Source organism: Lujinxingia vulgaris (assembly GCF_007997015.1).
Taxonomy (GTDB): domain Bacteria; phylum Myxococcota_A; class Bradymonadia; order Bradymonadales; family Bradymonadaceae; genus Lujinxingia; species Lujinxingia vulgaris.
In genome coordinates this window covers 115,343-173,013 of sequence record NZ_VOSM01000010.1, presented here as the reverse complement: position 1 = coordinate 173,013, position 57,671 = coordinate 115,343, and the positions used below count along the sequence as shown (strand labels likewise).

Genomic DNA, 57,671 nt, shown 5'->3' with positions numbered 1-57,671 from the left:
GAAACTTCACCCGGCGGGAGCGCGGCGCGATGGCGAGCTCGGCGGGACGGCTCGGGGCGCTCCAGGCCTGCGGGGGGCCCGGATCGCGATCATCGAGCGCGTGAAACCCGCCGGCGGGCGCGGCGAGTTTTTGGTCGAGGGTGGTGGCGTGAAGAAGGCGCTCGGCGAAGTCGCGAAGGCGCATGGTCGATCCGGTGTTTCGGAAGATTAGCCGCTGATGAACTGCTGCATGCGCTCGGCGGTCGTGTGGTGCGCCTTTCGCGCGCGCGCCATCAGCTGGCCCAGATCGACGCCGACGAGCTCGCCACCATCCACAAGTTGCCGGCCGGAGGCGAAGACGTGGCGCACGTTGTGCTTCTGGGCGGTGTAGACAAGGCGCGCGTAGACGTTGCCGCCGGGGCCGCAGCCCGGATCGTTATCGAGATCAAAGACCACCAGGTCTGCGGACTTTCCGACCTCCAGCGAGCCGACTTTATCGTCGATCCCTAAGGCGCGGGCGCCGTCCATGGTGGCCAGGCGGAAGACGCGCTCGGCAGGCATGGCCTCGGGGCCGTGGAAGGGTTTTTGCAAAAGTGCGGCCAGACGCATCTCGATGAAGGCGTCGAGGTTGTTGTTGCAGGGGGCGCCGTCGGCCCCGAGCGCCACCCGCACGCCCATACGATCGTAGCGGGGCATGTTGGCGATGCCGCTGGCGAGCTTGAGGTTGCTCGAGGGGCAGTGACAGATGCAGGTCTGGGTGGTCGACAAGATCTGGCAATCCTCATCGCTGACATGCACGCCGTGGGCGAGCACGCTGCGCGAGCCGGTGATACCGACCTGTTCGAGGAAGGCGATGTTGCTGACGCCGTAGCGCTCCTGCGTAAAGACGTTTTCGTAGGTCGTCTCGGAGGCGTGCGTGTGAATATGGCACCCGAGGTCGCGGGAGGCCTGGCCGACCTCGCGCAGAAGTTCTTCGGTGCAGCTCACCGCAAAGCGGGGCGCAAAGGCGTACTGAATGCGGCCCTCGGCCTTGCCGTGCCAGGTCTCATAGAGGCGCAGGCTCTCTTTGATGCTCTCGGCGGTGACTTCGCGCATGGGCGCGGGCACTTCGTCGCCCAGATCCATCATGCATTTTCCGATGTGCGCGCGGATGCCGCTCTCTTCCACCGCCTCACCGATGGCGTCGGTGTGGTGGACGGTGCCCATATCCAGGATGGCGGTGGTGCCGCCGAGGATGAGCTCGGCCAGGCCCACGCGCGCGCTCACGCCGAGGGTCTCGTGGGTGAGCGCGGCCTCATAGGGCCAGATGCGGCGCTTGAGCCAGTCGATGAGCACCATATCATCGGCGTGGTTGCGCATCAGGGTCTGGCATAAGTGAATGTGGCATTGCACAAAGCCCGGGGTGATGATGTGGCCGCTCATATCGAGCACGCGCGCGCCTTCGGCGCGCTCTTTTTCCACCTGGCCGATGGCGGCGATACGGCCATCTTCGATCAGAAGATCGCCTTCAAAGACCTCGGCGTCGGCGTTCATGGTGACCAGGGTGGCGTTTTTGAGCCAGGTGCGCTGCGACATCGTGCGTTCCTCAACAGGGGTGGTTCCGAGCGTGGCAGGACGAGCAAAAACGCGGCACGCTACCACGCGCGGGGGCGCTTCGCCACCGGCGTGCGGACCGAGGGTAATGACCGACCGGTCAGGCCTCGGGGCCGCGCGCTCCGCGCTGGCGTCAAAGCCCTGTCGGAGTGGCGCCTGGCGGGCTGTTCAAAGCGGTGGGGACTGGTCCATAATGCGTTTCTTTCAATGTCGGGGGCCCCGCGCCCCCGGCGTGCCATCTCTGAGCATCTTTATCGCAGACCAGTCCGAGCAGATGAGCGACACGACGAAGTTCAAGAGCAACGCCGAAAACGAGGCCGAGACGTTGACGCGCGATGCGATCTTTGGCGGGGCACTGCAGCTGTGGCAGTCGCGCGCCGGATACCGCTTCGGGCTCGATGCGCTCCTGCTCGCCAGCGATCTTCCGCCCCTTGCCGCCGGGGCGACCGTGGTGGAGCTGGGCGCAGCCCAGGGGGCGGTGGCGCTCACGGTGGCCTGGCAGCGCCCCGATGTGCAGGTGGTGGCGGTGGAGCGTCAGCCCGAGCTCGCCGCCCTCTTGCGACGCAACATTGAGGAGAACGGCCTTAAAAATGTGGAGGTGCTCGAGGGCGATCTTCGCCAGCGCCGCGAGCTTTTCACCCCGCAGTCGGCCGCGCTGGTGCTGGCCAACCCGCCCTATTATGCCGAGGGGGCGCGGCGCCCCAGCGCCAACGCGCAGCGGGCGCAGGCCCATCATGAGCTGCACGGCACGCTGGAGGATTTTGTGCGCGCGGCGGCCTACCTGCTGGAGCATAAAGGTTGGTTGCAGCTGATCGCCCCGCCGGTGCGCCACCTCGATGTGATCGCGGCGGCCGGCGTCACCGATCTTCGCCTGGCCGAGCTTCGTCATTACCACGACCGCGCCGATCGGCCGGCCTACCTCACCGAGTACCGCTTTCGGCGGCCTTCGGCGCCAGACCTGAAGATCCGCGCGCCGCTGACCATCCGCAACGCCCGGGGCAGCTACACCGCCGAGGTGCGCCGACGCCTGGGGATGGAGGAGGTCGAGGGGTGATCGGGCCACGGATTTTGCGCAAAAGGGGGAGTACACGCGCGCTTTTGGCGGGCCTTGCGCTGGCCCAGGCGCTTCTGTGGGGCTGCTCCAGCGCGGGAACGCCCCTGGAGCGGGCCGCGCAGATCACCGATCGCGCGCTTATGGAGGGGGTGCGCCAGGCCACCTCGCCAGAGGCCTCGCAGGGGGCGGTGGGCTTTGTGGGCCGCTACAACCCCTGCCGCTGTGAGGCGCCGCCTTTTGAGATCTGGATCTACGGGGGATGGGAGCGCGTGGCGCTTCGCAGCGAGGATGAGGCGCTGGTGGAGGCCCTGCTCACGCAGGCTCAGGCCGCCGATGCCAGCGCGGAGTTTCGGCTGATCGGCTGGCCCGAGCGTAGCTCGCCCTACGGGGAGCTTGAGCTGGAGGGGTTTGAGCCGGCCGAGCGAACGTCGGCGCGGGGATCTTCGACGTCGACGCCGTAGCGACGCGTCACGCCCTCGCCATCGGCCTGGATGGTGCGGGTGCGCACGAGCTCATCGAAGAGCACTTTAAAGAGCTCGAAGTTCCAGAGCAGCTCAACGGGCTCGTCGAGCTCGTAGCCGCGGTCGCGCTCGATGAACTCCACGATGGTCGGGCCGTTAAAGAGCGCCGACGCCGCGCTGGAGAGGGTGTTGTTCAAAAAGCGCGAGGCGCGCACGAGCGTCCAGCGCGCGCGCTCAAAGGGGCGGCCGTGGTTGGGGAGCGCGCGCTCGGGGTTGAGCCCGGCCAGGCGCTCGATGCTGGTGGCGTAGCCCGGGGCGTCGCTGATGTGGGCGGGAAGTCCGCTCAACGCGATGTCGCCGCTGAAGAGCGTGGCGCTTTCCGCGTCAAAGAGCGCCATATGCCCGGGGGTGATGCCGGCGCATTGGTGGACCTGCAGGTCGAGCCGGCCGGCGCGCGCGCGCGCGCCCTGACGCAGAGGCACAAAGTCGAGCGTGCGAGTCTGGCGCGGATAGAAGCGCTCCAGCCAGGTATGAACGACCCCGGCATCAAAGCCCTCCAGAGATGCAGCCAACTCGGTGGTGCGCTCGCGCAGCGCGGCGCGCCGGCGTTCGGTGACCATCTCCAGGTCGCCCGGGGCAACCATGTCGGGGCTGAGCACGAAGAGCTCGGCCTGGGGGAAGTTCTGGGCGCCGCCGACGCAGTCGATGTCCCAGGAGGTGGCGATGATGCGGTCGATCTGGTCGGCGCGCACCCCGCACTCCGAGAGCGCCTCGCTCAGGTCTTCGGCGTGGATGGCCGGGTGACCGGCGTTGATCAGCGCCCAGGGCGCCGGACCGCACAGGTACACATTGGTCGGCGCGCGCAACGCCTCCGGGCTGAGCTCCAGGTGACGCTGAAGCGCGATGCGATAGAGATCTTCGCCGAGCTGCTCGATCTGGTACATGACCTGTCTCAATGGGGGGCAAGAAACGCCGGAGGCCGGCGAATCCACTTCGCCGGCCCCGATGTCATAGCGCTCACGACGAGCAGCGACAAGCCTTAGCCGCGATAGGAGAAGCGCAGCTCGTAGTCGCAGAGGAAGAAGATGTCGCCCTCTTCGATCTTCTTGGACTCGATGCGGTTGCCGCGGAACTCGATGCCGTTGGTCGAGCCCAGATCCTTGATGTAGTAGTTGCCATTGCGATGGATGACCATGCAGTGCTTGCGCGAGATGTTGCCGTCGCGAATGGTCAGATCGGTGTGCTGGCTGCCGCGACCGATGACAAACTTCTCTTTGTCGACGGTGTAGCGGTTGTTGTTAAAGCTCAGGTAGAGCGGCGGCAGGGTGGCCGCGCCGTAGGCCGGCTCGGCGCCAAACGAGGGCTGCGCCTGCGGCGGGCGCGGGGCCTGCGGGGGCTCCTGGGGCCAACCACCGGCGTTGGGACGAGGCGGAGGGGGCGGAGGGCCGCCCGGGCCGCGCTGCTGAAACGAGGGGGGCTGCGGGGGGCGAGGCGCGGCCGGGGCCGGCGCCTGGCCGACGGCCGGGACGCGATCGAAGGTGCGGTGATCCATGCCTGGACCTCCGCCGTAGCCGCCCACATTGAAACGATCGCCACCGGTCTGCGGCGGCGCACCCAGCCCGGGGTTGCTCCCGGAGGGGAAGCCGCCCGGCTGCGGACCCGGGCCAAAGCCGGCGTCCTGCTGCTGATCGGGGCCCACCGCGTAGTCGCGGCTGCGCGCGTACTGACGCATCGACTCGTTGATCAGGTAGTCCATCGAGCAGCCCAGCTCCTGAGCCATCTGCTCAAAGAGCTCCCAGAGGTAATCACGGCAGTAGAAACTGCGCAGAGTTTTGCGATTTTGGTCGGTCATGGGGTTCGCCCCGAGCGTGTTGATCGAGAGAGTCGACGGATCCTGTTCACGCATCGTTCGCGTGCCAGTCACCGGGCGTTGTATGAATCGTTGACGATTGTGCCATCGCCCAGAAGGTCAAGCGTGGCGAGACCTTAGCACAGGGCTTTTTGGGGTGTCCAGAAACGCGCGCGGGCGGCAGCCCGATGACTGCCGCCCGCGCGTCTGCGAGACGTTTTGACCGGGTTTGAACGCTACCGCACCGTGATCGCCAGGATGAGGATGCCGTCCTGGTAGTTCAGACCGGCCTGAAAGAAGGTGCTGCCCGGGGTGGCGCGCAGCGTGGTGTTGAGGCGATCGCCGATGGAGAGCCCCAGCTTCACAAAGTCCTCCTGCGTGCCGTGGGAGGTCATCGTCAGCGTGGATCCGTCGGGCAGGCGCACATCATCCGACTCGCCGGCGGCCAGCGAGAGGCGCGAGCTGGCGACCTGGCGGAAGCTCGAGTACCCGGCAAAACCACGCTCCAGGCGACGGCGCAAGTCCGAGAGCTGGCTGTCGAAGCCTTCACCCTGCTGGCTGGCAGCGATGGCGCGGACCTCGACGGTGACTTTCTCCTGGGCGCTGGCGTTGACGCTGAAGCTCAGGAAGAGGCCGAAGGCAAAGGCAAATGTCAGCAGGTTTCGAAGCGTTCGCATGGTGGGTCTCGCGTGGGCGGTGGCGGTCAAAACACCTTTCAATTCACGGGCGCAGATCAAAAGAGAAGGTCGCAGAAGGGTTAGATGGGAAGCCCCGGCGGCTGCTCTTCAACTTCGACGTCGCCGGCGTCAGGATCTTCAACGGGATCTTCGGCCGGGGACGCTTCGTGCTCATCGGCGGAGGGCGTGGCGGGATCTTCGTCTTCCATCACCCAGAGGATGGGGACCTCTTCGGCGGCCTCTTCGGCGCTTAAGCCGGCGAGCTGCGGGGTGTGGATCATCACCGACGATCCGGGGGCGTACTCCACGCTGTCGAAGATGACGACGGTGCGGGTCTCCACGATCTTCTCTTGCTGCATGAAGGTCTGGCTGACGATCGCCCCGCAGATCAGCAGGGCGACGGCGGCGGCCAGGGCGAAGACTGGCGAGTGCACGATCGAGCGGGGCGCGGCGGCTTTGTCGCTCTTGCGATCCTGCAACGTGACGACGTTGCCGGCGGCCTCTTCGGCGTCGGCGCGATCGATGCCCGCGGCGATGCCCTCCCAGAGCTCGGCGAAGTCGGCGCTGTCCTGGGCCAGCTCCACGCCGGCGTTGAGGCCGACGTGAAGTTCAGCCAGGGCTCCCAGGGTGGCGTCGACCTGCGGTTCCCCGGCGGCGATCCAGCGCTCGACCAGGGTGCGCTCCTCGGCGCTGACCTCACCATCGTGGTAGCGGTAGAGGAGCACGCGGTGCTCATCATCATCAAAGGGAATCGCGGGCCTGAGTTCGGCCACGGGCGCATCGCTGCTGGCGTGGTCGGCCTGATCGATGCCGGCTTCGATCTTCTGCCAGAAGTCGTCAAAGTCGGCGCCGGCGCTCAGATCGCTGCCTCGGATGCTCTGGCTCATCGCGTCGAGCTCGGCCAGGTAATCGGCCACATCCTCGCGCGTCTCCAGCAGCGCGGCGATCACGGCGCCTTCGGCCTCATCGACCTCGCCATCATGAAAACGCTCCAGCATCGGGGCGAGCTCATCGAGGGAGCTTTCGCTGAGATCGGAGGCGGCCTGCGCCAGCCGCGCAATCGTGGCGGCATCGACCGCGGGAGCGCGCTCCCAGGCGGCCTCGGCGGCCATCTCGACGGCGAGTTTGAGCTCCTGGAGGGCGGCCACATAGATCTGCCAGCCCGGGCGCGTGGCCAGGGCCTCTTCGATCGCGGCGCGCTCCTCCGCGGGGAGCTCCCGGTCAACGTAGCGCTGCAGGCGAAGCGCCTGCTCGTATGTCAGATTCTCTTGGGTCATCGGGGCCTCGGTCTCACACGGGGAGACGGCCTTGCGGGTGATGTGAAGGGAAGATCCTTTCCTGCGAGCTAGACGCAGCTCAAAGGCGCGCTATTCAAAACAAAGATCAGCGCTTAGCTCACCTTAAGCTCATCACCCACGTAGCTCTCGACGGCGGTCTGGAAGTAGCGCCGCGCGTGGTAGAGGCGACTCATCACCGTGCCCTTGGAGATGTTGAGCACATCGGCGATCTCTTCATAGCTCAGCCCCTCAACCTCCCGAAGAATCAAGATCGTGCGGTGCTTCTCCGAGAGCGTCTCCAGGGCCTCGAGCATCTTCTGGCGCAGCTCTTTTCGGCCGTAGACCTTGTCGGGGTTCAGCCCCAGGCGCGAGGGAAGGATATGCTCATCGCCCTCGACCTCGTCGCTGCCGCGCAGAATGCCGTCGTCGTAGTCGACCTCCTGCACGCGCTTTTTCTTGCGCAAAAAGTCGATGCACATGTTCACCGTGATCCGGTAGAGCCAGGTGTAAAAGCTCGACTGGCGGTTAAACTTCTCAAGGTAGCGGTAGACCTTGATGAACACTTCCTGGCTGACATCCATGCTGTCATCGGGGTTTTTGAGCATCCCGATGCAGATGCCGTAGACCTTACGCTGGTAGGTCTCGACGAGCTCCTTAAACGCCTCCCGGTCGCCGGCCTGGGCGCGCTCAACGAGTTGGAGTTCCTGATCTTCCACAAACACCCCGTAGAAAGGTGGAGGTTCACTGGGTAGGGGCCTCAGATGGCCGCTGCGGTGCGGAGTGTAGTGCAGCCGATGGTGCGCAGCAACCGGGCAGCTTGCCAGCGGAAAAACCTCGGGCTAGAGTAGCCCCATTCCTAATCGTTTGACCTGCTTGTTGTGGGGGTTGGGCCGTATCGTAGCGGCCCCCGGTGTACAGGTCAGCATCCTCTTCGCCCGATGTGGTGAGGCCACGGTGCTGTTGTAGCTCGCCGGCGATCGTCATTGCGATGATCCGCGTTGAGCCCTGTCACGGACCTGGACCTCGTCGGCAAAGAGGATGCGGCAACCTGATGCGCTACGGCGCTCAAGCCGGATCCCCGACGCCATGATTCAGACGAGCCAGGCGAAAGCCACCCGTGACATCACCGGTCCCCTGCCCGACGACACCCTTGAGCTGATCCGGCGTTTTCAGAAGCTGGTCTACAAGGTCGCCCATCAGGTCCATCACAGCACCGGCGAAGAGCTGAGCTTTGATGACCTTGTCAGCTGGGGTTTTACCGGGCTTCTGGCGGCATATGAGCGTTTTGATCCCGAGATCAACTCCCGCTTTCTGACCTACGCGTACTACCGGATCCGCGGGGCAATGCTCGACGCGTGCCGGCGTCACGCCCAGGTGATCAGCCAGCAGAGCGTCTACGAGCAGGCCGCCAACGAGGTGCTCCAGGCCTACTCACACGTGGTGTACGTGAGCCGTCAGGAGCGCACGATCGAGGAGCGCATGGATCTTCTGGGCGACATCGCCGGCGATCTCAATATGGTCTACGTGCTCAGCCAGCCGCCGGAGCAGGCGCTGCGCGGGCGGCAAACCCCGGCGCTCGATGCGCTGGAGAAGGAGCAGGACGAGCGCCTTGTGCGCGAGCTTGTGGCCGAGCTTGATGAGCGCGCCAGAGCCCTCATTGAGGGGTATTATTTTGAGAAGCGCACCCTCTCGGAGCTGGCCGAAGAGCTGGGGATGTCGGTCTCCTGGGCCTCGCGCATGCACGCCCGCGTGCTGAAAGAGCTGCGTGCGCGGGTGGAGGGCGAGTCGCAGTATGAGGCGCTGAGCCCGCAGGTCTGAAGGGCTCAAAAGACCTGCGGGTCAGGGCCGGAACTCAGCGGGCGCAGCCGCGCACAATAGCGATGATGCGCTCGCGATCGGCCTGGCTCAGCGACGATCCGGAGGGCAGGCAGAGGCCGCGCTCAAAAAGATCTTCGCTGACGGCGCCGCCGACCATCGGGGCCTCCTGAAACACCGGCTGCATATGCATCGGCTTCCAGACCGGCCGCGCCTCGATGTTCTCGGCCTCCAGCGCCAGGCGGATCGCCTCGCGATCGTTGCCGAACGCCTCCGCGTCAACCGTCAGGCAGGTCAGCCAGCGGGAGTGGGTGCCCCAGGCCGCTTCCGGCTGAAACGCGATGCCGGGAAGATCGCCCAAACCCTCGACATAATGGGCGAAGTTGGCGCGGCGCGCGGCGACCTTCTGATCGAGCGTGGCGAGCTGGCCGCGGCCGATGCCCGCCACCACATTGCTCATGCGGTAGTTGTAACCCAGCTCGGTATGCTCGTAGTGGGGCGCCGGGTCGCGGGCCTGGGTGGCGAGCTTGCGGGCGTGCGCGATGAGCTCGGCGTCGTCGCTCACCAGCATCCCCCCGCCCGAGGAGGTGATGATCTTGTTGCCGTTAAACGAAAAGATCCCCGCCCGACCAAAACTCCCGGGGCTTTTGCCCTTATAGGTCGCGCCCAGGGCCTCGGCGGCGTCTTCGATCAGCGCCACGCCGTAGCGATCGCAGAGCTCGACCAGCGGGTCGATGTCGGCGGATTGACCGTAGAGGTGCACCACGATCAGCGCGCGGGGCAGGCGCCCTTCCCGCGCCCGAGCCTCAAAAAGCTCGGCGACGAGCGCCGGATCGAGGTTCCAGGAGTCGCGCTCGGCGTCGATAAAGGTGCAGCTTGCGCCCAGCTGCACCACCGGCGCCGCGCTGGCCACAAACGTCAGAGACGAGACCACGACCTCATCGCCTGGCCCCACCCCGCACAACCTCAACGCCAGATGCAACGCTGCGGTTCCGCTTACAAGCGCCGCCGCATGCCCCGACCCCACATAGGCGGCCAGCTCCTGCTCAAAGCCGTCGACGTTAGGCCCCAGCGGCGCGATCCAGTTCGTATCAAAAGCCTCCTGCACATAGCGCCGCTCCAGCTCGCCGATGTCCGGAGGAGAGAGGTAAATCCGCGTCTTGTTCGGTGGGTTCATCGCAGGTCATCTCGCAGTCAGTGGCGATCGACGGGAGCTCTGTAAGAGCGCGCCCTCCCCGCTCCCCGCGGCGCGCTCCACCTCCCATAAAAGATAATCACCCGGGGGTGAGGGTCGTAGACTGGCACCGCGTGGGTCGCGATGCAACGCGCATCCATGCATCCACGCATCACGACAAAGCCTGCGGCGTCGCCGCGGGCTCGCGGTAGCGCTGCTACAGCTTCGCCCTTGCTCCTTGCAGGACTTCGCCCTGCTGCATGGATGGTTGGGAGTTATTCGTAATGTCCTTGCAGGACTTCGCCCTGCTGCATGGACGGTCGGGAGTCATACCTACGGGATGGCTGCCATCGTCCGGGTGCCTGGCACTCGCTCATGATCTTCGCCCGGGTGCCAGGCACTCGTTCCGATCTTCGCCCGGGTGCCTGGCACTCGTTCCGATCTTCGCCCGCGTGCCAGGCCACCGCGCATGGGGAATGCCACCGGCCGCCCCGATCGTTCGACGAGATGTGTCCGCAGAGATGGTGAGCAACCCGTGCGTGGGCGACCTTTTCACCCCGCGCACACTCGCCGGCAACGCGTCTGAGCCCGCCGCGTTCGCCCTGCAGATGGCACGATCGTTGACGATGGGAAGAAGTTCGACGCTTGCCTCCTTAGATGGTGCGGCCCCATAAGGCGGCCCCCGGGGCGCAACGTCGTCCCACAGAACGCAAGCCCCGACGTTGACGGGCCCCCAGGCCAGGACCCTGTATGACCCACCCCGGCGATCCCCACGACCCCAACGCCTCATCGACCTCCGCGAGTGAGCGCCCCTGCTCTGGCGAGCTGATCTCGCTCTGTGCCCGGCGAGAGCGCCAGGCCGGTGAGGAGCGCGCCCGAAGGCTGAACGGTCTGCTCGACGCGATCCACAGCACCGGCGTTGAGGTGCATAACGCGGTGATCGCCCGCGCGGAGCTCTCGGTGCTCAATGAGGTCTGCAAGGCGGCGGGGCTCTATTTTGACCTGATCGATCGCGATCTTCGGGCCTGTGTGCTCGTGCCCGCCACCCTCTACGGCGACTCCGGCGGTCGCATCTTCGGCAAAGAACCGCTGCAGGGGCGAGTGCGCTCGGCGGTGAAAGACGCGACGCTGCGGGAGGTGTTGAGGAAGTTGCAGCGCGCCAACCTCCAGGTGATCCACTACCGACCGCAGGAGGCCTCGACCCACGATCGGGCCCGCTGCGCGCTCAACCCGAACGTGGAGCTGAAGATCGCCGGGGTGCTGCTCCGCGACGGAGAGCTCGCGCGACGGGAGGGCACTTTTTGCGGCTGGCCGCTGAGCTTTGAGGGCGCCACCTACCTGGTCTTTGGCTATGAGCTTCGCGAGGTTCGCCTGGAGCGCACCCTGGAGCTGCTCGTGGAGGCGCCCGAGCCCGAGCGCCGCGATGCCTGGCAGCGCCTGGAGCTCGATCTTCTGCGGGTGCTCATCGATCCCACCGATCGCCACGGCCGCCCGGTCAGCGGGCGGGTGGAGGGAAGTTTTTTCGGCGGCCGCCAGCAGATCTCCCGAAAGGGGCTTTTGCTGGGCGCGCGCCAGGCCGTCTGGCGCGCCTTTGCCGAGCCCCGGGGGCTGACCTTGCACGCGCATATCGCCGCGCTCGTCGACGATCCGGAGGCGCGCCAGGCTTTTTTGAGCGAGGTCGAAGAGATCTGCGCCACGCAGCTTCTCAAGCAGGGCGGGCTTAAAAAGGGCGACGCCCCCATCACCCTCGACGAGGTGTTGAGCCCCTACCACTGCGACGGCGACGGCACGCTCCTTCATCGCGATGAGGTCGCCGGACACCCGGTGGCGGTGCTCTTGCTCGACGACGCGCTGCTCGAAGCGGTGGGGCTTGACCGCCTGCGCCCGATCCGCGAGGCCCAGGCCTGGGCGCGCAACAACCCGGACTCCCCGGCGGCCCACCGCATCCACTGCGCGCTGATCACCTACCGCACCGAGCTCAACCTGGTGGCGACCTACGGCGCCTCGCTTCGCTCGGCTCGACCCGACCCGCCCGACACCTCTTCGAGCTTCACCCTCCCCGCCACGAGCGCCATCCTCCCCAACCTGCGCGCGCTCTTCGACGCCCGCTTCATGGCGCTGAGCCTGGCCGACCTCAACCTCCCCCCGGCCGACGCCGGCCGCCTGGAGCGCGGCCTGGCAGCCCTGGGCACCGACCCGCGCGGCTACACCCTTGACGAAGTCGACGGCGACGAGCGCCGCCTGCGCCACCTCGATCAGGTCGGCAGCCAGACCGTCGAGGAGGTTCGACTGGCGCTCCTGGAGCTTGCGACCCTCTGGCGCTGGCAGCGCTGCCGCATCGACCCGCGCCCCTACCTGGGCGCCTCGCTCGCAGCTGCACCCGAGGTCAGCGAAGCGGCCAACGACGCCGATCCCACATCGAGCCGCCAGAGCCTGGCCGACGACCTCGACGCGCTCGCCAGTCTTTTTGATGAGGGCGGTGATCTCGGAGGTTCGGATCTTCCGGACGATTAAAGAAGATCAATCGCCTGGCACCGATGCGAATATCATGTTCGATGTTCTGGCCCCCAGACCGGCCAGGACACTATGAATAACTCCCCACCAGCCACGCAACAGAGCAAAGGCCGGCAAGGACACTACGAATAACTCCCAACCATCCACGCAGCAGGGCGAAGTCCTGCAAGGAGCCAGGGCGAAGCTGTAGCAGCGCTACCGCGAGCCCGCAGCAACGCCGCAGGCTTTGTCCTGATGCGGGGATGCGCTACGCTCCACCTATGAACAGAACCCCCACATCCCTTACGCCCGCTCTTCGACGACGCCCCCTGGCTGCGATCCTCGCGCTGCTTGCCAGCCTTATGCTCGCCACGGCCTGCGCCGACACCGACGTGCCGCTCGGCCCCTTGCCCGACGCGGGCCTCGACGACGCCGCCCTCCCCGACGCCGGCCCCTCGGAAGAGCCCTTCCCCCCGACCTGCGACCTGCTCGCCCAGGACTGCCCCACACGCCAGACCGGCCCCACCGCCTGCGTGCCCGGCGCCTCGGCCGACGACGCGCCGCGCTGCGCGCTGCTCCACGACACCCGCGGCGACGGCGAGCCCTGTGAGGTGCATATCGACTGCGGGGCGGGATTGGTGTGCAAGCGCTCCGCCGGCGAAGATGAGCCGCATTGCCGCATCGCCTGCGACGCCAGCGAGCTTGAGAGTTGTCCCGAACACCAGTGGTGCTCCGGCACGCTTCCCGGCCACGACGCGCTGGGCACCTGCGAGCCGGCCGCCACCCCCTGCGATCTTCTCCAGCAGGACTGCCCGGCCAATGCTGACTGCGTCGTGCGCACCCACCCCGAAACTGGCGAGCGCGGCGCGTTTTGCGGACGCGCGGGGTTGATCGAGGCCGGTGCGCCCTGCGGGGGAAGTCTGGGCGTGTGTGAGGCAGGCACGATCTGCGTGCGACCGCGCGCAGGCCTGGAGGCCTCCTGCCAGCGCGTCTGCGTCAACGATTTTAATTGCCCGGCAGAAGGCGAATCCTGCGACGGTCAGATCGACGCGCCCTCGGCGCGCTTCTGCCGCACATAAAACCCAGCATTTTCAACCACTTGCCCCTGATTAAAAAGATCGACACCCGCGGTGTTTCAAGCCGGCGGGATGATCGGGGTGGGCGCCCGATGTTCTGAACTCGCCAGCCCACTCGCCAGACCTTTCCCCCCTATCGCCCGAACTTCGCCCTCCGCCCCCTCAACGCCCGGAAGACGCCGCCATGCGCCTTTTTGCCGCCCTGACCGCCGCGCTGCTCAAAGCCCTGCTGATCGTGGGCGGGCTGATGCTGCTGCTCTTTGCCGGCGCGCTGGTGATGGGGCAGGCCGGACCGCATCTTCGCCAGGTCGTCGAGACCCCGCAGCGCCTTCACGAGCTTCAAAACGCCCGCGAGCGCGACATCGTCGAGGCCGCCCGACAGCTGGGGCTCGCCACCACGCACCAGGCCCGGATTGTGGCCCTCGATCGTCAGCGCGAACTCGCCCGCGCCGCCTGGGAGGAGGAGACCCGTAAAGAACTCAACCGCATCGCCATGGCCGCCCACAACCAGGCCCAGGAGACGCGCCGCACCGTCGCCGAGTCACGCCGCGCCGTCGAACAAAGCACGCGCCGCATGGAGGCCCGCTACTGCGCAAGCCTCAACCCGGTGGACTGGTGGACGTGCCGCACCCTGCGCGCCCAGATCGAGCGCCTGGAGGCCTCCGCCGCCCTGCAACGCCAGGCCGTCGCGCGCAGCGCCCGCCAGATCGAGACCCGCGCTCGCCAGGACGCCGCCCGCTTCCGCACCCGCGCCGAAGAACGCCTCAACGCCTCCACCGCCGAGCTTGAGGCCCACCTTCAAGAGAGCAACGCCGCGCTGGCCGAGCTCGAAGCCTCCCGCACCGCCCTGCTCGCGCAGGCCCGCAGCTACCAGGCCGAAGAAGAGCGCCTTCGCCGCGAGCGCTGGCTTGTGCTCGAGTTCCAAAAACGCTGGCCGGGCCTGCTTGGCCTGGCCCTGCTCATCGCGCTCTCCCCCTACATCCGCCGCACCCTCTGGTATTTTGTCGGGCTCCCGCTTTTGACCCGCGCTCGCCAGGTCCAACTTGCTCCCCCCCTTCCGGCAAGCGACGAAGACGGCCCCGAAGCCTCCCCCCAACTTCGCTGTACCTCGGCCGAACGCACCCTCACCCTGCCCCTCTCCCCCGGCGAACGCCTGCTGGCTCGGCCCGGCTACATCTTATCGGACCGCCAGGGCGCCTCCACCGCCCTCTTCTTCGACCGGCGCGCCCCCAACATCTCGTTTATCTCCGGGCTGACCTTACTCACCCGACTCGATGGCACCCAAGCCCCTGAAAACACTGGCAAATCCGACACCCGAACTCCCGAAATTGAGACTCCCCGCGAAGTCCTCCTGGGCTCCCCCCACGACGCCGACGCCTACCTGATGCGCGTCGATCTGCACGATCACCCCGGCCTTGTCTTTCGCGCCTCGCGCGTGGTCGCGGTGCGCGGCGACATCCGCATCGAAGCCCGCTGGCGCCTCTTCAACCTGCACGCCTGGGCCACCTCCCAGGTGCGTTTTCTGATCTTCAGCGGCACCGGCTCGCTCATCCTGGAGGGCTACGGCGACGTCAGCGCCCACACGCTGACCTCCCCCTCCTCCCGCGCCGAAAAACGCCAGCCCAACGTCCTCGGCTTCGACACTCGCTTGAGCTACAGCACGCGCCGCGCCGCCACCTTCCTGCCCTACCTCCTCGACCCCGAGCGCGAACCCCTGGTCGTCGATCTTTTCGAGGGACGCGGCACCTACTTCTTCGAGAAAAACCCCGCCGCTCGCCAGCGCCACCGATCGCCGGCCGAGGCCGTCGCCGGATTTTTCCTCGATGCGATCCGACGCCTTCTTGGCATCTGATCGAACGCCTGGCACCTGTACAGGACCTTATTCTAACGCGTACCACCAGATCATCAGCTCTCCAGGGCGAAGCCCTGCAAGGAGCAAAGGCGAAGCTGTAGCAGCGCTACCGCGAGCCCGCGGCGACGCCGCAGGATTCGTCCTGGGGAGCTGATGCTACCAGGGCGAAGCCCTGCAAGGAGCAAAGGCGAAGCTGTAGCAGCGCTACCGCGAGCCCGCGGCGACGCCGCAGGATTCGTCCTGGGGAGCTGATGCTACCAGGGCGAAGCCCTGCAAGGAGCAAAGGCGAAGCTGTAGCAGCGCTACCGCGAGCCCGCGGCGACGCCGCAGGATTCGTTCTGGGGAGCTGATGCTGATGCCCTGGCACCCGGACAACGTGATGCATGTTTTATAGCGCCCGCCCACTGTGTTAGAGCCCTACAAATGGCAACGCGCCACCCCGTCTATCAACCCGCAGCGCCCCCCTGATCGAAAAATTGAAAATAATGGAGAGTAGTAGCATGAGCATCCGACCGATCACCCTCTTTGACACCATGAGCGACCAGAAGCGAACCCTTGAGCCGGCCGAGCCCGGTAAGGTCAGCATGTATGTCTGCGGGGTGACGGTCTACGACCTCACGCATATCGGGCACGCCCGTGTCTTCATCTTTTTCGATGTCGTGCAGCGCTTTCTGCGCCACGTCGGCTACGACCTGACCTTTGTGCGCAACCACACCGACGTGGACGACAAGATCATCAAACGCGCCGCCGAGAAGGGCATCGACCCGCTGGAGCTCTCTCAGAACTTCATCGAGGCGCTCGATGAAGATATGGGTCAGCTGGGCGTGGCGCATGCCGATGTGGAGCCGAAGGTCAGCGAGCATATCGACGATATTATCGCGATGGTGGAGCGCCTCATTGAGCGCGGGCACGCCTACGCGGCCGAGGGCGACGTGTACTTCCGCATCAGCTCCTTTGACGACTACGGCAAGCTCTCCGGCCGCAAGCTCGACGATATGGAGGCGGGGCGCTCCGGCCGGGTGGAGGCCTCCGACATCAAAGAGCATCCCTTTGACTTCGCGCTCTGGAAGGGCGCCGCAGAGGGTGAGCTGGGCTGGCAGTCCCCCTGGGGTTATGGGCGCCCGGGCTGGCATATCGAATGCTCGGCGATGAGCCAGCGCTACCTCGGCGACAGCTTTGATATTCACGGCGGCGGTCGCGACCTGATCTTCCCGCACCACGAGAACGAGATCGCCCAATCCGAGGCCGCCTGCGGCCACGCACCCTTCGCCCGAAACTGGATGCACGTGGGCATGGTCAACGTCGCCGAGACCAACGAAGAGGGGGAGCGCATCGAGCGTAAGATGTCGAAATCCCTCGGCAATTTCTGGACGACCCGCGACGTCCTGCAGGGCTTCCACCCCGAGGCGATCCGCTACTTCATGCACACGGTGCTCTACCGCAACCCCATCACCTACGCCGTCGAGCAGCTCGAAGAGGCCGCCGGCCGCGTCGAGTATTTGTACACCTGCATCACCCGCATCGATGAAGCCCTGGCCCGCGCCGGCTTCAACGCCGCCGACAACACCCCGCCCCAGACCGGCCTTGTGGCCGAGCGCAAAGAGCTCATCGAAGGCTTCATGGAGCGCTTCGACGAGGCGATGGCCGACGACTTCAACACCCCCCGCGCCCTGGCGCTCATCGGCGAGTTGGCCCGCGCCATCAATGACGCCACGCAGTCCAAGAAGAAGCCCAAAGGCGATGAGCCCTACACCCTCTTTAAGCTGCGCGAGCTTTTGACCTCCGCCGGCAACATTTTGGGACTTCTCCAGCGCGAGCCGCAAAAAGCGCTGCTGGAATTGCGCGACCTCAAGGTCAAAGCCCTGGATCTCGACGCCGACCACATCGAATCGCTCATCGCCCGGCGTAACGAGGCCCGCGCCGCCAAAGACTGGGCCAAAGCCGACACCCTCCGCGACGAGCTCGACGCCCTCCAGGTCGAGATCATGGACAGCACCGAAGGCACCACCTGGCGCATCAAGTGATTTCAATCAGGGGGGGGGGCGGTGAGATCGGGTGCCTGGCACCCGATCTCCAACACCTTTTCGAATGCAACGGCCTTTCTCCCGTAGGGGCGTTTTTTGTGGGCGCCCTCGCGTACCGCCCCACTGCGTTTCGCTTTGTATACGTGCAACGCTCTGATCTAGGGTGACCCCATGCGATAGCGCGTGGGGTCATTTTTTTGCGTTCAAACCGAGAGGTAGGCTGTGAGCGAAGTATCCGAGGTTTCTGAAGTTTCCGAAGTCAGCGAAGTCAGCGAAGTCAGCGACGTCTCCGAAGTCTCCGAAGTTTCCGAAATCAGCGACGCCTCCGAAGACACCGAAGCGTCTGAGGTCAGCGAGGTCTCCGAAGTCAGCGACGCCTTCGTCGATCCCTTCGCAGACGACCCCGAGATCGAAGTCTTGAGCGAAGTCAGCGAGATCGCCCTCGACCCGCCCGCGCTCCCCGAGCCTCATGAGCAGCACGACGCCACCTGGTACGCCGCCCGCGGCGTGCACGACGCGCGCGTCGTCGAAGTCCTCAACCAGGTCGCCCGCCGCACCTTCATGGCCACCGGCGACGATCCCGACCAACCTTTAAGCGCTGCCACCACGCTGCCCCCGCTCGAAGTCGTCGGCAAACTCATCGCCGCGCTCGAGCTCACCCCCAACGCCAAAGTCCTGGAGATCGGCACCGACACCGGCTACATCGCCGCGCTGCTCAGCCGCCTGGCCTCCTTCGTCTACTCCGTCGAGCGCCGCCTGCCGCTCGCCAAACTCGCCGAAGGCCGCCTCAAACGCCTCGGCATCGCCAACGTCGACATCCTCCACGGCCCGCGCCTGACCGAATACGCGCTCAACTCCCCCTACGACGCCATTTTGCTCTCGGCCATCGCCCCGCGCGTGCCCGAAAAACTCAAGGGCCGCCTGGCCATCGGCGGCCGCATGGTCGTCCCGGTGGCCGAGGGCGACAAACACCCCGAGATCCTCTGCATCCAGCGCACCGGCGCCGACACCTACGATCAGCAGAGCCTGGGCCAACTTCGCTTCTCCTCCAAACTCGGCGACATCCTCGTCGAGCTCGGCGTCGCCGACCGCTCCGACATCGAGCTCGCCGCCCTCGAAGCCGACGCCCGCGGCCAGCGATTGGGTCAGGCGCTGGTCGAGAGCGCCCGCATCCAGGAGCGCGATCTCATCAAGGCGCTCGCCATTCAGCGCGGCTTTCTGCTCGCGCCGGTCGACACGCTCTTAAAGATCGCCGACCACGAGCTCGTCTACTCGGTGCCGCGGGCCTTCTTGCGCCACCACCAGGTGATCCCGCTGCTCGTCTACCAGGGCCGCCTCACCGTCGCCACGGTCGACCCGGACGCCCCCACCATCGAGCTGGCCCGCATCCTCGACGCCACCCAGATTGAGACCTATCTGGTGAGCCACGAGGAGTTCGACCACCTCTGGAACACCCTGCTCGAAGGCCGCCGCCCGGGCGATGTGCACGAAGACAACCTGAAAACCCGCGTCGAACAGAAGTTCGAAAACGTGCTGCGCGCCGCCCACCGCGTCTCCGCCTCCACCATCCACATCGACAACCAGCCCGACGGCGCCTCGGTGCGCCTGCGCATGGCCTCCGGGCTGACCGAGGTGGCCGAGCTGGCCTTTGACGCCCCCGAGATCACCTACCTCGTCGAATTTTTGAAGATGAGCGCGCATCTCGACCCCCTGGAGCAGGTCATCCCCCAGCGCGGCCGCCTCTCCTGGGTGCGCGACGCCCGCACCTACCACCTGCACATCCACGTGATGCCCTCGATCCTCGGCGAACAGCTCTCCATCAAGCTCCTCTCCCGCGGCGAGGAGCCTGCGGGACTCGAAGAGCTCGGCTTTGATGAGGAGGTGGTCGGCGAGCTTGATGCGGTCCTCCAGGGCCCCCCGGGCCTCTTTTTGATTGTGGGTCCGCGCCACGAACAAAAGTCCCAGACCTTCTACGCGCTGCTCAAACGCCTGGGCGCCGACCGCCGTCTCAAGGTCGCCTCGCTGGAAGACGACATCCTTGCCACCATCCCCGGCGTGCAGCAGGCGCTCATCCAACCCGAGCGCGGCTTTGGCTTCGACGCCGCCATCTCCGAGTTCGTACGTTTTGACGTCGACGTCCTCGGCATCGGCGACTTCCCCGACCCCCAGACCGTCATGCAGGCCCTCAACCTGGCCCGCCGCGGCGTGCGCGTGGTCGGCGTCCTCCACGGCAAGAGCGCCCTGCACGTGCTGCAGGGCCTGCGCGAGTTCGGCGTCCCCGTCGAAGCCCTGGCCCACGGCTTAAGCGCCATCCTCACCCAGCGCAGCGCCGCCCGCATCTGCGACAACTGCCGCGAACCCTTCACCGCCCCGGTCGCCTTCACCCAAAAGCTCTTCCCCCAGGGCGCCCCCATGGGCTTTAAAACCTACCGCGGCGCCGGCTGCCCGGCCTGCGCCGGCGACGGCACCCGCGGCCGCACCCCGGTCGTCGAACTCATGCCGCTGACCGACCAACTCCGCGCCGCCCTGGCCGCCGACGAACCCTCCTCCGGCCTGCGCCAGGCCGCCCAGGCCAGCGGCGTCACACCGCTCGCCGAACGCGCCATCGACCTCGCCCGCCAGGGGGTGATTCCGCCGGAGGAGCTGGTGAATTTTCTCAATTAAGGGAGGGCGGTGGAGGGGGGAGACGAAACATCTCACAGAAAACACGGAGCTTTCCGCCCCGGGAGAGAAATTTCTACCTCGGGAGCCGGACGCTTCCGCCTCCCGAGCGAAATTTTTCGCTCCTGGCCCGGAGCCTTCCGCCTCTAGAGAGAAATTTTTACTTCGGGGGCCGGAAACTTCCGGATATCGGCGCAGATTTTTCGCCCTATACCCGGATCGTTCCGCATGTCTGCGCAGATTTTTCGCCAATAGCCCGGAACTTTCCGTACCTTCGCGCAGATTTTTCGCCCCATGCCCGGAGCCTTCCGCCTCGGGAGATAAATTTTTACCTCGGGGGCCGGACGCTTCCGCCCCGGGAGAGAAATTTTTACCTCGGGAGCCGGACGCTTCCGCCCTTCCCCCCTCATCCCCAATCATACGTCACACAAAACTCCCAGATCCCCCTCCCCTGCGCGTCCTTTGTCGCCGAGCTTGAGAGATGTATCGAAACGTCCGGATGCCTGGAGCCAAACGCCATTCCGGAGCGCGCCATAAACGCTTGCAGATCCGCGGTCGTGGCCCCCTCCAGGCCTGTGGCGTCGAAGTAATAATAGACCATATGAAAACCATCGACGCTGGCGGCCTCCACGACCGCCACCCGCCCGTCAACCAACTCGATGGTTTTAGGAGGTTTGTCGGTGGCCAGCTCGCGGGTGCCGCCGGTGGGGTCGTCGGCGTCGGTGGGGCGGTTGCTGCGGTCCGGGATAAAGAAGCTCATGGTGTCTCCTCAGGTGGATGTGAAAGCGTGTTCTCACCTCAGAGATAGCGAGGGGGAACGCGATCTGCGAAACCTTCAATGGTCGTTTTACGAGTATTTTAGCATTCGCAGCTGGCACTTCGGCCCGCTATATGGAGGGAGTCCTTCACCCAACCCGGGCTTTCGGCCCGACCTGCAGCGGAGCGTGAGATGAGCAAACTTCCTGATATTTCGACGATGGATCCGGACGCCTGGTACGACGCGGTCGTTGCCCTTGGCGACGCGTTGCAGGAGCAGATTGAAGCCGCGCTCTCCAGCCACACCGATGCTCAGGCGCTTTATGACGCGTTGACCGCCGTCTTCGCCCCCTTCGTCATCGACGCCAGTGATCCCACGCTTGCCGACCAGCTCATTGTGGAGCGCGATGGCGACAAAATCTGGTTGGGAGTGCCACACGGCGACTATGTCGACATCACATATGTGCCCGACCATAAAATTTGGTGGTTTGTGGGCGATGAGGTTCCCCCCAACACCGCGCCTGAAGAGCTCCATCGGCGAGTGGCGGCATATGTTGTGGGTACGACCGCCTGGGGTGATGACGAGCTTGCGCGTCGCCGCGTTGAGGATGCGAAACGCCAACACGTTTGAGAGGACAAATTCCGGGGGCACCGATGCGTGATCCTCACAACGCACAACGACTTCATCCACGTAAAGGATCTCTACGATGCCCTCGACCCTCACCCTCGACCCCCAAACCCACGACCTCCTCTCCCCCGTAACCACACGCTGGTTCCACCAGAGCGAACTCACCGCCGATCCCCTCACCACCCGGCTCGTTGAAGCCGCCCTCGACCTCCGCGACTCGCCGGGCCTGGAGCTCGACGACATCGCCTTCGCCGTGCTCGCCGCCTACTTCTGCCGTGCGCTGGAGGTCGCCACGGTCGATGGCGAGCGGCTTACGCGTTTTGAAGACATCCCCGGCGACCTGGACGACATCACGCTGGCGGTGCTGAAGGGGTATCAGACGCGCGCGGCGTTTCGACGTTTTTGCGTCGATGGCGAGTCGCAGATTGGTGCGGCGATCCTCAACATCGTGACGCGGCAGGTGGCGGGTAAAAAGGCGAATCGCTGGAGCTTCGATGCGCTCATTCAGGCGTATGGCGAGGGCGATTATGTGCCCTCCGAGGTACATCGGATCCACGACGCATTACCTTCAAAAGTACGGATTCCAGTCGGGTTTTAGGCGCGCCATATCGTCCATTTAACCCCCCCCCCAATTCATCAATATCTACAGTCACTTACATGCCCTCCACTCTTTATTTCTGAAGGAAGCGACATGCCCTTACCCCTGATTAAAAAAACGCGATTCTACATGGTTGCCCACCACCCCATCGTCGCGGTCCTTTACGGCGACACCTGGGCGATTTTGCCTGTCGAACAAAAGCCTTATCTGCTGGATCGGGGAGTTGTGTTTCTTCACCCACTGAGCGTCTGGTTCGATCGTCTGGAGCCTGTCACGCTGCCCCGCGACCCCGTCGAAAACATTTCGGAAACCACCTTTGAGGGGGCGGTCATCGATCATCGCCTCGCACGCCTGGTCGACGAGCTCAAATGGATGAAGGAGCCTCGCGAAGACCCGCGATTTGCTGGCGAGTTCGAGGTTTTGCCCGATCTCTGGAGCGATGGGGATGAATGATGCGTGTTGGTCTTCTCTTCACCATTCGCTACATCTCCCCTCTTTTTTACCTCCCTCCTTCGCGGTAGGCTGCCATCATTGACTACCCAAACCGGGGCAGACCACCCGCGCGCCACGCCAGAAGCGTGCGCCCGGGCGCCCCACCCACTCGCCAGGAGGGAGGCGATGAAACAGGTCCTGATCACACTCGCCATCGTCGCGCTGATCGCCGTAGTCGCCATCGTGCTCGCGCTGGATGCCCAACCCCAGTCTTCCGACACCGCCGAAGCCAGCTCCGCCGAAGCCAGCGAGGTGGCGGCACCTGCGGGGGATTGACGCCTGAGAGGCACACGACCTCGCCACACAAAAAAGCCGGCGCGGCCCCTCAAGGCCGCGCCGGCGTCTTTTTGCTCTCGGCTTGCTCTCAACGAGAAGGCGCGTCGCTCAATCTTCTGGATTGGGCGCGGTACCCCCGTAACGCTCCACCAGTTCACCGTCCTCGTTGAGAATCCCGGCATCGATCAGCGTCTGGCGCTGTTCCTCGTCGGTCATTGCATCAAACGCGGCCATCGCCCGTTCATGGAGCTTGTACTCTTCCGTCTTGCGGTAATCGTAGTTGGCCATGAGATCATAAGGGCTTTCACTCATCGCATTGTCGCTTGCTGAGCGATTCTCAAAGTTCCAGTCATCCTCTTCTTCCGGATTCGGCGCGGTACCCCCGTAACGCTCCACAAGCTCCCCGTCCTCGTTGAGAATCCCGGCATCGATCAGCGTCTGGCGCTGTTCCTCCGGGGTCATCGCGTCAAGCTCCGCCATTGCACGCTCATGCCGCTTGTACTCTTCCGTCTTCCGGTAGTCGTAGTTCGCCATAAGATCGTAAGGGTCTTTACTCATAAAACCTCCTGAAGACGGGCATTCTGACACTCCGCACCGCTCGCACGTTCGCGGCGACGTGCGCGATCTTCCCCATCCCACATAAAACAAAGCACAAAAAGTAAGAACCCCAAGAACGTCGTTTCCCCCCACCGAGTTGGCTGACCATCGGCTGGAATAGTTCTCGGACCCAACCGTTGATCTTCCCCACCTACGCCTGTACAGATGTACCGGCATTCTGGCGCTTACCATTCATGTGAAAACGCGCCGGATCGCAGGTGGTGATGCGCCGGCGCAGGGTCGCCGTGGCGAAGCGGTGGTTTACCGGAACGAAGCAGAGAAGCAGAGGTGTGGCCGTGCGAGAGTCCAGAAAGTTCGAGCTTGTGACCGAATACTCGCCAGAGGGGGACCAGCCCACCGCCATCAAGCAGATGGTCGAGGGCTTGCAGCGCGGGGAGCGCTACCAGACGCTGCTCGGGGCGACCGGCACGGGCAAGACCTTTGCGATCGCCAACACGGTGGCGCAGGTCAACAAACCGACGCTCGTGATGGCGCCCAACAAGACGCTGGCCGCGCAGCTTTACGCCGAATTCAAAGAGCTCTTCCCCCATAACGCGGTGGAGTATTTCGTAAGTTATTACGACTACTACCAGCCCGAGGCGTACATCCCCTCGACCGACACCTTCATCGAGAAAGATTCGGCGATCAACGACGCCATCGACCGCATGCGCCACTCCGCCACGCGCAGCCTCTTTGAGCGCAACGACGTGCTCATCGTGGCCTCGGTCAGCTGCATCTACGGCCTGGGGAGCGGCGAGGCCTATATGGGGATGTTGTTGTTCCTGGAGGAGGGCGACGAGGTACGGCGAGATAGTGTGCTGGAGAAGTTGGTGGAGATGCAGTTCAAGCGTCGCGACATGGACTTCCACCGCGGCACCTTCCGGGTGCGGGGCGATGTCGTGGAAATCTTCCCGGCGCACGAGGAGGATAAGGCGATTCGCATCGAGTTTTTCGGCGACGAGGTCGAGGCGATCTACGAGATCGATCCTTTGCGCGGAAAGCGGCTGCGCCAGCTGGAAAAGATCGCCGTCTACCCCAACACCCACTACGCCGTGCTCCCCGAGAAGAAGAAGCTGGCGATGGAGTCCATCAAGGCCGAGCTGCGCGAGCGTTTAGAGGAGCTCGTGGCGCGCGGGATGCTGCTGGAGGCCCAGCGCCTGGAGCAGCGCACCCAGTTCGACCTGGAGATGATCGCGACGATGGGCTTCTGCAACGGGATTGAGAACTACTCGCGCCACTTCTCCGGCCGCGACCCGGGCGCTGCCCCGCCCTGCCTTTTCGACTACTTCCCCGACGACTACCTGCTGGTCATCGACGAGTCGCACGTCACCGTGCCGCAGATCGGCGGCATGTACCGCGGCGACCGCTCCCGCAAGACCACGCTGGTGGAGCACGGCTTTCGCCTGCCCAGCGCGATGGACAACCGCCCCATGAAGTTCGAGGAGTGGGAGAATCACATCAACCAGGTGATCTTCGTCTCGGCCACCCCGGGCGACTACGAGCTTGAGAAATGCGAGGGCGTGGTCGTCGAGCAGATCATCCGCCCGACCGGCCTCATCGACCCGGAGATCGAGATCCGCCCGGCGCTCGAGCAGGTCGACGACGTCTATGGCGAGATTCGCCAGCGCGTCGACGCCGGCGAACGCGTGCTCGTCACAACGCTCACCAAACGCATGAGCGAAGATCTCACCGAATACCTCGAAGAGCTCGGCGTGAAGGTGCGCTACCTGCACAGCGACATCGACACCATCGAGCGCATGAACTTAATTCGCGACCTGCGAAAAGGCGTCTTCGACGTGCTCATCGGCATCAACCTTCTGCGTGAGGGCCTGGACATCCCCGAGGTCAGTCTGGTGGCGATTCTCGACGCCGATAAAGAGGGATTCTTGCGCTCGACGCGCAGCCTGATTCAGACCATCGGGCGTGCTGCGCGTAACTCCAAAGGCAAAGTCATCCTTTATGCCGACACCCTCACCCGCTCCATCAAAGAGGCGGTCGAGGAGACCAACCGCCGCCGCGAGATTCAGCTCGCTTACAACGAGGCCCACGGCATCACGCCGCGCACGATCACCAAAAAGATCTCCGACCTGGAGCAGCACGTTCCGCCGGACCCCGACGCCGCGCCCGATGCCAGCCCTTACGAGAAGGCCGCGGCGCTGCTCGACGACACCTCCGGCGTGCTGAGCCCCGGCGCCGAGGAGACACCCCAGCTTCTGGAGAAACGCATCGAGAAGTTGCGCGAGGCCATGAAGGTCGCCGCCCGGGAGCTGCGTTTCGAGGATGCTGCCAGGTTGCGCGATGAGCTGCGGGCGGTTCAGGCGAGGTTTTTAGGCGTAGGTTAATCAGGACGATCGGGTGGGTTTTGATGAAGGACGACTGAGAAGCCAAAAGCCACGCAAGCCACTGATTTCATTCACCTTTTATCAAAAGAAATCAGAACAAAAGAGTCAGCGCCGGCGCCTCTTCGAACTCCCTTACCCAGCCCGCATCCTCACAGCCTTCGAGAAGCTTTTGGGCGCTCACGCCGAGCACGGGATGCTCAAGCTCGGCGGCGATATCGCAGAGGGGCACGAGCACAAAAGCCCGCTCGGCAATCGCCGGATGCGGCAGGGTCAGCCGGGGATGATCGAGCGTCTGATCGTCATAAAACAAAAGATCCAGATCGATCGCTCGCGGTCCCTTCGGCTGCAGACGCACTCGCCCCATCGCGCGCTCAATGGCGAGCAGCCCGTCGAGAAGATCGAGAGGAGCAAGCTCGGTGAAGAGCTCGGCGCAGGCGTTTAAAAAGAGCGGTTGGTCCTCGACAATGCGTGGCTGCGTCTCATAAAACGCGCTGAGCGCGCCCAGGCCGCTGCGCGGCAGGTGGTCGAGGGCGTCGAGCGCGCGCTTGAGCGCCAGGGCCCGATCGCCCAGGTTGGTGCCCAGCGCGATGATCGCCCGGGAAGGCTTGCCGTCTAAGGTGGGTTTGCTCAAAGTCTCGCTGCTCCCGAGCTCAAAACGAGGACGCCATGCCTGGCCCCCTGATAACGAAAATGATGACGCGACATCGTCGACATCGACAAACTAGCGGACGCGCGCTGAGTCTGGCGCTTCTGGGCACAGTCGCCCTGGCCACCGCCGGCTGCTCGGAAGCAGACCTACCAGAGGCGGACTCGCTTGTGTACTTAAGCCCCTGGTCCGGCCGCGACTTGCAGGCCGAGCCGGCCCGCGCCTCCTCGCCAGCGCTTCTCTCGGAGGCCGAGCGCGCCAACTACACCGAGATCGCCGACAGCTTTGTGCAGAACGCCCCCTCGCTGCTCACGCGCGCCGATGTGGTGCAGCGCCTGGAGTCCATCGAGCAGGTCTTTCTGCTCACCGGGCGTTATATGGAGCTTGTGGCGCTCTATCAGGACGCGGTGGAGGCCGGCGGCACCTCGTCGCCGGCCGCGCCGGCCCTGGCCTGGAGCTATGTGCAGCTCGGCCAGGAGGCCCAGGCCCGCGAGCTCATCGACCAGCTCAAAACCACGCGCCCCGATGAGGCGGTGGTGCACGTGCTCGACGCCAGCCTGAACCTCGCGCAGATGGAGCGCGAGAGCGCTGCTGCCGACCGGGCGCTCGCTGCGTTCAAGCGCGCGCGCCAGCTCGACCCGGCCTTTGGCCCCTTCCGCGGGCTCAACGCCGCAGGCATCGCCGAGCAGATCAACCGGCTGGAGGCCCGCCAGGCCCGCACCACCGGGGCCACCCAGAACGCCGTGAGCAGCGCGAACGCCGCGCAGAATAACGCCGATGTTCAACCCCCGGTCGCGCAAAACCAGCCCGCGGCCGGGCAAAATCCAGACGAAGAAACCCAACCTCCGGCCGCGCAAAACGAACTTCCCTCCGCGCAACCTCCGGCCGCGCAAAATCCGATCGCAGCCGGTCAGCCCCCGACGGCGCAAAACTCCGCGGTGCTGCAGCCCTCCGCCCCCGGCCCGCAGCAGCAGGCCGCCATCATGGTCGCCGACGGGCAGATCACCATGGCCCGCGGCGAAGACCATTTTGAAGAAGCCCAGCGCTACTTCCGCCGCGCCCTGGAGTTTGAGCCCAATAACATCGCCGCCGGCCTGGGACTTCTGCAGATCGCCTCACGCTCGGGCGCGCCCGATGAGATGGTGCGCAGCCAGATCGAGCTCTTGGAAAAACAACCCGATCTCAACGCCCGACAGGCCTACGAGCTGGCGATGATCGCCTTGCGGCGCTTGAATGATCGCCCTCTCGCGACTAGCTTGCTCCAAAAGGTCCAGGATTTGGACCCACGCTACGCCGAACGGGTTGGCGTCGATGCGCTTCTGACGCCTTGACCTGATCGTTTGGCATCACACACACGCTCACGTTTCAGGAGCTTTTATGTCCGACCTCAACGCGGTCGTCGCCGACGACAAAGTCGTCATCTTTCATTACACCCTGACCGACAAAGAGGGCGAAGTCCTCGACTCCTCCGAAGGTCAGGAGCCGATGGCCTACCTCCACGGCGCCGGCAACATCGTGCCCGGCCTGGAGAGCCAGATGACCGGCAAAAAGGTCGGCGACGCCTTCAAAGCCGAGGTCGCCCCGGCCGAGGGTTATGGCGAGAAGCAGGGCCCCGGCCCGCAGCCCGTCGAGCGCAGCGCCTTCCCCCCCGGCGCCGAGATTCACGAAGGCATGATGTTCGCCGCCCAGATGCCCGACGGCTCCCAGATGCCCCTGTGGGTCGTGGGAATCGAAGGCGACAAGATCATGGTCGACAACAACCACCCCCTGGCCGGTGAAACCCTCTTCTTCGACGTGAAGATCGAGGGCATCCGCGACGCCAACGCCTCGGAGCTCGATCACGGGCACCCGCACGGCATCGACGGCACCCACTCGCACTGAGTCGGGCCCCGGCACCGCCGGAATTGATTGGTCAAAAAAAAAACGAGCGCTGCCCCCCCGGCAGCGCTCGTTTTTTTCGTTCAGGGGTTTTCGTTCAGGGAGAAGGGTGCAACGCGCGCCCGTGTTCGCGAAGAAGGTTGCGACGCGTTCAACACACCAGAAAACCCAACAAAATCATGCCCTTGCAAAACAAAACTCCGGCGCCATTGAGGCGCCGGGGTCAGGTCAAAACACCTTAAAGCGTGGGCAGCGTGGGCGGCCCCACGTCTAGCGATTCGCAGTGGGTGGCCTCGATCATCCCGCGGACCACACCGCCCTCCGTTGTATCACCCGCCACAAATAGTTTTAAAAATCCCTCGGGCTGGGCCTCGCCAACACAGCTCTCGCAGACCTCGGCCTCAAAGAGGGTGAGCTGCGGGGTGCCCTCGCTGCGCAAAAGCGGCGGGTTGGCCTCCGGCGGCACAAAGTCGCCCATATAATCAAAAATAATCAGCTGCGCGTCTTCGGCTGCGGGCTCCCCTTCCTCATCCAGATAAACGCCCTGCACGAGCATGTTGCGCTCGGGTGAGGCCCCATCTTCGGTGGGGCAGCCCTCATCGCCGCCCTCCACCGCCTCGATGTAGAGCTCGGTGCGCCCGGACTCGGTGGCGTCGGCGTGGGTCAGACCAAAATAGGCGCGCGAGAAGGTGTAGCTCTCCTCCTCCACCACCAGGGTGGGCGTCGTCTCGGTGGGCTCCACCCGCGCGCCCTCCCCCGTTGAGATATCCACCCCGACCGGCTCCTCGCCAGCGTCTGGATCGGAGGTGTCGGGCGAATCGGCCGTGTCGCCGCAGGCCAGAAGACCGGCCATCAGCGCGATCAGCGGCCAGCGAAGCGGTGTTGAGAGGGGTGGGGTCATGCCGTCTCCAGAAAAAATGAAAAGGTTTGCACAAAAAAACGCCGACCTTCCGACCAAGGGTTTGAGGCCTCCATCGAGGGGCGCTCGTCATTGTGTGAAAAAGCGGGCGAAAAATCGACCGCCCGACCCACTTCTTCTGGAGGTCGACCATGGTACATGTGCTCAAGCTGATGATGGTGCTGGCAATGATGCTCTTCTCGAGCGCCTGCCTGATTGTTGAAGAGGGCCACAGCTGGGGTGGCGACGGCGAAGTTGGCTGCGAGTGCGATCGCGACAGCGACTGCTTTAGCGGTGTGTGTGACGACGATGTCTGCGCCGAGGCCGAGTGCACCTGGAGCTCGGATTGCGACGACGATGAGCGCTGCGTCAGCGGCCGCTGCCGCGACAGCGACGATCCTTACGACGATGGCTCCGACTACGATGATGACGCCGGCTACGATGATGGCGCAGACACCGGCGATGATGGCGCAGATACCGGCGATGATGGCGCAGATACCGGCGATGACGACTGCCCGGTCGAAGATGATGGCCAGCCCGGCTGCGGCCCGCTCGACAGCTGCGTGCTCAACAACGAGTGCCCCTTCGGCTCGCTCTGCCTCGATGGGCGCTGCCAGGTCACCTGCACCGACGATCTGCATTGCCCGACCACCGAGGTCTGCCAGGATGGCATCTGCCAGCCCGACCGCCAGGGCGGCGACCAGTGCGTCTACGATGAGGACTGCGGCACGGGTGCCTGCATCAACGGCTTCTGCCTGGATCGTTGCGAGAGCGACGCGGCCTGCGCCGACGGGGAGTACTGCCGCAGCGGCGTCTGCCGCCCCGACCACCGCCCCGGCCCCCAGTGCCGGGTGGGCGCGGACTGCAACCCGGACGAAGACTGCGTCAACGCCCGCTGCCGCTCCGCCTGCACCTGCGATGAGGACTGCGAGATCATCGGCGGCGCCGGCGACACCTGCGTGGAGGGCTACTGCGTGGCCGCCCACGAGACCAACCCGGAGTGCACCCTGAGCAGCGACTGCGCAGATAACTCGCGCTGCCTCGACGGTCTGTGCGTACCCTTCTAAGAGAAGCAATGCCCGGGTGTCGGCAAAAAGTGTAACCGCTTGCAACGTTTCGGACTTTCTCCGAAGATCCGCCGGCACCCGGTGCCCCCGACTCTCTGACCGATGTTGAGCCGCCCTTATGGCCCAGACCGAACCCCAGTTTGACGTCGACGCGACGTTGATCACCCGCGCAGCCGCCGGAGATCGCGTCGCGTTTCGGCAGCTCTACGAGCGCCACGTCGGCTATGTGGCGCATCATGTGGGGCGGCTGGTCGGGCCCCGCGGCGATCTGGAAGATGTGGTTCAGGAGGTCTTTGTGCAGGTGCACCGCTGCCTGGCGGACTACCGCGGCGACTGCACCTTCACGACCTGGCTCTACCGGGTCTCGCGCAACGTGGCCATCGATCACCTGCGACGGCGCAAGAAGACCGTCTCGCTCGACGACTGGCGCCCGCTGCGCCAGTCCGGCAGCTCCTGGCGGCGCCTGGAGGCCCGCGATCAGCTGCGCGGCCTCTACGCCGCGATGGAGAAGATGCCCCTGGATCATCGCGAAGCCTTTGTGCTCTATGAGATCGAGGGCATGAAGTTGCGCGAGATCGCCGACTTAACCGGCGACCCGCTCAACACGGTGGCCTCCCGGGTGCGCCGCGCGCGGCAAGATTTGCGCGAGGTGCTCGAAGCCACCCAACGTGGAGAGCGGCCATGAGCAGCAGTGAGCTCTGCAAAAAGATCCGGATCGACGCCTTCGATCTGCGCCGCGGGGAGCTCTCCGGCAGTGATCTGGCAACCCTGGACGCGCATGTGGAGCATTGCGCCAGCTGCCGCGACTACGTCGAGCGTCTGGGCGATATGCTCGACGAAGCCACGATCTGGGATCCGGCCGATCCGGTGCCTTTTGACGCCGACGCCCTCTTCTCGCGCATTGAAGACACCCTGGATGCGCCCCACCCCGGGGTAACTCGCGGCGACGACGCGCGCCTGGGCTCCCCTGGTGAGTCCTGGCCGGCCGCCCCACCCACTGGCGAGCGCCCGGCACATCGCCTTACGCCCACAGGCCGCATCGGCCCACCGCCGAGTGGCGCGTTTTCCACCGCAACCTCCAGCGACGACGACACGCCGGCGCGTCGCAGCGCCTCGGCCGCCCACCTGATCATCGCGCTGGCCGCGGCGCTCGTGGCCTTTCTGGCCTGGCCGCTGATCTTCTCGGGCTGGGTCGACGAGCCTCACTCCCCCTCCGATGGCGTCGCCACCACCGCAGACGACGCGCCCACAGCCAGCGACAACGCCGCCACACTCGCCGGGGGACGCCCCGCCCCGGCTGCGGCCGAAGACGCCGAGAGCGCCCCCACGCTGGAGCTCGACGCGCTGCGCCTCTTCGCCTCCGACGACGCCCGCTGGGGCATCTCGGTGCTGGAGCAGGGCTGGGAGATCGAGGCTCGCCAGGGCACGCTCGTGCTGGAGTTCTTGCCCACCGAAAACCAGACCCTGCAGGTGCGTTTCCCCGGCGCCGAGGCCACCGTGGTGGGCACCGCCTTTTATGTCGACGCCGACCAGTCGGAGCTCGGTGTGATCACTGGCGAGGTGGTGGTGCGGGAGGAAGGCGGCGAGGAGGAGCCGGTGCTCGGTGGCAGCGCCTGGGCCGAGGGACGCCAGCGCCCGATCCCCCCCACACGCTGGGCATCGGTGACCACCCACGTTGACCCGGAGAGCCACAGGGCCCGTCAGGCCCTGGCGAAAGAGGCCGCCCGAGCCCGCGCCAGCGCCCAGCCCACCTCCGATGATCTGGCCGACGACCAGGCCGCGTCCGCGCCCAATATCCGCCAGGCCTCCCCTCGCCAGACATCTCCAGAAAACTCCACCGCCCGCGCCCCCGGCCCGGCCACCCTGCGTCTGGAGGCCGAGGAGGCCATGCGCCGGCGCAACTTCGCAAAGGCCGCCGCTCACTACGAAGATCTCCTCGAGGTGCTCGGCTCCCGCGACCGCGCTGCGGCCACGGTGCGTCTGGATCTGGCGCTGCTCTACTACCGCCAGCTCAATGATGAGCATCGGGCCATCGACCACCTGACCTACTTTGCCAACACCTGGCCCGACGATATGGCCGCGCCCATCGCCATCAACGAGCTCTGCCGGCTCCTTGGCGATCGCCGCGCACAGAGCCCCCACTGCGGGGGACGCTGAGTGCGCGTCAGGCTCGCCAGCACCCTCACCCTCGCGCTCCTCGCGGCCCACCTCACCAGCTCCGCTGTGGCGCGGGCGCAGCCTGCTGCCGAGCGTCTGGAGCTGCAGACCGTCTCGGCCTGCGCCGACACCGACGCCGCCGACGAGCTGCGCGCCGAGCTCGCGCTGCGCCTCCCCGAGCTCAACCTCTCCGCCGACGCCGAGACCACCAACGCCGACGCCTCCCCGGCGAGCTGGCGCCTCTTCTGGGTGCCCGAGGGTAGTGAGCGCTGCGTGGTGATTCTGCGCACCCCCAGCCTGGAGCACCGCGCGCAGCTTGGGCCCGAGGCTGACTCCGAGGCCATCCGCGAGGCCGCAAGCCGCCTGGCCTGGGTGATCACCGCCGCGCGCCAGGCCCACGGCGACGACGCCCGCGCTCGGGCTTCCGCCCTCGCCACCGAGAGCGTCGCGCTCACAAGGAGCCTCATAGAAACGCGCGCCGACGCGGAGGTCGATGCCCTCTTCAACCAGGAAGCCGCGCGTCGGACCGCCCGCAAAGCCGCATCCCTGGCCAACCTCTCGGCGCTGCGAACCCGGGAGGTGGCCGAGGCCGCCTCCGCCCGCGCACCTGCCAGAACGCCCTCGCCAGCCTCCCAACCTCCCGCACTGGAGCCCCCCGGCTCGCTTCGCCTGGGGCTTCTCCCCGGCGTGAGTTTCGGCCCGCCGAGCGCCCCGCTGACGCTCAACCTCATCGGCAGTCATGAGCAGGCCCGGGGCACGCAGATAGGCCTCATCAACCACACCGCGCGCCGGGGCTCCGGCGCCCAGATTGGCCTCATAGCCAGCTGGAACGACGGCGACTTTGAGGGCGCCCAGGTCGCCTCGGCCTTCAACTACTCGCGCACCATCGAGGGCGCCCAGGTCGCTGCGGTCAACGTCAGCGACAACCAGCGGGGCGCCCAGGTCGGCGCCGTCAACATCGCCGGCGCCATCGAAGGCACCCAGGTCGGGCTTATAAACATCTCCAAAAACGCCAACTGGCCGGTGGGACTGGTGAACATCGCCACGGATTACCCCCCGAGGTTGTTTGGCTACTACGCGCTGCCCGGCCATATCTACACGGGATTGAGCATGGGCGGTCGCCGGCTGCGCTATCTCGTTCAAAGCGGCACGGCCCTCTTCGGCAATTCCGGCTCCATCGGCGCAGGCCTCGGGCTTCACCTGCCTTTTGACGATCGCCCTTACTTCGCCGACATCGACGCGGTGGTCATGTTTGCAGACCTCAGCACGGCCTCAAGCGGGACACACTTTCATCTGCGCGCGCCCCTGGGCTGGCGACTTGCACCGCGTTTCGCGTTGATCGCCGGCCCCTCGCTCAACATCTATTCTACGACATCGGCAACCAACCGCGACTATGGGTCGCCAGTAGCCCTTGTGGACCTGCGACAAAACAATGATCTTCTCCAGATCTGGGTCGACCTTATGGTGGGCATCGTCTTTTAGGGCGCAAGACCACATGCCCCCCTCTCCGCCCCCCAAACCTAAAGTCGGAATGCTTTGATGAGGCGCTTCCTACCTCGACCTATTGACCCTGGCCAAGATATGACAACCTCCCAACGCACCTTCCCCCAATCCTCCCGTGCCGCCCGCGCCCTGGAGCTCGTTGAAGCTCTGCAATCCCAGCTCGCCACTCGCCTGGTCGCCGCCGCGCCCAACGCCGATGAGCCGGCGTTTGAGCCCATCTCCTGGCTGCGTGATGAGGGCACTCACGGCGGCGGCACGCGGCTTGCCACCGCCGACACCCCCACCTTTAACCGCGCCTCGGTCAACGTCTCGTGTGTGCACTACGACGATCTTCCCGAAAAGCGCTTAGGCTCGGCCACCGCCCTCTCCACCATCGTGCATCCGGCCCACCCCATGGCCAGCTCCATGCATATGCATATCAGCTGGACCGAGCTCAAAGGTGGCCCGGGCACCTGGCGCATCATGGCCGACTTAAACCCCTCGCACCCCAATGACGCGCAGACCTCGCGTTTTTTGGGCGCGCTGCGCGGCGTCAGCACCGAGCTTTTTGAAGAGGCCAAGGCCCAGGGCGACCGCTACTTCTACATCCCCGCGCTGGAGCGCACCCGCGGGGTGGCCCACTTCTACCTGGAGGGCTACTCCAGCGGCGATTTTGAGGCCGACCTGCGCCTGGCCCGCGCCTATGGCGAGGCGGTGATCGCCACCTACGGCGCGCTGCTCGAAGAGAGCCTCAAAGACGCGCCGGCCCCCACCGAGGAAGAAAAACACCAGCAGCTCGACTACCACACCCTCTACCTCTTTCAGGTGCTCACCCTCGATCGCGGCACCACCAGCGGACTTCTCGTCCATAGCCAGAACGACGTGGGCATCATGGGCTCGCTGCCGGCCGAGGTCGATCGCGCGCTGCTGCGCAGCTGGGCCGAGAAAGTCCCCGCCCCCCAGCATGAGCTGGTCGAGGCGCTGGCCGACGCGCTTCCCGACGCCCACCCCGCTCCGGTCGACAACGCCACCCGCGCACGCCTGGCCAACATCGTGCGCAAGCACTACCAGCGCCACCCCGAGGCACTCGCCCTTCAGGCTCGCGGCGACACCGTGCCCCCCACGGTCGATAACCACCTCACCCCGCGCTGAGCACCGGGCCGGCGACCGGGACGCATCATCTGCGCCCGGTCGCTTGACACCTTGCCCCCCGCGCCCAAGAATCGGGACTCGAAGCTCCAATCCTGTTGTAGCGCTCTGCCGCTGGCTGTGCCTGACCCAGAGCCCCCCACTTCGAGCCCCTATGCCGCTCTACTGGCAACGCCTCAGCGACGCACTCAGCGCGCTGGCCATCGCTCCCCAGCACCATCCCAACCTTTTGGCCGAGGCAATCGCTGAGCAGGCCGCCTGCGCGCTGGCCGGGCACCGCGCGTTTTTGCTGATCATCACCCGCGACCGGGTGCTGCCACGCAATTTAAAGAGCGAGCCGATTCAGGGCTGGACGCCGATTCATAACTACGCCACGGGCACGACCCCGATGCATCAGGCCCGCATCCAGGAGTGGATGCGCACCCGCGTCCCGCTGAATGACGTGCCCTCCTCGGTGGCTATCGCGCGCTCCGCCGGCCTCTTCCGGGTGCTGCTTCGCGAAGATCTCATCGAAGCTCGCGCCTGGGATCAGACGCCCTCCGGTGAGATGCTGGAGATGCTGGGCTCCGGCGATCGAATGATCGGTGCGCTGCCCTGTAGCGAGACGGTAGAGATCGTCATCGGCGTCGATCGGGCGATTGGCCAGCCCGTCTTCAACCACGACGACCAACTCGCCCTGGCCCGCTTTATGGAGCGCTGTGGCCCCTACCTTGTACGCGTGCTCATGAGCCACGGGCTGCTCTCGCACCAGGCCCCGCTGACCCCGCGCGAGCGCGAGTGCTACGAACTTCTGCTCGACTCGCTGACCGAACGCGAGATCGCCGAGGTCATGGGGCTGACCCCGCGCTCGGCCCACCAGTACGTCTCGCGGATCTACCAAAAACTCGGCCTGAACAGCCGCGCTCAGCTCATGAGCGAGTGGCTCATCGCCGGCCAGATTTTTGAAGATATGCTGCCCTTCCCCCTCCATCCGCGCCTGGCAGGTGCCCGGGGGCTTCGTTGCGCCGAGATGGCGACGAGCACAGCGGCTCCGGTCTGAACCGAGCACGTCGTCTGGAGCGAAGCTCACGCATCCGCCCCGACGTGCCGGCCCCCCTCCAGAAGAGTGGCATGCTCTCTGCTTAAAGAGATGCCCCTGACACCGAGTCCTGCCACGAGTGAGCCCTCACAGGGCCTCGCGACGTGCATGAGCGCTTTGTTTTATGCGCCTCAGCGGCCTGACCTCGGTTTCTTGATGAATGGATGCAACACCCTCAAATTTCTGGAGGCACCTGATGAACATTCGAACATCCCTGTCCACGCTGCTTATCTTCGCGCTGCTCGCTGCGGCCTGCTCCGATGATCCTGACACCCCCAACCCGCAGGATCCCGACACCGACCTTAGCGACACAGGTCCCGATGCCAATGAGCCCGACGCAAACGAGCCCGACGCAAACGAGCCCGACGCCGAAGACACCCCGGACGTCGACGGCGAGCCCGACGCCGATGACACCCCTGACGTCGACGACGAACCCGATGCCGAGGAACCCCCGACCTGCCAGGAAGACTCCTGCACCGAGGCCGGGCGCACCCGCTGCGAGGTTGTCGACGATGCCATCACCTGCCTCTGCGACGAGGGGCTGGTGGAGGTCGGTGATCAATGTCTGGAGCCCTTCTGCGATGCGCAGGGTTTGAGCGAGGCGCAGCTGCTCGCCGACACTTCTAACACCAACGTTTACACCCCGCGCGCTATCGCCGGTCTTGGCGCGACCTACGCGGTGGTCTGGAGCGATGACCTGGGTGAAAACTCGACCAACACCGACCTTTATATGGCGCGTTTTGATCGTGATGGTCAGCAGATCGGCGACAACATCGCCCTGACCGACTCCCCCTTCTTCGACGAGATCGGACCGCACGCGCTGGCATCCGATGGTGAGGTGTTTGCGTTGGCCCGCATCGAGTACAGCGCGACTCAGAATAAAGAGAGCCTCTTTTTGGAACGCTTTGACGCGCAGGGGCAATCTCTGGGCGTAAGCGCCCCGCTGGTCGAGGATCGCGCCATCGTCAGCCCTAACCTCGTCGCGACCGACCAGGGCTGGCTACTCTCGTGGAAAGAGAGTCTGGTTGAAGGTGGTGACTACCACTGGACACACCGGCTGGCCGCCCTCAGCTCCACCGGTGAGCTTCTTGCCGGTCCCATCGATCTGACGACCTATCAGGCCGACGCCGCCCCGCATATGATCTGGGTTGAAGACCACGCCGCCCTTGTCTGGCGCGGCTATACCGATGCTGCTGCCGAGAACGACGCGACCTTCTTCCAACGTTTCGATGCCCTGGCCGAACCTCTCGATGAGGCTCCGATTCGTGTCGGCGAGTCCCACTCGTACAGCCCCTGGGTGATGTGGACTGGCGATCACTACGCGATCGTCAGCATCCACAATGCGCGCTACTTTCTGCTCAACACCCTTGATGCCGATGGCGAAGCGGTGCTTGTCGATGAAGACCTGACCACGACCAGCGCGAACACCTACGACACCCACGCCGCGTGGACTGGCGACGCCATCGCGCTGAGCTGGCGCGACCAGCGCGCTCTTATTCTCCAGGAGTTCGACCCCAGCGGCGCGCCTCGCGACGAACCCATCGCCTTTGAGCAGGGCTTCTCCACCTCCGTACCAACCCTGGCAAACCTGGGAGACTTCATGGCCCTGGCCTGGATGCGCATCGACAGCGCTCCCAATCCCATGAACGCTCAGCTTTATATGGCGACCTACTGCGCCCATTGACACCGCGCACCTCCCCCGGTCGGTCTTTTCAAGCAACCTTTGTTGAATGATTCGCACCGACCGGGGGCCTCAATGCCCCGACCCGGGGTCGCACATCGGCCTTTATTTACGCGCCCAAACGCAGCTTCACTGCCCGAGCATCGTCTCCAGGCTCTGGCGATTCTCCGAGCGCCACACGGGCCGCTCCACGAGTAGATCGTAGGTGAGGATCTGGCCGGCGCGCCCCTCGTGGTGCAGGACAGCGTGCTGGTGAAAGATCACCTCTTTGGAGCGCACGGCGTGCCCGGGGATCTCCCCCACCGGCAGGTGCGCAAGCACCGAGTTGGTGGGCCCCAGACGCTCACCGGCGGCCAGATCCCGGGTGAGCACAATCACGTGCTCCTGGTCTACATCGGTGATGATCTCATTAAAATAGATGCCCCACATCAGCCCGAGCATCACCGCGTTGCTCGCCAGAAAGAGCATCACCCCGACGGCCAGCATCCACCGCATCATTCTCGATCGCATCGTCTCTCCCTTGCCCTCGCGCCTGCGCGCGCTCGTCGCTCAATGCCTGCCTTCGATCGTAGCGAACGCCTCTCGCCACGTCGACGTACCCCTGCTGTTAAGCGTAAACTCACAACTCCTCGCCATGCCCACACCTACGCTTGATGAATGATGAGAGGTTCATGATGCATGCCACATTGCCTCGCCAGGTGCTCATCCTGGTCGCCACACTCGGCTGCGCCGCCACCCTGTCGGCCTGCTCCACCCAAACCACCGAGTCCCAGCCGGGCGCAGCGAGCGCCGCAGTCACCGCGTCGGTCACCGCACCCGCCCTCCTCGCCGACTTGCAACGCGCCGCCCGCGAAGCCTGGCTGGCCATCGAGCGCGCCCCGCACGCCTGCGACACCTTCGACTACTTCCCCCACGGCGGCCTGCGCACCCTCTACTGCCGCGCCCGAAACTTCATCGACGCCCCGCAGCTCTTCGACCTCTCGCCAGTCCCCGTCTTCGTAAGCGGCCCCCACCATGGCGAGCTCAAGCTCGACGCCACCAAGAACTTTGGCCATTACAACCCGGACTTTGTCGCCACCCTGGCCTCCTGGGCGATCCCCTCTCCCGAGGACACCCTCTTTATCGACCTGACCACCCCCACCTACGATCGCGTCGTGATGCCCCTGGCCGCGATCTACCGCGCCACCTACCTCAAGCTGCAGCAAAACCCCGACTACCTGGCCGCCGAGGCCAAACGCCTCACCCGGGCCATGCAGAGCCCCGGAGGCGTAAGCCCCGATCATTACGAAGCGTATTTTTACTTCTTTAACCCCCACTTCATCGCCAACCCCACCGGCGATCACACCTATTTTTCCGAGCGCGGCTTCGACGGCGGCTACTTCGATGGCAACGTGGTCAAATCCGCCGTCGGCTTCTGGATCCGTCGCCACATCGACGGCACCGACGCGCTCTTCTACGCCAACCTGCAAAAGCTCATCGACCTCTACGAGCCCCCCATCATCCACGACGAGCACACCTACCACTGAGTTTTTTTGGCGATATCAGAACGAAAGACGCCGCGCGATCTCCGGAGGATCGCGCGGCGTTTTTTTCAACGATCGATATCAGCGTTGGGATGACCCGGGGTCGCGTCTCACCCGCATGAATCAAGGACTTCGTGCGACCCCCGGTCGTGCAGCCACCGGTCGTGCAGCCACCGGTCGTGCCGCCAGGGGCGTGCAGTCACGCGCATTCGTTCACGGCACATCACCCTCGGCGGAGGCGTCATCTTCGGCAGCTCCGGCGTCGTGCTCAGCCGCCGGCGCTTCGGTCGGAGCTTCGACTTCGGCCGGCGTAACGTCTTCAGCTGACGTTTCGCCTTTCTCCGCGGCCTGCTTCGCGGCGATGTTCATCGCCGCGAGCCCTTTCTCAAAATCCGCGCCGATGGCCGCGTCCATATCAAAGAAGAGCCCAAAAGCTTTGGACATAAAGGTGTTGTCTCCGGCCATGATCCAGCTCACCTCGGTGTTCTCGCCAGCCGGCGTAAGCACAAAGCGGGTGGTGTTGGTGGACTCAAATGGTTTGATGAACTCCAGCTTGATCACGACCTCCTCAGAGGGCGTGCTCTCCAGAATCGTCATGCGCCCCTGGCCCACATCATCGTTGCCCTGCCAGGTGTAGACGGCGCCCTCGCCAGTCTCGGCGCCGGTGTGGTCGACCTCCATGCTCTCATCGAGCCGCGCCCAGGGAGACCAGGCCTCCCAATTACGAAAGTCGTTGATCTGGGCGAACACCACCGGCGCCGGCGCCTCAATCGTCTGCGAGCGCTCCACGCGGAACTCCGAGGGTTGCAGCGCGATCACCACCACCAGCACCACCACCAGCGCGGCAAAACCAAAAACTATCTTCTTGAGCATGATTCATCTCCCATCGGGATGTTGCGACGCTCGCGCAAGGCCATCGGGCGCACTCGCCGCGAGGGCCGCGCAGCGTCCTCAAAATCGTCTGTTGTAGGTATCGGGGCAAACCCGCCACACTGATAACGTGGCCGGAATGATGCGGCGAGTTTTTGCGTCGCCTGCCTCTGCGACGCGACACGCGGAAGGTGCCGGGGTCGTCGATCACCCGCATCAATAAAGAACTTCGTGCGACCCCGGGTCGGTGTCACTCCGGTATCATTTCGGGGGTTTTGCGCGACCCACGGTCAGACGTCTGCCCCCCTTTCCCACGCGCAACCTCTCCCCAATCAGGCACACACCTTCCCCTTTCAGAGTTTTCTTATGAGCGTCGACGTCGTGACCGAGATCCTCATCGAGCGCCCCCTGGCCGAGGTCGCCGCCTATGCCAACAATTTTGACAACGCCCCGGAGTGGTACGCCAACATCAAGAGTGTGGAGTGGGTCAGCGAGCCCCCGCTGCAGGTGGGCTCGAAGGTGGCCTTCGTGGCGACCTTCCTAAAACGCCGCCTGGCCTACACCTATGAATTCGTCGAGCTCAGCGAGCAGCGCCTGGTCATGCGCACCGCCGAGGGCCTCTTCCCTATGGAGACGACCTACACCTTCGAAACCACCAACCCCGCCCAGACGCGGATGACCCTTCGCAACTGCGGCGAACCCTCGGGCTTCTCGAAGATCGCCGCCCCTGTGATGGCGCGGGCGATGCGACGCGCTAACCTCAACGACCTCAAGGCCATCAAAGCCATTCTGGACGCGGGGCAAACCTCCTGAACGCGGTGCTCGCCAGGCGCGTCGGTCCCGATAACCGACATCTCTCCGCATGCACTTCGTCGCCGGGATCAACCACCCGGCAACCGTCGATCACCCGCATCAACAAAGAACTTCGTGCGACCCCGGGTCGGTGCTTATCTGCTGGAAAATCACCACACCACCGGGCTCGAAGCGCTGGCAGGGACCTCTTGCTCGGCCTTCTGCTTATTATGTTGGGTGTGCCCGGCGCCGGAGAGCTTTCGTGCGCAGGCGTCGATCATCATCACCAGATCGATGGTCGAGTCGATGAACGCCACCAGATCCTTCGGTGACGCCAGGAGCGCCTCTCGGGTGCGCCGCACCTGCCCCTCGCCCAGGATGAGGTTATCTCCGCTGGCCTGAATCTGCTCGAAGGCCTGGCGAATCGCCGGGTCTTTGGCCAGGGTAAGCGTTACCTCGGTGTCGCGCTGGCGAAACGCCTGCTCAAAACGCAGCGCCTTCGCTTTCCAGCCACGGCTGCCGTGGGGGTAGGGCTCATGAGGATCGATTCCGGCCGCACCCACCCCAGGCTCTCGCGCTGTGACCTTGATCGTGGTCAGGTAGGCGGTGAAGGTTGAGCGCCCCACCTCAATCTGGCGGGTCTCAGTGTGCACATCCAGCTCATAGCCGCGATGGCGCCCCTCGAGCGCCTGATCCTCGGGGCCCCGATCCCGAAATAGAAGCCCCCTCTGCTCGGCCACCTTCTGCCAGGCCAGCGAGCTCTTTTGTCGCCAGCGCCGCTCGGCGTAGGAAGCGCCGACGACGAGCGCGATCAGCGAAACATATAGCGCGACGGTGATGACGATGGACTCATCCATCCTCTGCTCCCGGTCTCTATAAAGATTTTGACACCATGCATGAAACGATGCCGTGTTCCGAAAGATCGCCCTCGACCTCCGAGCGGTTTCAAATCCCCGGCGCTCATATTACCACAGCTCGCCACCCGAAGCGCCGGCGCCGACTGCCTCCTCCATTTCGCTGTTAACCACCTTCCCCTCACCCGGGGCATCTTCGGCCCTGATGAGCTGGCGGGCGCGCGCGTCGATCTTCGAGGTCAGCTCGATGGTGGTGTTGATGAACTTGAGCAGCTCGCCAAAGGACGCGAAGAGGTGCTGGCGGCTGCGCCGCACCTGGCCCTCTCGAAGCTCCAGGTTGTCGCCGGCGGCCTGCACCCGCTCCATGACGTGGCGAAGATCGGGGTCGTCAGCCAGCCAGCGGGTCACCTCGGCGTCGTTCTGCCGAAAGGCCGCCGCAAAGCTCTTTGTGGTCGCTTTCCACTCGCCAGTCTCATGCGCGTAAGGCTCGCGGGGGTCGATTCTTGCCTCCCGCACCGCCGCCTGCAGCGTGTTCACGGCGATCGTGGTCACGTAACAGGTCTGGGTGGAGCGCCCCGCCTCCACCTTAAACAGCTCGCTACTCACACGGAGTTTGTAGCCGCGGTAGCTTTCCTCAAGCTCCTGATCGGCGGCGCCTCGATCCAGAAAGTGCAGGTCGCAATGATCGGCGACCTCCCGCCAGGCCGAGGCGCTTTTCGCCCGATGACGGCGGTCGAGATAAGCGGCCAGAATGGCAAGCGGAACCACCGAGAGGGTCACCACAAGTTCGATAAGTTCGAGTGTGTCCCAATCCATCGCGCTTCTCTGCAACATCTCTACGCATATCGCCGCTCACCGGGAGGCCGCGACGCTCTCAACAAGCCCGGATAACATCAACCTGCCAGACCAGCCTCACGCAAAGGCCCCCTGGTGGCTAAAAAGCTTATTTCGGACGCAACATCTCCGCGAACTCGCTCATATCCATACTGATCTTTTTCGGCTTCCAGCGCGTCGGGTCGTCAAACTCAAACTGCAGGCGCAACCGGTAGTCCGGCCGGGTCAGGTGAATCAGACATTGCACAAACGCGCCGTCGCCATTGGCGATCATGGCATGTTTGAGCTCCCGGAGCTTGCGCATCACGTCTCCGCCGTTATCAGGCGTGTCGGCCTCGAAGCTGCCATCCTCCAGATAGCGAAAGCCCGTCATCCGCCGAGTGCCGTCTTGAATCGTCACGACCAGGCCCAACCCCTGCCACTCCTGGGCCTGCAGATAATCATCGCCGGCGATCATCTCGCCAATCTCGGTGATAAGGGCGGCCTGAATCGTATCACTCATCGCTACATTCCTTGGGGGGGGCTGGAGACGACCGCGCGGGCCAAACCATGTGTAAGAAACCTGGCGACGGTAGAGCGTACTCGCGTTATCTACAACTCCCCGAAGCACCTGCCTCCCTCGCCAGCAAGGTCAACGACAGGGCGTTTCGCTCCGAAAACATACCCTACCGCAAGCCTCAATGGTCTCCAGGCACCACGGCGATCCCCCGCATAAACACTGGCCCTTGCACGACCCCGGGTCGGTCGCATCCGGGTCGGTCGCATCCCCGGAAGCCTCCTCGCAACAGCGCGTCTTCTCGCGTCGGCTGCCGCGGCAACTCGCCAGCTACGACGCGACCCTTTATCTTCAAAAGGCCCAAAGCCCCTCTTCACATCATGAAGTGCTCGTCTCGGAGTTCCCTATGCCGCAACGTCTTCTCTTCATCGCCCTCCTCCTCGCCATCGCCGCCTGTGGCTCGCCGGAAGACGACGCCCCGGAGCATACCCACGACACGGATGCGGACATCGAGACTGACGCCGGCACCGACGCGAGCAGCGACACCGACACCGACACTCCCGACGCCGACGCCGAGCCCGAGGATCTTCTGGAGGTGGAGCGCCAGGTGCTCACCGAGGTGCGCGATGAGGTGAGCATCGCGCAGGTTCGTGCCTCCCAGCCCGGCTGGGTCGCCATCTACGAGCTCGACGATCCGGGCGATCTGAGCAGCAGCGGCGAACTGCTGGCGAGCGTCGAGGTGGAGGCCGGCGATCGTCAGGATGTGGCGGTGAGCCTGCCCCGCGAGCTTGAGGACGGGGAGTGGCTGCTGGCCCGGCTGCACCGCGACGCCCCCCACGACGGCGTCTTTGGCTACGATGCCGGCGCGGAGACCCCCGACGATCCGCCGGCGTTGAACGCCTATGGCGAGCCCGTCGTCGCGGCGATTCTGGTTCGCGTTCCCACCGCCGGGTTGCAGGTCACCGACCAGACGCTGGAGTTCTCCACCCGCGTCACCATCGCCTCGGTGAGCAGCGATCGCCCCGCACTCCTCGCCATCCTCGACGCCGACGAGGTTGCGATCGCCGTCGCGCCGCTGACACCCGGGCTTTTTGAAATGCTGCCCCTCACCTTAAGCCGCCCCATCACCACCCCGGGCGAAACGCTGCGGGTTCGCCTCTTTGAAGACGTCGATGAGGATGGCGAGCTTGATGAGGCCGTCGACACGCTGCAGACCGACGCCGGCGGCGCGCCCCTCGACCTTAGCTTTGAGGCCACCCACGCCGATCCGGCCGACCCGGCCCCGGCGGTGCGCTTTGAGATGGCCTCGCTCGGCACCACCGCCTACCTCTTTGAGAGCGCCGAGCCCGCGGAGTTCACCGACGCCATCAGCGACACGGAGGCCTGGAACCCCACCGTGACGCTCAAGCGGGGCTGGCGCTACGAGATCAACAACCAGGGCATCAACGTCCACCCCTTCGATCTTCTGGATCTGGCCGCGCAACGCCGCGACGACGTGCTCCTCGCCAGCCAGGGGCGCGGCCTCGACCCCGCCCCCGAGTCCGATCCGCGAGTCGCCTGGATCGACGATGGCCCCCTTATGCGCTTTACGGTCGCCGGCGAGCTCCTGGGTGAAGACGGCACCCCTGGCACCCCGAACACCCCGACGCTCAGCGGGTACCGCTGCGCGGTGACCGGTCACGCCGACATGCGCGGCGCCTTTGTGATCGAAGACTGAGCCCACCACCCGCCTCGCCGCCCCCGCGCTTACGCCGGGGGGGCGGCGCTCCCCGGCGCGACAACCTGCCGCACCGCGCCTTCGCCCCCGCTGACGCCACCGGCGCTATACGGGCGCATTTCTTTCCCTTTTTTGCTTGCCAACCCCCTCGTCTTCTTTTACCTATCCCTCGCGCATCAGCGTGTTTATGAAAATCAATTTCATTTTCATCACCCCAAAGACGACAGGTTGTACCCATGCTGAATCTCATCAAGAACCGTTGGTCGCTCACCGCCCTCTCGGCCCTTCTGATGGTCTCCACCGCCTGCGGCGAAGCCACCGACACCGAAGAGCCCAACACCGAAGCGATCGACTACTCGGAGTTTCGTCCCTTCGACGAACAGAACATGACCAACCAGATCGCCCGGCTGGAATCCCACGCCGAGATCGTGACCCTGCGCAAGACGGCCACCACCGAAAACGCCGCGGAGGTCTACGGGCAGATCGAAGATCTCTATGAAGCCTACGACCTCAACGCCAAGGTCGCCGGTCGCACCGACGACCACCTCGACACCGAGGGCTGGGGCCACGAAAACGTCGGCGAGTTCTGGGACGGTCAGATCACCAACGCGATCGCGATGGGCGCCGCCGGTGCCACCGAGGCGGATGTCGCCTGGGCCGGTCAGGTCATCGATAAGGGCCTGCAGGTCTTCTTCTACTACTCGGTCTACCACGAGCTTTACCTCAAGAAGCGCAAGAACTTCGACGAGGCCTACGGCTACTTTGGCCTGAACTTCGACGGCACCCCGCGCGACGCGGCGCCCCTGGCCAACAACGCCGTGGCCCGTGAGGCGGAGTACGGCCTGACCCTGGTCACGCCCATCTTCAACTCCTTCATTGAAGCCCGCTACGCGCTGGCCAACGGCACCGCGAGCAACGACGACGTGCTCGGCGAAGACGCGGAGTACGACGCGGCGATGGCCAACATCGACCGCCTGATGCTCTCGGCGCTGGGCCACTACGCCCTGCACGAAGTCGACGTGCTCACCGAAGAAAACGCCGACATCAAAATCATCGAAGCCCGCGTGATCTGGGATGCCCTGGCCCCCTACGCCGAGAGCGTCGACGCCGACGCGGCCCAGGCCGTGCTCGACGGCCTCTACCCCGACGGCATGGTCGAGCGTGACGACGCCAACTACTTCTACACCGGCCTGAGCGAAATCCGTGACGGCAGCACCACGATCGACACCACCGCGCTGCGCAACGCCATGCTGGACATTCTGGAAACCCTCGAATAATCCGGCGGGGTAGCGGGTCGCCTCAAAGGCGGCCCGCTACCCCACTTTTTTGTGTCCGTGGGTTGGCCCCCCTTCGTTGTTTTCTGCCCTTCCCCGGGATGTCTGATGCGTCGTATCCCCCACCTGCTCTCCCCCTCCTTTCTTCTTCTGGCCTTCGCGCTGCCGACCCCTGCGTTTGCCCAACCCGCTGATGCCGACGCCGAGGTCAGCGCGGGCGATGCCCAGCCCGAGGCGTCGCAAGATCGCAAAAACGCTGAAGAACCCGACACCTCCACCGAGACAACGTCCACCGAGGTGACCCGCCAGCGTGCGCGCGCCGCGGCGATCAACGTGGTCGGTGAAGCCCCCGACGATCTGGAGGCGGTGCCCGGCAGCGCCGAGGTCATCACCCGCGAGGAGCTCGAGCGCCAGCGCCCGCTCAACGCCAACGAGGCCCTGCAGATGGTCCCCGGCGTGGCGGTGCAGGATGAGGAGGGCATGGGCCTGCGCCAGAACATCGGCATCCGGGGCTTAAACCCCAACCGCAGCCGCAAGGTCCTGATGCTCCAGGACGGCGTGCCCATCTCGCTCGCCCCCTATGGCGAGCCGGAGATGTATTACGCGCCGCCCATCGAGAACATGGAGCGCATTGAGGTGGTCAAGGGCTCGGGCTCGATCCTCTTCGGGCCGCAGACCATCGGCGGGGTCATCAACTACATCACGCCACCGACCCCCGACGCGTTCTCGATGACGGCCGACCTCTCGGGCGGCACCTACGGCTTTGGCTCCGGGCGCTTCTCGGTCGGCGACACCCACGAGGGTTTTGGCTACCTGGTCAGCGGCATGCACCAGCGCTTTACCGGCCCGCGCAACCTCAACCTGGTGCGCAGCGACTTTAACCTGAAGCTCTCCGGCAACCCGGCCGACAACCAGGCGTTGACCTTCAGCCTGGGCATCTACGACGAGACCTCCGCCTCGACCTACCTGGGGCTGACGACGCCGCAGTACGAAACCAACCCCGATTTTAACTTCGCCGAGAACGACGAGTTCACGCTGCGCCGCTACGCCGCCGCGCTCACCCACGCGGCGTTTCTGGGCGACAGCGCCATCCTGGAGACGCGTTTTTACGCCCATAACATCGCGCGCAACTGGCGCCGCCAGGACTTCGACCGCACCGACCGCGGCTTCGACTACGAGCGCATCATCGACGGTCAGGGCCGCGACATCACCGGCAGCGCCAACGCGCCCGAAGACGGCTCGACGATTTTCTTTCGCGACTCCTCCGGCAACCGCAACCGCGAGTTTAACGTGGCCGGCGTCGAGCCTCGCCTCACCCTGGCCTGGAGCGCCGGCGCGCTGACCAGCGAGCTGCAGACGGGCGTGCGTTTCCACTACGAGCAGACCGATGAGGAGCGCATCAATGGCGAGCACGCCGCCTCCTCCTCGGGCGTGATCTCCACCGATCAGGAGCGCCTGGGTTACGCGCTGGCCGCCTACGCCCTCAACCGCTTCATGCTGCTGGACGAGCGCCTCATCGTCTCCCCGGGCGCGCGCCTGGAGAGCCTGTGGACGAACCAGATCTTCTACCGCCGCCCGGTGGAGCAAGAAGGTGGCGGCACCGCGCCCACCGATCTCAACCCGGCGCCGGAGAACCCCAACCACATCATGGCGCTGCTCCCCGGCGTGGGCCTCTCCTTTGAAGTGGCGCGCCCGCTGATCCTCTTTGCCGGCGCGCACCGCGGCTGGGCCCCGCCCCGCACCAAAGACGCGGTGACCACCGACGGCGACTCCATCACGCTGGAGGCCGAGTCCTCCTGGAACTACGAGCTGGGCGCGCGTCTGCGTGCCAACACCTGGTTGTCGGCCGAGCTGGCCGCGTTCCTCCTCGACTTCCAGAACCAGGTCGTCGCCCCCAACGAGGCCGGCGGCGCGGTGGCCGAGGGCGTGGTCAACGGCGGCGAGTCGACGCATGTGGGGGCCGAGGCCAGCGTGAGCCTGGATGCGGGCCGCGCGCTGGGCCTGAGCTTTGGCATCCCGGTGATGGCCAACTACACCTACGTGCACAGCGAGTTCGGTGAGGGCTGGAGCGGCGCCCTTTTAGGCCAGACGCTCCCCTACGCTCCCGAGCATCAGGTGGCCGCCCGCGTGGGCCTGGTGCATCCCTCGGGCCTCACCGTGCAGGCCGACGCCAACTACGTCGGCGCGCAGTACACCGACAAGGTCGAATCCGAGGAGCCCTCCACCGACGGGCTTCGCGGCGTGATCGACCCGCGCTTTATCCTGGGCGCTCAGGTCTCCTACACCTTTGAGCCTTTGAACCTGACGGTCTACGCCGTCGCCAAGAACCTGCTGGACCAAACCTACATCGCTTCGCGCTCGCCACGGGGCATTCAGCCCGGCTTGCCTCGACACATCTTTGGAGGACTTCGATGGACGCACTGAATCGCACGACGCTTCGCAACATCACCGCTTTTTCCGCCGCAGCCCTGGCGGGCATGGCCCTCGTTGTGGGCTGTGGCGAGGATGAAGCCGAGTTCGACCGCGGCGCGGTCATCGAAGGCATGGGCACGGGCGTGATCATGCCCACGGTCGACGCGCTCTACGCCGCCTCGCAGGCGCTTGATACGGCGGCGCAGGCCTTCTGCGACGCGCCCGACGCCACCACGCTGGAAGCCGCCCGCGACGCCTGGCTGGCCGTCAAAGCACCGCTGAAGCGCTCCGAGTCCTTCTCCTTTGGCCCGGCGCGCGTGCCCCGCGTGCAGATGTCGATGAACGTCGATAAATGGCCCGGTCGCGGCGAAAACATCGAGGCCGCGCTCGACACCGAGGCGACCATCGACGAGGCCTACATCACGGGGCTGGACTACCGCGACCGTGTCTTTGGCTACCCCGCCGCGGGCTACCTGCTCTTCGGCGCGCCCGAAGGCGCCGCCGACACCCTGGCCGCCTACACCGACGCCGAGCACCTGCCCGAGAAGCGCTGCGAGTACCTGCTGGCGGTCACCGACCACGCCGCAGGTATCGTCGCCGAGTACCACAACCGCTGGTCGCCCGAGGGCGATGGCTACCTGACGCAGTTTGTGGAGGCGGGCTCCTCCGACGCCTTCCCCTCCGAGCAGGACGCGTTCACGTCCATCACCGGCACGATGCTCTTCGCGCTGGTGCAGATCTCCGAGATGAAGCTCGGTGTGCCCCTGATGGGCAACGAAGGCGCGCCGAAACCCGAAGATGTTGAGGCCCCCTACTCCAACACGTCTGTCGACCACGCGCTCTGGGCCTTTGAGGGCGTGGAGCGCCTCTACCTGGGCACCGACGAGGCGATGGGCCTGAGCGACTACGTGCAGTTCCGCCAGGCCGCCGGCAACGTCGACCAGACCGTGCGCGACCGCATCGCGGCGGCCCGCAGCGCGCTGGAAGCCCTCGATGAGCCCCTGGCCGAGACGGTCGTCAACGACGCCGACGCCGTGCAGGCGGCCATCGACGCCGTCGACCAGCTCAACCAGGTCATCAGTGGCGAGGTCTCCACGCTCCTGGGCATCAACCCCACGACCGTGGAAGGTGATAACGACTAAATGCGCGCCCTCTTTGCTCCGGTCCCGGCCTCGGCGCTGGCGTTTTTCCGCGCCGCCTTTGGCATCGCCATCTTCGTCGGCGCGGCCCGCTACCTGGGTTACGGCTGGGTCACCGAGCTTTATGTCACCCCCGAGTACCATTTTACCTACTGGGGGTTTGACTGGGTGAAACCCTGGCCCGGCATCGGCATGCACGTCCATTACGCCCTGATGGGGCTTCTGGGTCTGTGTGTCGCGGCCGGGCTTTTTTACAGGGCGAGTATCGCGCTGGTCTTTGGGATGTTCACGTATGTGGAGCTGATCGATAAGACCGCGTATTTAAACCATTATTATTTCGTCAGCCTGGTCGCCCTGCTGATGATCTTCATGCCCCTGCATCGGGCCTACTCGCTCGACGCCCTGCGCAAACCGGAGCTGCGCCGAGACTGGATGCCCGCCTGGCCCGCCTGGATCTTTCGCTTTCAGTTGGGCTGCGTGTACTTCTTCGCCGGCGTCGCCAAGCTCGAAAAAGACTGGCTCTTCCATGGCGAGCCGATGACGATCTGGCTGGCCGCCCGCACCGATTTTCCGCTGGTGGGCCACCTCTTCGATCTGCCCTGGCTCGGCCAGGCGATGAGCATCGCCGGGTGCCTCTTCGACCTGACGATCGTCTTCTTTCTCCTCTGGCGCCCCACCCGGCTGTGGGCCTACCTGACCGTGGTGGTCTTCCATGTGGCCACGGGGCTTTTGTTTAACATCGGCCTCTTTCCGCTGATCATGATCGCGCTCACGCCGATCTTCTTTGATCCGGACTGGCCGCGCAGGCTCTGGGCTAGGTTCAAAAAAGTGCCCTACCAGGCCCCCGAGCTCCCCGAGCATCTGCCGCCCCGCTCCCCCCTGCTTCGCCAGATGGGCACGGCGGCGCTGGCCCTTTATGTAGCGGTGCAGCTCGCTCTGCCCATGCGCCACCTGCTCTACCCGGGCAACGTGCTCTGGAACCAGGAGGGCTGGCGCTTCTCCTGGCGGGTGATGCTCATCGAGAAGAGCGGCTTTTTGAAATTCGAGGTGCGCGATGCCAACAGCGAGCGCCGCTGGGTGGTCTACCCCCGCACCTTCCTCAACGACCGCCAGCTCCAGCTCGCCACCGGCAGCCCCGACATGATCCTGCAGCTCGCCCACCACATCGCGGCGGATTTTCGCAGCCGCGGGGTGGAGCACCCGCAGGTCTTTGCCGACGCCCACCTCTCGCTCAACGGGCGGCCCTCCAGCCGCTTTATCGACCCGGAGGTGGATCTGGCGAAAGAGCCCCGGGGGCTGGTGCACTTTGACTGGGTGCTGCCGGAGCAGGGCGCGGCGCGTTGACGGGGTGGCGGCTTCGCCTTGACCCTTCCACAGCCTTCGTCTTACCTATCATCCCCCCCATGCAAGGGCCGCTTCGCCCGTTTTTACCGGCTTGAGGCGCCGCTTTGCTTGATGCAGTCCACATCCCTCGCTCGGTCAAACTGGCGAGGTGGTTCATAGCAGGAGTACCCGCGTGAATACCGAAAACCACTCTCAAACCGCCGCGTTCTTATGGTCCGTCGCCGACCTCTTACGCGGCGATTTTAAGCAATCGCAATACGGCCGCATCATTTTGCCCTTCACGCTCCTGAGGCGTATGGAATGCGTGCTCGAGCCCACCAAAGAAGCGGTCTTGAGCGCGGCCGCGGCCCATCAAACAAAGCCGGACGCGGTGCGCGAAATGCTGCTGCTGCGCGCCGCCGGGGACCTGCAATTCTTCAACGCCTCGCCGCTCACGCTGGCCACGCTCTCGGACACCCAGACCGCCGCGGATCTGATGAGCTATGTGCAGTCGTTTAGCAGCGACGCGCGCGAAATCTTCGAGCATTTTGAGTTCGAGAATTTCGTGCAGCAGCTCCAGAACGCCAACCTGCTCTATATGGTGGTGCAGCGTTTTGCCGCCACCGACCTGAGCCCGAAGCACATCAGCAATTTCGGCATGGGCATCATCTTCGAGGAGCTGATCCGAAAATTCGCCGAGAGCTCCAACGAGACCGCCGGGGAGCACTTTACCCCGCGCGATATCGTCCACCTCACCACCTCGCTGGTGCTCACCGGCCAGGACGAAAAGCTCGCCCCCCACAAGATCGTCACCATCTACGACCCCACCGCGGGCACCGGCGGCTTTTTGTCGGAGGGCGACGAATACATCGAATCCATGACCCGCCAGGTCACGGTCTCGCTCTTTGGCCAGGAGCTCAACCCCGAGTCCTACGCGATCTGTAAGGCCGATATGCTCATCAAGGGCAAAGACGTCTCGCAGATCAAGCTCGGCAACACCCTCTCCGACGACCAACTCGCCGGCACCAAATTCGACTTCATGCTGAGCAACCCGCCCTTTGGCGTCGAATGGAAGAAGGTCAAAAAGCAAATCACCCGCGAGCATAAAGAGCGCGGCTTCAACGGGCGTTTTGGCCCCGGCCTGCCGCGCGTCTCCGACGGCTCGCTCCTCTTTTTGATGCACCTGGTCAGCAAGATGCGCGACCCGCAAGAGGGGGGCTCGCGCATCGGCATCATCCTCAACGGCTCGCCGCTCTTCACCGGGGGCGCGGGGTCTGGCGAGTCCGAGATTCGGCGCTATCTGCTGCAGAATGACCTGGTCGAGGCCATTATCGCCCTGCCCACCGACATGTTCTACAACACCGGCATCGCCACCTATATATGGATTCTGTCCAACAAAAAGGCCGCCGAGCGCCAGGGTAAAGTGCAGCTTATCGACGCCAGCGACCAGTTCGCCAAAATGCGCAAATCGCTGGGCAGCAAACGCCACTACATCACCGAGGAGCAGATCGACCAGATCGTGCGCCTTTTCGGTGATTTCGCCGAGACCCCAACCAGCAAAATCTTTCCCAACGACGCCTTCGGCTACCGCCGCATCACCGTCGAGCGCCCCCTTCGCCTGAACTTCCAGGCCAGCCCCGAGCGCCTCGCCCGCGTGCCCGAAGAACGCATGATCGAAAAAATGGACGACGACGCCCGCGCCCAGCTCATGCAGGCCCTGCAGACCCTCGACCCCGCCGAGCGCTACTTGAGCCGCCCCCGCTTCAAAAAGACGCTTAACAAGGCCCTGAAGGCCCACGGAATCGAGCTGCGCGCCCCCGAGCGCCGCGCCATCCTCAGCGCCCTGAGCGAGCAGGACCCCGATGCCGATATCTGCCTCGTCCCCAGCGGCAAATACAAAGGCGATACCGAGGCCGACACCTCCCTGCGCGACTACGAAAACGTCCCCCTCGGCGAGTCGGTCTACGAGTATTTTGAACGCGAGGTAAAACCCCACGTCCCCGACGCCTGGATCGACGAAGACAAACGCGACGAGCTCGACGGCGAGGTCGGCATCGTCGGTTTTGAGATCCCGTTTAATCGCCATTTTTATGTGTTTGAGCCGCCGCGCCCGCTCGAGGAGATTGACCGGGATTTGAAGGCCTGTACGGACCGGATTAAGCAGATGATCGAGGAGTTGTCGGCATGAGTTATCCTAAATATCCAGCGTATAAAGATTCTGGGGTGGAGTGGTTGGGGGAGGTTCCGAAAGGGTGGGATATTGCAAATATCAAACTTTTTGCTGAACTCATCACTGGAATCACTCCACCCAGTAGTGATTTGAGTAATTATACAAAAGAAGGATGGCCATGGATTCGTCCTGAAGATCTTGATAATTCTGGCGATGCCGTTTTGGCCTCGCGATTTTTAACAGATAAGGGATGGAGGTTTTGCCGAACAGTTAAAAGCAAATCAACTCTAATTTGCTGCATTGGCTCCATCGGCAAGCTTGGCTTTGTCGAGTCTAATGTAACTACCAACCAGCAAATTACAGCAGTTGTGCCAAAGAGAAATGAAAGATTCTTCTTTTACTTAATGCACACTTTAAAACCAGCTTTTAATATTAACGCAACCGGCAATGTACTTAGAATTCTAAATTCAGAACGGCTTGGAAATATTGCGATTACAATTCCTTCTCAAAATGAGGCTGAGACAATCGCCCGCTTTCTCGACCACGAAACCACCCGCATCGACGCGCTGATCGAAGAACAGCAGCGCCTGATCGAATTGCTCCAGGAAAAGCGCCAGGCCGTGATCTCCCACGCCGTCACCAAAGGCCTCGACCCGACGGTGCCGATGAAGGATTCCGGGGTGGAGTGGCTGGGGGAGGTGCCGGCGCATTGGACGGTTGGTGGTGTAACGCACTTTATCGGCCCAGTAGTGGATTACCGAGGAAGAACACCAACAAAAGTTGATGATGGTATTTTCTTAGTTACTGCTAGGAATATTCGTAATGGACAAATCGACTACGAGGTATCGAAAGAATACGTTGAGCCTGAGTCCGCTGAATCGCTGTTGGCTAGAGGGCGTCCTGAGATAGGAGATTTATTATTTACAATGGAAGCACCGCTCGGACAGGTTGCATTAATTGATCGAACAGACATTGCTTTGGCTCAGCGAATTGTCAAATTCAGAGGCAAGCCGGATGTAATGAATAATCACTATTTGATGTTCTGGTTTATGAGCACAGCCTGCCAGGCTAGATTGGAAACTTTGGCAACCGGATCAACAGCTTTAGGCATTAAAGCAAGCAAGTTAGGAATGATTGAATGTCTTGTTCCCCCATTGAAAGAACAGGATGCTATCGTTTCGCATCTTCAGAAAGAGACTGCTAAAAGTGACACGTTAATTAATGAAGCAGAGCAAGTAACTTTACTCCTCCAAGAACGCCGCTCCGCCCTCATCTCCGCCGCCGTCACCGGCAAGATCGACGTGCGCGACTGGCAACCGCCCACCCCTTCCAAAACGCATGACGTGGAAGAGGCCGAGGCCGTATAAACTCTTTTCTCGTGCACGAAGCCCCTTCGAAGTCCCCACCCAAGGTCGTACCCATGGCGAAAAGCACAGAAGCCCCCTTCCAGCAGGATATCATCGACGCCATGTGCGCCCGGGGTTGGCTGACCGGCCCGCCTAAGGGCTACGACCGCGAGGCGGCGCTCTATACCGAGGATTTCCTCACCTATTTCAAAGAGGCGTGGCCCAAGCGTTGGGAGAAATTCGCCAAGATGAATCCCAATGGGCCCGAGGCGGTGTTGGTCCAAAAATTGGTGCGGGAGCTGGCGCAACAGGGGACACTCAAGGTGCTGCGCCAGGGGTTTAAGGTGCCCGGGGTGCGGGTCGAGACTTGCAGCTTTAAGCCCGACCACGCCATGAACCCGGAGAGCCAGCGGCGCTACGCGTGCAACCGCCTGCGCGTGGTGCCCGAGGTCGCCTACTCGCCGCACGCGCGCACCGGCGCCAACGCGTACAACCCCCGCCTCGATCTGGTGCTCTTCGTTAATGGCATCCCCACCGCCACGCTCGAGCTCAAGAGCGAGTTCAAACAATCGATCGAGAACGCCAAGCGCCAGTACAAACAGGACCGCCCGCCTAAAGACCCGCTGACCCGCAAGGACGAGCCGCTTTTGACCTTCAAGCGCGGCGCGCTGGTGCATTTTGCGGTGAGTCAAAGCGAGGTGGCCATGACCACCCGCCTGGAGGGCAAGGACACCTTCTTTTTGCCTTTTAATCAGGGCAGCGAGGACGACGGGGCGGGCAACCCGCGCCCGGCCGACGACACCCAATATGCCACCGCCTACCTGTGGGAGCGCCTCTTTCAGCCCGACGCCTGGCTTAAGATTCTGGCCCGTTTTCTGCACCTGGAGCAAAAGACCGAGGAGCATTTCGACGGCACGCGCACCGTCAAAGAGACGATGATCTTCCCGCGCTACCACCAATGGGAGGTGGTCAATCGGCTGGTCGAGACCACCCACCAGAATGGCGTTGGCGGGCGCTATCTGATCCAGCATAGCGCCGGCTCGGGCAAGTCGAACTCCATCGCCTGGACCGCCCACCAGCTCGCGTCCCTCTACGATGCTAGCGGCGAAAAACGCCTCTTTGACTCGGTGATCGTCATCACCGACCGCACGGTGCTCGACGACCAACTGCAAAAGACCATCGACCAATTCGAGCACGCCGCCGGGGTAATCCAGCCGATCAACCGCGAGATCAGCAGCAAGAGTAAATCCGAGCAGCTCGCCCGTGCCCTGCTCGAGCAGAAGCGCATCATTATTGTCACCATCCAGACCTTCCCCGCGCTCTACGACGCGCTGGACAAGTACCCCCAGCTCGCCGGCGGCCGCTACGCGGTGATCGCCGACGAGGCGCATTCCTCCCAGACGGGCCTCTCGGCGGGCAAGCTCAAGCAGTTGCTGGGCAGCGAGGGCGCCGACGCCGAGGAGCTCAGCGCCGAGGACCTGATCACCGCCGCGGCAAAGGCGCGCGGGCCCAACGAGCACATCAGCTATTACGCCTTTACCGCCACGCCCAAGCCCAAGACCCTCGAGCTCTTCGGCCATGCCCCCGACCCGACGCTGCCGCCCGGGCCGGGCAATACGCCCGAGCCCTTCCACCTCTACTCGATGCGCCAGGCCATCGAGGAGGGCTTTATTCTCGACGTGCTGCTCAACTACACCACCTACAGCACGGCCTGGCGGATCGCGCACCCCAATGGCGAGCAGGACGACGAGGTCGACTCCAAAAAGGCGCGGCTCAAATTGGCCAAATGGGTGCGCCTGCACCCGCATAATATCGGGCAAAAGGTCGAGGTCATCGTCGAGCATTTCCGCGCCCACGTGCGCCACCTGCTCGGCGGCCAGGCCAAGGCGATGGTCGTCACCAGCAGCCGCCAGGAGGCCGTGCGCTACCAACTCGCCATGCGCAAATACGTCCAGGATATGGGCTACGACGATGTGCACCCCATGGTGGCGTTCTCGGGCAGCGTTGCCCCCGACGCGGTCATCCCCGAGGAGGTCACCGAGACCAGCAGCCTGCTCAACCCCGGGCTGAACGGGCGCGATCTGGCCAGGGCCTTCGACACCCAGGATTTCAACGTAATGATCGCGGCCAATAAGTTTCAGACCGGCTTCGACCAGCCCAAGCTCTGCGCCATGTACGTCGACAAAAAGCTTCAGGGCGTCGACTGCGTGCAGACCCTCTCGCGCCTCAACCGCACCTTTAGCGACGACAAGCAGACCTTCATCCTGGACTTTTATAACGAGGCGGCCGACATCCTGGCCGCGTTTTTGCCCTATTATAAGAAGGCCGAGCTCAGCGACGTGACCGACCCGCAGAAGGTCTTTGATCTGCAAAACCTGCTCAACGACGAGGGCATCTACCAGTGGCAGGAGGTCGAGGCCTTCGCCCGGGCGTTCTTTGACCCCAAAACTCCCAACGCCACGCTGGCCTACTATTGCAAGCCCGCCCACTCGCGCTTCGCCGAGCGCTACAGCGCCGCCCGGGACGCCCGGGAGCAGGCGAAGGCACGGCGCCGCGACGCGCAGGCCGCCGGCGACAGCGTGGCCATCAACCAGGCCGAGCACGACCTGAAAGTCGCCGGCGAGGAGCTCGACGGGCTGGAGCTCTTCCGGAAAAACCTGCAGAGCTTTGTGCGCCTCTACGAATTCATGTCGCAGATCATCCCCTACGAGGACCCCGAGCTGGAGCAATTGAGCGTTTTTGCTCGCCACCTGCACCCGCTTTTGCGCATCGACCGCCTCTTTGAGGAGGTCGATATCGGCGAGCTACGCCTGACGCATTACCGCCTCAATAAACGGGCCGAGCAGCAGCTACGGCTGGCGGATCACGATGGTGAGTCGCCGCTCAAGCCGGGCTCCGACGTGGGCACGGGCAAGGCGCGCGACCCCAAGAAGAAACGGATCTCCGAGATCATCGAGGCGCTCAACGAGCTCTTCGGCGCCGAGGTCAACGAGGAGGATAAATTGCAATACCTCACCGGCATCGCCGCGCGCATGAGCCGCGATGAAAACCTGATGGCCCAGGTGCAGAACAACTCCGACGAGAAGCTTATCGGCAGCTCTGATTTCCCCAAAAGCGTCAAAGACAATGTGTTGGACGCCATGAAGGACCACGAAAAGCTGTCTCTTGAGGTGCTCAATACGGAGAAATCTCAGCGCGCGTTCACGCGCAT

The 57,671-nt window shown here is 64.5% G+C and carries 49 protein-coding genes (2 of these 49 running past the window's edge); 32 read left to right on the top strand and 17 right to left on the bottom strand.

All coding sequences use genetic code 11. The features are described 5' to 3' along the window. Positions 1–184 carry the beginning of a DUF455 family protein gene (locus tag FRC98_RS17380; protein ID WP_146982699.1) on the bottom strand. It extends 608 nt beyond the left edge of the window, so only the first 184 of its 792 coding nucleotides appear in the window; its start codon is at positions 182–184; the stop codon falls past the left edge of the window. A gap of 23 nt (positions 185–207) precedes the next feature. After that, a complete protein-coding gene (locus FRC98_RS17375; protein ID WP_146982698.1) occupies positions 208–1,554 on the bottom strand; it encodes a 5'-deoxyadenosine deaminase in 1,347 nt (448 codons plus the stop codon). Between the two features lie 292 nt (positions 1,555–1,846). Between FRC98_RS17375 and FRC98_RS17370 the strand changes: the two genes are divergently transcribed. Next, positions 1,847–2,626 carry a tRNA1(Val) (adenine(37)-N6)-methyltransferase gene (locus FRC98_RS17370; protein ID WP_230467731.1) on the top strand — a complete coding sequence of 260 codons (780 nt, stop codon included), beginning with the start codon at positions 1,847–1,849 and terminating at the stop codon, positions 2,624–2,626. Positions 2,627–2,670: 44 nt separating this feature from the next. Further along, on the top strand, positions 2,671–3,087 hold the full coding sequence (locus FRC98_RS17365) for a hypothetical protein (RefSeq protein WP_146982696.1): 417 nt from the start codon (positions 2,671–2,673) through the stop codon (positions 3,085–3,087). On the opposite strand, the gene FRC98_RS17360 is transcribed toward FRC98_RS17365, so the two are convergent. From FRC98_RS17360 to FRC98_RS17340, 5 genes are all read right to left on the bottom strand, one after another. Beyond that, entirely contained in the window at positions 3,009–4,031 is a 1,023-nt protein-coding gene (locus FRC98_RS17360; RefSeq protein ID WP_146982695.1) for an MBL fold metallo-hydrolase, read from the bottom strand. The genes FRC98_RS17365 and FRC98_RS17360 overlap by 79 nt on opposite strands. 95 nt (positions 4,032–4,126) lie before the next feature. Beyond that, positions 4,127–4,939, bottom strand: coding sequence for an FHA domain-containing protein (locus FRC98_RS22075; RefSeq protein WP_146982694.1), 813 nt, complete (start codon positions 4,937–4,939; stop codon positions 4,127–4,129). Positions 4,940–5,172: 233 nt separating this feature from the next. Next, positions 5,173–5,613 (bottom strand): hypothetical protein, encoded by a 441-nt coding sequence (locus FRC98_RS17350; RefSeq protein WP_146982693.1) that lies wholly within the window; start codon positions 5,611–5,613, stop codon positions 5,173–5,175. Between the two features lie 80 nt (positions 5,614–5,693). Then, on the bottom strand, positions 5,694–6,890 hold the full coding sequence (locus FRC98_RS17345; protein ID WP_146982692.1) for a hypothetical protein: 1,197 nt from the start codon (positions 6,888–6,890) through the stop codon (positions 5,694–5,696). A gap of 113 nt (positions 6,891–7,003) precedes the next feature. After that, positions 7,004–7,606 carry an RNA polymerase sigma factor gene (locus tag FRC98_RS17340; protein ID WP_230467730.1) on the bottom strand — a complete coding sequence of 201 codons (603 nt, stop codon included), beginning with the start codon at positions 7,604–7,606 and terminating at the stop codon, positions 7,004–7,006. 370 nt (positions 7,607–7,976) lie between these two features. On the opposite strand from FRC98_RS17340, the gene FRC98_RS17335 reads away from it, so the two are divergent. Continuing rightward, on the top strand, positions 7,977–8,708 hold the full coding sequence (locus FRC98_RS17335; RefSeq protein ID WP_230467729.1) for a sigma-70 family RNA polymerase sigma factor: 732 nt from the start codon (positions 7,977–7,979) through the stop codon (positions 8,706–8,708). 34 nt (positions 8,709–8,742) lie between these two features. Here the strand turns inward: FRC98_RS17335 and FRC98_RS17330 are convergent, their stop codons facing one another. Then, entirely contained in the window at positions 8,743–9,882 is a 1,140-nt protein-coding gene (locus FRC98_RS17330) for a DegT/DnrJ/EryC1/StrS family aminotransferase (RefSeq protein ID WP_146982689.1), read from the bottom strand. Between the two features lie 747 nt (positions 9,883–10,629). Here FRC98_RS17330 and FRC98_RS17325 point away from each other — a divergent pair. The 5 genes from FRC98_RS17325 to FRC98_RS17305 all read left to right on the top strand — a co-directional run bounded on the left by FRC98_RS17325 (position 10,630) and on the right by FRC98_RS17305 (position 19,988). After that, a complete protein-coding gene (locus FRC98_RS17325; protein ID WP_146982688.1) occupies positions 10,630–12,393 on the top strand; it encodes a hypothetical protein in 1,764 nt (587 codons plus the stop codon). Positions 12,394–12,653: 260 nt separating this feature from the next. Beyond that, complete coding sequence (locus tag FRC98_RS17320; RefSeq protein ID WP_146982687.1) at positions 12,654–13,451, top strand: hypothetical protein; 798 nt, start codon at positions 12,654–12,656, stop codon at positions 13,449–13,451. Positions 13,452–13,632: 181 nt separating this feature from the next. After that, a complete protein-coding gene (locus FRC98_RS17315) occupies positions 13,633–15,300 on the top strand; it encodes an AIM24 family protein (RefSeq protein WP_146982686.1) in 1,668 nt (555 codons plus the stop codon). 500 nt (positions 15,301–15,800) lie between these two features. Then, a complete protein-coding gene (gene cysS, locus FRC98_RS17310; RefSeq protein WP_146982685.1) occupies positions 15,801–17,324 on the top strand; it encodes a cysteine--tRNA ligase in 1,524 nt (507 codons plus the stop codon). 222 nt (positions 17,325–17,546) lie between these two features. Then, on the top strand, positions 17,547–19,988 hold the full coding sequence (locus FRC98_RS17305) for an ATPase, T2SS/T4P/T4SS family (protein ID WP_146982684.1): 2,442 nt from the start codon (positions 17,547–17,549) through the stop codon (positions 19,986–19,988). A 403-nt stretch (positions 19,989–20,391) separates the two neighbouring features. On the opposite strand, the gene FRC98_RS17300 is transcribed toward FRC98_RS17305, so the two are convergent. Further along, positions 20,392–20,745 (bottom strand): hypothetical protein, encoded by a 354-nt coding sequence (locus FRC98_RS17300; protein ID WP_146982683.1) that lies wholly within the window; start codon positions 20,743–20,745, stop codon positions 20,392–20,394. A gap of 189 nt (positions 20,746–20,934) precedes the next feature. On the opposite strand from FRC98_RS17300, the gene FRC98_RS17295 reads away from it, so the two are divergent. The 4 genes from FRC98_RS17295 to FRC98_RS21700 all read left to right on the top strand — a co-directional run bounded on the left by FRC98_RS17295 (position 20,935) and on the right by FRC98_RS21700 (position 22,735). Then, positions 20,935–21,372, top strand: coding sequence for a hypothetical protein (locus FRC98_RS17295; protein WP_146982682.1), 438 nt, complete (start codon positions 20,935–20,937; stop codon positions 21,370–21,372). Between the two features lie 76 nt (positions 21,373–21,448). Next, the gene (locus tag FRC98_RS17290) at positions 21,449–21,967 is read left to right on the top strand and encodes a hypothetical protein (protein WP_146982681.1); all 519 of its coding nucleotides are present in this window, start codon (positions 21,449–21,451) and stop codon (positions 21,965–21,967) included. Positions 21,968–22,060: 93 nt separating this feature from the next. Next, complete coding sequence (locus FRC98_RS17285) at positions 22,061–22,420, top strand: hypothetical protein (RefSeq protein WP_146982680.1); 360 nt, start codon at positions 22,061–22,063, stop codon at positions 22,418–22,420. 165 nt (positions 22,421–22,585) lie between these two features. After that, complete coding sequence (locus FRC98_RS21700) at positions 22,586–22,735, top strand: hypothetical protein (RefSeq protein WP_230467728.1); 150 nt, start codon at positions 22,586–22,588, stop codon at positions 22,733–22,735. A gap of 108 nt (positions 22,736–22,843) precedes the next feature. Here FRC98_RS21700 and FRC98_RS17280 read toward each other — a convergent pair whose 3' ends face one another. Then, positions 22,844–23,293: a hypothetical protein gene (locus tag FRC98_RS17280; protein WP_146982679.1), complete on the bottom strand. Its 450-nt coding sequence runs from the start codon at positions 23,291–23,293 to the stop codon at positions 22,844–22,846. 335 nt (positions 23,294–23,628) lie between these two features. Here FRC98_RS17280 and uvrB point away from each other — a divergent pair, with 335 nt between their 5' ends. After that, positions 23,629–25,674 (top strand): excinuclease ABC subunit UvrB, encoded by a 2,046-nt coding sequence (gene uvrB / locus FRC98_RS17275; RefSeq protein WP_230467727.1) that lies wholly within the window; start codon positions 23,629–23,631, stop codon positions 25,672–25,674. Positions 25,675–25,765: 91 nt separating this feature from the next. Here the strand turns inward: uvrB and folK are convergent, their stop codons facing one another. Beyond that, complete coding sequence (folK, locus tag FRC98_RS17270) at positions 25,766–26,305, bottom strand: 2-amino-4-hydroxy-6-hydroxymethyldihydropteridine diphosphokinase (protein ID WP_146982677.1); 540 nt, start codon at positions 26,303–26,305, stop codon at positions 25,766–25,768. A 62-nt stretch (positions 26,306–26,367) separates the two neighbouring features. On the opposite strand from folK, the gene FRC98_RS17265 reads away from it, so the two are divergent. Together FRC98_RS17265 and FRC98_RS17260 are read left to right on the top strand one after the other, a co-directional pair. Continuing rightward, the gene (locus FRC98_RS17265) at positions 26,368–27,651 is read left to right on the top strand and encodes a tetratricopeptide repeat protein (protein ID WP_146982676.1); all 1,284 of its coding nucleotides are present in this window, start codon (positions 26,368–26,370) and stop codon (positions 27,649–27,651) included. Between the two features lie 46 nt (positions 27,652–27,697). Beyond that, complete coding sequence (locus FRC98_RS17260; protein WP_146973776.1) at positions 27,698–28,201, top strand: FKBP-type peptidyl-prolyl cis-trans isomerase; 504 nt, start codon at positions 27,698–27,700, stop codon at positions 28,199–28,201. A gap of 235 nt (positions 28,202–28,436) precedes the next feature. Here FRC98_RS17260 and FRC98_RS17255 read toward each other — a convergent pair whose 3' ends face one another. Next, positions 28,437–29,099: a hypothetical protein gene (locus FRC98_RS17255; protein WP_146982675.1), complete on the bottom strand. Its 663-nt coding sequence runs from the start codon at positions 29,097–29,099 to the stop codon at positions 28,437–28,439. Between the two features lie 149 nt (positions 29,100–29,248). Here FRC98_RS17255 and FRC98_RS17250 point away from each other — a divergent pair, with 149 nt between their 5' ends. The 7 genes from FRC98_RS17250 (at position 29,249) to FRC98_RS17220 (ending at position 37,713) form a co-directional block, all read left to right on the top strand. After that, positions 29,249–30,163, top strand: coding sequence for a DUF7107 domain-containing protein (locus FRC98_RS17250; protein WP_146982674.1), 915 nt, complete (start codon positions 29,249–29,251; stop codon positions 30,161–30,163). A 118-nt stretch (positions 30,164–30,281) separates the two neighbouring features. Next, the gene (locus FRC98_RS17245) at positions 30,282–30,848 is read left to right on the top strand and encodes an RNA polymerase sigma factor (RefSeq protein ID WP_146982673.1); all 567 of its coding nucleotides are present in this window, start codon (positions 30,282–30,284) and stop codon (positions 30,846–30,848) included. Next, positions 30,845–32,320: a zf-HC2 domain-containing protein gene (locus FRC98_RS17240; RefSeq protein ID WP_146982672.1), complete on the top strand. Its 1,476-nt coding sequence runs from the start codon at positions 30,845–30,847 to the stop codon at positions 32,318–32,320. Before FRC98_RS17245 ends, FRC98_RS17240 begins: the two co-directional genes overlap by 4 nt. Then, positions 32,321–33,802, top strand: coding sequence for an LA_2272 family surface repeat-containing protein (locus tag FRC98_RS17235; protein ID WP_146982671.1), 1,482 nt, complete (start codon positions 32,321–32,323; stop codon positions 33,800–33,802). It abuts the gene before it with no gap. Positions 33,803–33,901: 99 nt separating this feature from the next. After that, positions 33,902–34,954 (top strand): coproporphyrinogen III oxidase, encoded by a 1,053-nt coding sequence (locus FRC98_RS17230; RefSeq protein ID WP_146982670.1) that lies wholly within the window; start codon positions 33,902–33,904, stop codon positions 34,952–34,954. A gap of 151 nt (positions 34,955–35,105) precedes the next feature. After that, on the top strand, positions 35,106–35,990 hold the full coding sequence (locus tag FRC98_RS17225; RefSeq protein WP_146982669.1) for a helix-turn-helix transcriptional regulator: 885 nt from the start codon (positions 35,106–35,108) through the stop codon (positions 35,988–35,990). Positions 35,991–36,225: 235 nt separating this feature from the next. After that, positions 36,226–37,713: a hypothetical protein gene (locus FRC98_RS17220; protein WP_146982668.1), complete on the top strand. Its 1,488-nt coding sequence runs from the start codon at positions 36,226–36,228 to the stop codon at positions 37,711–37,713. Positions 37,714–37,839: 126 nt separating this feature from the next. On the opposite strand, the gene FRC98_RS17215 is transcribed toward FRC98_RS17220, so the two are convergent. Next, entirely contained in the window at positions 37,840–38,220 is a 381-nt protein-coding gene (locus FRC98_RS17215) for a hypothetical protein (RefSeq protein ID WP_146982667.1), read from the bottom strand. A gap of 161 nt (positions 38,221–38,381) precedes the next feature. Between FRC98_RS17215 and FRC98_RS17210 the strand changes: the two genes are divergently transcribed. Continuing rightward, entirely contained in the window at positions 38,382–39,236 is an 855-nt protein-coding gene (locus FRC98_RS17210) for a hypothetical protein (protein ID WP_146982666.1), read from the top strand. 210 nt (positions 39,237–39,446) lie between these two features. Here the strand turns inward: FRC98_RS17210 and FRC98_RS17205 are convergent, their stop codons facing one another. Continuing rightward, positions 39,447–40,106, bottom strand: coding sequence for an SRPBCC family protein (locus FRC98_RS17205; RefSeq protein ID WP_146982665.1), 660 nt, complete (start codon positions 40,104–40,106; stop codon positions 39,447–39,449). 363 nt (positions 40,107–40,469) lie between these two features. On the opposite strand from FRC98_RS17205, the gene FRC98_RS17200 reads away from it, so the two are divergent. Beyond that, the gene (locus FRC98_RS17200; protein ID WP_146982664.1) at positions 40,470–40,916 is read left to right on the top strand and encodes an SRPBCC family protein; all 447 of its coding nucleotides are present in this window, start codon (positions 40,470–40,472) and stop codon (positions 40,914–40,916) included. 149 nt (positions 40,917–41,065) lie between these two features. On the opposite strand, the gene FRC98_RS17195 is transcribed toward FRC98_RS17200, so the two are convergent. From FRC98_RS17195 to FRC98_RS17185, 3 genes are all read right to left on the bottom strand, one after another. Then, entirely contained in the window at positions 41,066–41,752 is a 687-nt protein-coding gene (locus FRC98_RS17195; protein ID WP_146982663.1) for a hypothetical protein, read from the bottom strand. A 108-nt stretch (positions 41,753–41,860) separates the two neighbouring features. Next, positions 41,861–42,565, bottom strand: coding sequence for a hypothetical protein (locus FRC98_RS17190; protein WP_146982662.1), 705 nt, complete (start codon positions 42,563–42,565; stop codon positions 41,861–41,863). A 127-nt stretch (positions 42,566–42,692) separates the two neighbouring features. After that, positions 42,693–43,085: a hypothetical protein gene (locus tag FRC98_RS17185; RefSeq protein WP_146982661.1), complete on the bottom strand. Its 393-nt coding sequence runs from the start codon at positions 43,083–43,085 to the stop codon at positions 42,693–42,695. Between the two features lie 400 nt (positions 43,086–43,485). Here FRC98_RS17185 and FRC98_RS17180 point away from each other — a divergent pair, with 400 nt between their 5' ends. The 8 genes from FRC98_RS17180 to FRC98_RS17145 form a co-directional block, all read left to right on the top strand. Then, complete coding sequence (locus FRC98_RS17180; RefSeq protein ID WP_146982660.1) at positions 43,486–44,796, top strand: DUF7282 domain-containing protein; 1,311 nt, start codon at positions 43,486–43,488, stop codon at positions 44,794–44,796. 236 nt (positions 44,797–45,032) lie between these two features. Then, positions 45,033–46,073 carry a hypothetical protein gene (locus FRC98_RS17175; protein ID WP_146982659.1) on the top strand — a complete coding sequence of 347 codons (1,041 nt, stop codon included), beginning with the start codon at positions 45,033–45,035 and terminating at the stop codon, positions 46,071–46,073. Positions 46,074–46,178: 105 nt separating this feature from the next. After that, positions 46,179–48,494, top strand: a complete 2,316-nt coding sequence (locus FRC98_RS17170) for a TonB-dependent receptor family protein (protein ID WP_146982658.1) — start codon at positions 46,179–46,181, stop codon at positions 48,492–48,494. Next, positions 48,482–49,624 (top strand): imelysin family protein, encoded by a 1,143-nt coding sequence (locus tag FRC98_RS17165; protein WP_146982657.1) that lies wholly within the window; start codon positions 48,482–48,484, stop codon positions 49,622–49,624. Before FRC98_RS17170 ends, FRC98_RS17165 begins: the two co-directional genes overlap by 13 nt. Further along, positions 49,625–50,965, top strand: coding sequence for an HTTM domain-containing protein (locus tag FRC98_RS17160; protein ID WP_146982656.1), 1,341 nt, complete (start codon positions 49,625–49,627; stop codon positions 50,963–50,965). It abuts the gene before it with no gap. A gap of 172 nt (positions 50,966–51,137) precedes the next feature. After that, entirely contained in the window at positions 51,138–53,132 is a 1,995-nt protein-coding gene (locus tag FRC98_RS17155; RefSeq protein WP_146982655.1) for a type I restriction-modification system subunit M, read from the top strand. Beyond that, positions 53,129–54,481: a restriction endonuclease subunit S gene (locus tag FRC98_RS17150; RefSeq protein ID WP_146982654.1), complete on the top strand. Its 1,353-nt coding sequence runs from the start codon at positions 53,129–53,131 to the stop codon at positions 54,479–54,481. Before FRC98_RS17155 ends, FRC98_RS17150 begins: the two co-directional genes overlap by 4 nt. A 53-nt stretch (positions 54,482–54,534) precedes the next feature. Then, on the top strand, positions 54,535–57,671 hold the 5' portion of the coding sequence (locus FRC98_RS17145; protein ID WP_146982653.1) for a type I restriction endonuclease subunit R. 61 nt of this gene lie beyond the right edge of the window; 3,137 of the gene's 3,198 nt are visible here — the first part of the coding sequence; it begins with the start codon at positions 54,535–54,537; its stop codon lies off the right edge, out of view.

Excerpts from the sequence above, each read along its gene's own strand:
- FRC98_RS17330 (WP_146982689.1), bottom strand. The coding sequence starts at position 9,882 with ATGAACCCACCGAACAAGACGCGGATTTACCTCTCTCCTCCGGACATC.
- FRC98_RS17300 (WP_146982683.1), bottom strand. The coding sequence starts at position 20,745 with ATGAGCTTCTTTATCCCGGACCGCAGCAACCGCCCCACCGACGCCGAC.
- FRC98_RS17260 (WP_146973776.1), top strand. The coding sequence starts at position 27,698 with ATGTCCGACCTCAACGCGGTCGTCGCCGACGACAAAGTCGTCATCTTT.
- FRC98_RS17185 (WP_146982661.1), bottom strand. The coding sequence starts at position 43,085 with ATGAGTGATACGATTCAGGCCGCCCTTATCACCGAGATTGGCGAGATG.
- FRC98_RS17210 (WP_146982666.1), top strand. The coding sequence starts at position 38,382 with ATGATGCATGCCACATTGCCTCGCCAGGTGCTCATCCTGGTCGCCACA.
- FRC98_RS17325 (WP_146982688.1), top strand. The coding sequence starts at position 10,630 with ATGACCCACCCCGGCGATCCCCACGACCCCAACGCCTCATCGACCTCC.
- FRC98_RS17255 (WP_146982675.1), bottom strand. The coding sequence starts at position 29,099 with ATGACCCCACCCCTCTCAACACCGCTTCGCTGGCCGCTGATCGCGCTG.
- FRC98_RS17290 (WP_146982681.1), top strand. The coding sequence starts at position 21,449 with ATGCCCTCGACCCTCACCCTCGACCCCCAAACCCACGACCTCCTCTCC.
- FRC98_RS17150 (WP_146982654.1), top strand. The coding sequence starts at position 53,129 with ATGAGTTATCCTAAATATCCAGCGTATAAAGATTCTGGGGTGGAGTGG.
- FRC98_RS17250 (WP_146982674.1), top strand. The coding sequence starts at position 29,249 with ATGGTACATGTGCTCAAGCTGATGATGGTGCTGGCAATGATGCTCTTC.
- FRC98_RS21700 (WP_230467728.1), top strand. The coding sequence starts at position 22,586 with ATGAAACAGGTCCTGATCACACTCGCCATCGTCGCGCTGATCGCCGTA.
- FRC98_RS17320 (WP_146982687.1), top strand. The coding sequence starts at position 12,654 with ATGAACAGAACCCCCACATCCCTTACGCCCGCTCTTCGACGACGCCCC.
- FRC98_RS17345 (WP_146982692.1), bottom strand. The coding sequence starts at position 6,890 with ATGACCCAAGAGAATCTGACATACGAGCAGGCGCTTCGCCTGCAGCGC.
- FRC98_RS17285 (WP_146982680.1), top strand. The coding sequence starts at position 22,061 with ATGCCCTTACCCCTGATTAAAAAAACGCGATTCTACATGGTTGCCCAC.
- FRC98_RS17180 (WP_146982660.1), top strand. The coding sequence starts at position 43,486 with ATGCCGCAACGTCTTCTCTTCATCGCCCTCCTCCTCGCCATCGCCGCC.
- FRC98_RS17205 (WP_146982665.1), bottom strand. The coding sequence starts at position 40,106 with ATGCTCAAGAAGATAGTTTTTGGTTTTGCCGCGCTGGTGGTGGTGCTG.
- FRC98_RS17220 (WP_146982668.1), top strand. The coding sequence starts at position 36,226 with ATGAACATTCGAACATCCCTGTCCACGCTGCTTATCTTCGCGCTGCTC.
- FRC98_RS17265 (WP_146982676.1), top strand. The coding sequence starts at position 26,368 with ATGACGCGACATCGTCGACATCGACAAACTAGCGGACGCGCGCTGAGT.
- FRC98_RS17280 (WP_146982679.1), bottom strand. The coding sequence starts at position 23,293 with ATGAGTAAAGACCCTTACGATCTTATGGCGAACTACGACTACCGGAAG.
- FRC98_RS17165 (WP_146982657.1), top strand. The coding sequence starts at position 48,482 with ATGGACGCACTGAATCGCACGACGCTTCGCAACATCACCGCTTTTTCC.
- FRC98_RS17175 (WP_146982659.1), top strand. The coding sequence starts at position 45,033 with ATGCTGAATCTCATCAAGAACCGTTGGTCGCTCACCGCCCTCTCGGCC.
- FRC98_RS17225 (WP_146982669.1), top strand. The coding sequence starts at position 35,106 with ATGCCGCTCTACTGGCAACGCCTCAGCGACGCACTCAGCGCGCTGGCC.
- FRC98_RS17215 (WP_146982667.1), bottom strand. The coding sequence starts at position 38,220 with ATGCGATCGAGAATGATGCGGTGGATGCTGGCCGTCGGGGTGATGCTC.
- FRC98_RS17200 (WP_146982664.1), top strand. The coding sequence starts at position 40,470 with ATGAGCGTCGACGTCGTGACCGAGATCCTCATCGAGCGCCCCCTGGCC.
- FRC98_RS17230 (WP_146982670.1), top strand. The coding sequence starts at position 33,902 with ATGACAACCTCCCAACGCACCTTCCCCCAATCCTCCCGTGCCGCCCGC.
- FRC98_RS17375 (WP_146982698.1), bottom strand. The coding sequence starts at position 1,554 with ATGTCGCAGCGCACCTGGCTCAAAAACGCCACCCTGGTCACCATGAAC.
- FRC98_RS17295 (WP_146982682.1), top strand. The coding sequence starts at position 20,935 with ATGAGCAAACTTCCTGATATTTCGACGATGGATCCGGACGCCTGGTAC.
- FRC98_RS17335 (WP_230467729.1), top strand. The coding sequence starts at position 7,977 with ATGATTCAGACGAGCCAGGCGAAAGCCACCCGTGACATCACCGGTCCC.
- FRC98_RS17195 (WP_146982663.1), bottom strand. The coding sequence starts at position 41,752 with ATGGATGAGTCCATCGTCATCACCGTCGCGCTATATGTTTCGCTGATC.
- FRC98_RS17160 (WP_146982656.1), top strand. The coding sequence starts at position 49,625 with ATGCGCGCCCTCTTTGCTCCGGTCCCGGCCTCGGCGCTGGCGTTTTTC.
- FRC98_RS17315 (WP_146982686.1), top strand. The coding sequence starts at position 13,633 with ATGCGCCTTTTTGCCGCCCTGACCGCCGCGCTGCTCAAAGCCCTGCTG.
- FRC98_RS17240 (WP_146982672.1), top strand. The coding sequence starts at position 30,845 with ATGAGCAGCAGTGAGCTCTGCAAAAAGATCCGGATCGACGCCTTCGAT.
- FRC98_RS17370 (WP_230467731.1), top strand. The coding sequence starts at position 1,847 with ATGAGCGACACGACGAAGTTCAAGAGCAACGCCGAAAACGAGGCCGAG.
- FRC98_RS17190 (WP_146982662.1), bottom strand. The coding sequence starts at position 42,565 with ATGGATTGGGACACACTCGAACTTATCGAACTTGTGGTGACCCTCTCG.
- cysS (WP_146982685.1), top strand. The coding sequence starts at position 15,801 with ATGAGCATCCGACCGATCACCCTCTTTGACACCATGAGCGACCAGAAG.
- FRC98_RS22075 (WP_146982694.1), bottom strand. The coding sequence starts at position 4,939 with ATGACCGACCAAAATCGCAAAACTCTGCGCAGTTTCTACTGCCGTGAT.
- FRC98_RS17170 (WP_146982658.1), top strand. The coding sequence starts at position 46,179 with ATGCGTCGTATCCCCCACCTGCTCTCCCCCTCCTTTCTTCTTCTGGCC.
- FRC98_RS17245 (WP_146982673.1), top strand. The coding sequence starts at position 30,282 with ATGGCCCAGACCGAACCCCAGTTTGACGTCGACGCGACGTTGATCACC.
- FRC98_RS17350 (WP_146982693.1), bottom strand. The coding sequence starts at position 5,613 with ATGCGAACGCTTCGAAACCTGCTGACATTTGCCTTTGCCTTCGGCCTC.
- FRC98_RS17360 (WP_146982695.1), bottom strand. The coding sequence starts at position 4,031 with ATGTACCAGATCGAGCAGCTCGGCGAAGATCTCTATCGCATCGCGCTT.